The sequence below is a fragment of the Achromobacter sp. GQ309 genome (assembly GCF_059759315.1).
On the sequence record NZ_JCAXDP010000010.1, the window covers coordinates 115,343 to 173,013 of the forward strand.

Sequence of the window (57,671 nt, forward strand, 5' to 3'; positions counted from 1 at the left end):
TCGCGCGAGGCTTGGACCTTGCCGCCAATCGTGCCGGCGGCAACGCCTGCGGCCATCGTCGCGCCAGCCGCTGCGCCCATTGCATCCAGAATGGGCCTTGCTGTTGCGCTCGCACCCGCGGCGTCGCTCGCGAGACCCGCGCCCGCGAATGCGGCCGACGTTCCCGCTGGCGTAGTCGCTGCAATGCCTGCATCTGTCACGCCGGTCGGGAGACCTGCGCCGGCGATCGCTGCTGGCGAACGCTCGATGGTTTGCGTCGCGATGCTTGCATCGGTTGCGGGGTTCGCGAGCGCCTTGACTGCAAATGCTTCGGATGATCCCGCTAGAGATGGTGCGGCACTGCCTGCGTCGGCGGCATGGTTTGCGAGACCCATGTCCGCGAATGCGCCAGACGTTCCCGCGACGGTGCCCGTCGCCAGGTTTGCGCTGGTCATGCTGTGCGCGACGCTTGCGCCAACCGATGGGTCCACCGCTGCGAGCGGCAGCTCTGCCGCCGAGCCCGCGCCTTGGACATCAAGCGCGGGACTCGCGAATTGCGCGCCGGCGTTCATTGCCGCCGCGGACGGATTCACGTCCGCCGGGCCAGCGGTCAGACCTGCGACCTTGCCTGCTCCGGCGGTGCTGGCGGCCAGCCCCACGCCGGCCCCGGCCGGCAGGGCGTTGGCGGCTACGCCTGCCGCCGCGCCCGTGGCAGAGACGGCGGAAGCGCTCACCGCTGCGGTTGCGCTGCCTGACGCCGCGCCGGAACTCGAGGCGGTGGCTGGTGTCGTCGCGGATTGCGTCGGCGTTGCGTTGGCGGACGCTGTCGGCGCTGCGGAGGGCGCGTCAGCGGCTGCCGACGTGACATTCGGCGCAGATGCTGCCGATTCAGCCGCTGATGGTGAAGTCGATGACGACGCCGATGCTGCTGTCTGTGCGGATGCGGATGCCGTTGCCGGAGCCGAATCCGATGCCAAAGCGGGACCCGATGCCGAAGCAGAGGCAGGCGCTGAAGCCTCGGCGGAAGCCTGTGCGGAGTTCGGCGCCGATGCAGGCGACGCAGCGGCGTCCGCCGTGGTGGCCGAGCTGTTGGTGGCGGGCGAAGCCGCAGCGGGTTGCGACGCCTGCGCGGCAGTTGCGCTGCCTTGTGCGCCTTGCGTTCCGGCCGCTGTTGCCCCGCCGGCAGGTGCGGCGGACGCGGGGCCAGCCGCTTCAGTCGGCGAGGTCGATGATGCTTGCTCGGCAGTTCCTGCGGCACTTGCGCCGCCTGCAGCGGCAGGCCCGCCAGACGTGGCGCCAGGGCCACCAGCAGCGCTTGCCGCGGGTGTCGAGCCTGCGCTTGTTTGCGCGCTATCGGCAACACCGGCTGGGGCAGCGGCTTCACCCCCCGAGCCAACAGCCGCACCAGCACTAGCACCCGAACCTGCACCAGCACCAGCACCCGCACCCAATCCCCCCGCCACGCCAGCGCCCGCTCCGCCAGCGCCGCTGCCGATCCCCGCCAATCCGGCGGCACTGCTGATCATCTTCGACGCGCCTTCGGGTGCGACGGAGGCCAGCATGTCGGTGGCGGCCGGCAGGGCGGACATGGGGTTCTTGACGAGTTCAGCCGCCTTGGAAACCGCGCCCGCAGCAGAAGCGGCGCCGTCGATCAGGCCGCCCGCGCCGGGCGCCACGCTACCCAGCAATCCCTTGGCTGCCGGCAGCGCCGACATGGGGTTGGCAACCATGGCCTGCGCCTGCGACACCATACCCATGGTGTTCTTCGCCGTATTCAGCAGGCCGCCGACGGCAGGGCTGGCGTTGCCCAGCAGCCCGGGGGCGGCTGACAGCGCGCTCATCGGATTCTTTGCCATGCCGGCCAGCGCATTGGCCTGGCCGGCCAGTTGCGACAGTTTGCCGGCTGCACCCGCAGCGGTCTTGCCCAGGTCGCTCAAGCCGCTCGGCACCATGTCGCCCAATCCGCCCAGGCCACCGCCCGCAGCACCCGCCGCGCCGCCAAAGCCCGCCATCAGGCTCGTACCGGCCTTCTTGGCGGCGGTGGCGAACACGCCGTCCTTGTGCACCAGTTCCGCGCTGACGATGAGCGGATCATCCACCGTCGTGCTGGGCAGGGCCGGCAGGCTGGCGGCGTCGCTGCCGGGGCCGACGAAGTTGTGCGTGGCGCCCTTGACCGAGAACAGGCCGGGCCCCTTGAACACGATGTCCGCGCCATCGAGCGTGACGCTGCCGCCGGCGGCCTGCAACGTGACGCGCTGGTTGCCAAGGATCTCGATCCCTTCGGCCGACGAGGTCACGGTGATGTCCTGCCCGGCCAGCGCTTCCAGGATGTCGGTGTGGGCGTGCAGGGAGACGGGCGCCTGCGCCGAGATGGCGCGCAGCGGGCCCTGTTGCGCGAAGACGCTGGCGGACTTGGCCGAGACGGCTGCATACGTCTGCGTGGCCGCGACATGGGCATCGGACTGCGCGGTGGCATGCAGGTGTTCGCCCGCATGCAGCACGGCGCTGGCCGGTGTGGCAAGGTTCAGCGAGTTCGGCGCGTCGACCAGCAGGTGCGGCCCGTCGATGCGTTCGATGTCGGCCTCGGCCGTGCGTTGGCCGTTGATCGCCTTGCCGGCCGCCTGGCCATTGACCTGGCGGGCGTAGCGGCCGTCCTGCTCGGGATCCAGCGCCTTGATGAGATCGTCATAGCCCTCGGCGGCCGCCAGGGGCCGCGCCTGATGCTGGCCCGCACTGTCGTTGAGCCGGCGCGAGGCGTCTTGCGCGCCGCGCAGCAACAGCAGCGCTTCGTTGATATCGGCCTGTGTCGACTTGCCCTGCTCGCGTGCCGTGGCCGACACCAGCAGGCCCTGGCCCGAGCGCAACACGGCCCAGGCATCCGTGCGCAGTTCGAAGCCCGTGCCGCGCCATTGGCCGCGGCTGGCGTCGTCCAGACCCTGTTCCACCAGATAGCCCAGGCCCAGTTGCGTGGCGGCGGTGGAACTTGCCAGGCGTGTGCGCAGCTTGCCCTTGGTGTCGTCGAAGACCCACTGGTTGCGGCCGGCGCCGTCCAGTCCCTGGCTATGCCAGCCGCTGAGCACGCCCGCATGGTTGGCGTCGCCGTTCTCTCCCGCGGACCAGGGCGGCAGATCCGCGTCGTTGTATAGCTGGCCCGCCACGACAGGCTGATCGATATCGCCGTCGATGAACTCGACGATGACTTCGGTGCCGCCACGCGGTAGATGATGAGCGCCCCAGTTCGGCCCGGCCTGCGCGCTGGCCACGCGCAGCCAGGTGCCGGACCGGTCGTCGCCGGGCGCGTTGCCGCTGGCGTCGCCATGGGAGCGATGCGGCAGGCCGCCCGTCAACGGCTTCTCGCCGCGTTGCCACGGAAACTGCACCTTCACGCGAAGGTCGCGGTCGGACGTGATGGGCGCGTCGGCCGCGCTGACGACCACGGCGGCCAGGCTCTCGGGCGCCGTGGGGCGCGGGCGCCAGGCCGGCATGAGCGCTGCCGCCTCCGGCTGCGCGCGGAAGCGGTTGCGATAGGTGCCGCGCTCCATGTCCGGCGTGTTCAGGACCTGCGCGGCTTGCCCGCCCAGGTTGTTGGTCGCTTCGTGCGTGACGTCGAGCAGCACGTACCGGTTGCCGGCAAGCTCATCGATGGCCTCTTTGCCGCCGCCCTGCGCATACCGGTCATGCTGGCTCAGCGCGAACACCCGGCCCGGCGCAAGCGAGCGGGCCGTGCCTGCGCCCTCGAAGCGCACCAGCCGCGACTCGTGCGCGCGCATCGCACGCGCCGCGCTCTGTTCGGCGGCATCGTCGTCGGCGTACTGGCCGTGGCCCGCGTAGTCATAGTCTTCCAGCACGGGCAGCGCCTCGACGACCACCTGCGACTGCAACTGCGCGGCATGCGCGGTCAACGAGCGCTCGTTCCACGCCGCGCGCGCCACGCTGCCCGGACGCACGGATTGCGCGGCGGAAAAGCGCGTGATGCTGTCGCTGGTCTCCGTGGCGTCGCTGCGGTGAAAGCGCAGGGGTGACGACGGGTCTTCCGGACGCGCCGCATCCGCATCGAAGATCACCACGCGGTGGCGTGCGCCGCCGCCGGCGCTTTCGCCATCGTCCTGCTGGTGCTCGAACCGGTAGCACAGGCCGGCCTGCGCCAGAATGCGCTCCACGAACGCCAGGTCCGATTCGCGGTACTGGGTGCAGATCGCACGGGGCGGCAGCGCCTCGGTGAGTTCGAAGGCGAACGCGGCCTGGGGATAATCCGAAAACACCTCGCTGACGATGTCCTGCACCGACAGGTCCTGGTAGATGAAGCTGTCGCGGCGCAACGCCAGCGCGGCCATCCACGGCGCCGCATGCAGGCGGTAGCGCGCCAGTCCGCCATCGGCGCCCAGCGCGTCCGCGCCTTCTACCACCGCGTGCCAGTGCCGCATCGAGCCGTCGGCCTGCAGCAGGCTGACGGTGATCTCCTTGCCCAGCAAGGCCGCCACGTCCAGTTCCGCGCTGGCCGCCAGGCAGTCGAGCGTCATCGAGAACAGCCGCGAGACGCCCTCGGACAGGCTCATGTGCTCGATGACCAGTTCCGCATCAAGCGCGGTGGTCAGGCGCAGCAAGCGGGCTTGTTGCGACAGGGTGGCGATGTTCAGCGTGGAATAGGCCGGGGCGTTGGAAGGCGAGGCGTTCATAGGGCTGGGCGGTATTCGTTTGGCGGAGCCAGAGGCGCGCGGGTGCGCCGGAAGGGACAGGCCCTCTCATGCGTGGCCCGCCCGGGTCTTGCGTGCCGCCGCTAGGGCAGCGAAATCGTCAGGTGCGCGGCACGCGGACCCAGCTTGACGATGTCGTGATAGGGCGCCATCGCGGTCTGCATTTCCGTGTTCAGGAAGTGGCCCATGCCCAGGAAGGCGAGCAGGCCCAGCAACGCGAACAACGCCATGATCGACCACAGCGGCACGTCGCGCTTGAGCGTGTGCGCCACCTTGTCGGGCAGCGGCCAGTGCGGCGCAAAGCCGGTGCGCTTGCCGCGCAACAGGGCGATCTCGTCGCCCAGGCGCGCCGTCAGATACCCCAGCTTTTCCTGGCCTTCGATCAGGTACTTGCCCTGGAAGCCCAGCAGCAGGCACATGTAATAGATCTCCAGCGATTGCAGGCGCGGCGCGCCCTGCGCGCGCAGATCCTCCAGCCGGGCGAAGAAGTTCTCGCCCGCCAGTTGCTCGCCAAAGAGCGCAAGCTGCAGCGGCTGAAGCATCCAGGCGTCGCGGATCGCGAAACCGGAATTGAGCACGGTCTCGTCCACGGCGGCACAGAACGCGTACTTGGTCGCGTACACGTCCTCGGCGGGAATATCCATTTTCTTGGCGGCGCGCTCGTAGTCCGCCAGGAACTGCTGCACGTGGGCGGAGAAGGCGGCCGCGTCGGCGGGCTCCTGGCCGCTCTTGAGCAAAAACAGCATCAGGAAGCCGTCGTACATCAGATCCAGCAACGACCTGGCGGGACGGCTTGCGTGAAAGGCCGCCGCGTGCGGCGGCAGCGTTGCGCCAGGCATCAGGGAGGGGGCGTCAGCAATCATGGCGGTGTCGTTCCTGTCAGCGAGTCACTGCGATCAGATCCAGCTTCAGTTCGGGAATCCCGGCGGGGGCATAGATGGCAATGCTTCGCGCCTGCAGCATGCGGTCATACAACGAACCGCGCGTCTGCAACGCGAAATAGACAGCGCCCGGCTTGACGGGCACGGCGGGCGGCACCTGCGGCGTATAGGAAAGTGGGACGCCCGGCATGGCGGACAGCACCAGCTTGTCCACGTCTTCCGGCGCGCCCACCTTGAAGCGCATGGGCACGCTCTCAGCCAGTTCAGCGGCGGGCATCGCGGCCTGCACCGCCAGATACAGCGAGGTGGTCTCGTCCAGCTTTTCGGAATCGAGGCGGCCCATGTGGAACGAGGGACGCAACTCTTCGAGCACGATCGAGAAGTACCGGGTCGAGATCACCGTTTCGAGCAGGTCGCGCAGGATCTCGTCCATGCGGGCGAACGCCGGTCCGGGCGCATCGTGGCGATACACGGGAAGATCCGCCAGCGTGTGCACCTTGGAAAAGGTCATCAACGCGCCCGCCAGCCGCGCCAGTTCCTGAAACAGGCGCTCGGGATGCAGTTGCGGGTGATGGAACAGGTGCGACAGCGTGGCGTAGGCCTCGTTTGCGGTATGCAGCAGCCAGAACGAGGCGACGTCGCCGGAGCGGAACTCGATGATGTTCTTGCTGGGTTCGCGATGAAAACCGTAGAGCGCGTTGACCTTGGCTTGCAAGGCGTCGAGCAGCCGCCGGAGCAGCTCGTGCAGGGCGCCCGAGGCAGTAAGCGACAGGCTGGGCGCAATGAAGGTCGTATCCAGTTCATAGCTGGCGTTGGCCGTGCGCCGCACGCGCGCCACGGGAATTGCCAGCAGTTCGTCACGCGGTTCGAATTCGGAGATCAGGCGCACGTCCTTGCGCAGGAATGCGAGCTCGGCGGAGGCCGCGCCGGTGTAGAGATCGGGGGCGGGGGTATTGGTGTGCGTGTAGCGGGAATCGAAGTTGCCCGACGTCTGGGCGTCGCGGTAGTTGCCGCCGATTGCCTTCAAGGGATGGATCGCCAGATAGAACACGGCTTCGGTCACGCCATCCAGCGCGGTCAACGCGACAGGCGGTGGTAGTTCATCGCCGTGCGGCGCGCTGTAGAGTTCGCCGTCCGGAAACACGGCGCTCATTTCGGTGGCGCGCAGCATGCCGTTGGCGAGCGCCGAGGCATCGAAACGCGCAGAGCGCAGACCCCATGCATAGGGGTGCAACGCGCGGGCCATTTCGGCAAGCCGATCTTCGTGGTACGCATCCTGCCGCTGGAAATGCTGCGGCCGGAGGAACAGACCTTCGCCCCAAAGGATTTTGGCGGAGTAACTCAAAATACGCGCTCCCTGTTTCGTCTTTCCTGGTTTCTCTATTGCTTTAAGAATTGAAGGATGTGAACGGCGGGCGGCTTTGATGCTTCAGCCTGGACACTGCACGCCGGACAGGCGTGACGGGTCGTAGGCGGGTACGCCCGCAGGCAACGTGGGGCGGCCCTTGGCCACCGTCAGCGCGCAGGCATGCGCGCCCAGCACGATGCCATCGTCTTCCACATCCTCGACTTTGAATACGTACTTCCAACGCATGGGCGCGGGTGCATAAAACAGCCCGGCGACAGCGATGTAATCGGCTTGCTTGGGGACTTTTTCGACGGTTTCGTAACGCTGTCCCGGCGTGAGCGTGAGCTCGCGCGAACCCAGCATTGATTCCCCCAGCGCTGCCTTTTCCCCGGCAGTGTCTATCAATTGCGTGAGCGGCGCACGCTGGAATGGCTCAGGATTCTTCAGGTAGTATATTTTTGTAACGACCGCCATCGCCTGGCCGGCGCCGGCATTCAAATTTTCTCCGGCGTGAATCGCCAGGTTCACTTCCACAGGCGCGTTTTCGGGCTTTTTCAGGCCCGCCATCTCCATCGCATTGCCCGTCAAACCGGCCACCGCGCCGATGGCCGAAACGGCTGCACATCCAGTAAGGACGGTGCTCGCGAGCGCACACGACAACCCCGTGAACAAACGTGATAAACGGATATGTTTGGACATGGCTCTTTATACCGGAAGTGTGTGAAGCAATACAGATCACGGCACGATACGTGCAAATTCGACGCAAGTAACATGAAGAAACGTGCTGTAGCGCTGCACTAACAAAAGGTTGATGAAATACGGCCCCTGGTTACAACCTTGCTAGGTGCTTAAAAAATGCCCTTCTTCCGCCTCGTTGTCATCGCAGGTGTCGTTGCATTGATGACCGGCTGTGTGTCGGTCAAGCCGCAGTCCGAAGCCGAGTACAAGCAGTCATTGGCCGACGCCGAAAAGACGTTGGCGCAGAAAGACGCTGACCAGGCGGTCGCGCAATTTGAAGAGATCGCGCAGCGCAATCCGTCCAAGGGCGAACCCTGGTCCTACATCGCAAAGATCCGCTTCGACCAGCAGAAGTACGGGCAGGCGATCGTGGCCGCCGACGAAACGTTGAGCCGCGATCCGGATGACTTCGTGGCCAAGACGGTGCGCGCCGTCGGTGGCCTGCGCGTGGCCATGCAGTCCCTGGCCGATGTGCGCGCCGACGCGCTGCTGGCCGGCAACGCCCGCCCGGACGCCGTTGCACTTGCCGAGGCAATGCGTGAAACGCTGGGCCAGGACGTCCTGTTCCCCGAGGGACGCCGTCCGCCGCCCCGGCCGCGCCAACCGCGCAAGGCGGATCCGGCACCTGCAGTCAAACCGGCAGCGGCGCTGCCCACTGCGGGGTCGCCTGCCGCAGGATCGCCTGCCGCAGGATCGCCTGCCGCAGGATCGCCCGCCGCAGGATCGCCCGCCGCAGGGTCGCCTGCCGCAGGTTCGCCTGCCGCATCCCCCGCCACCCCCCCGTCTTCGCAACAACCCGCCAGCCCGCCTGCCCAGCAGCCCAATCGCGCGCCGAATCCGTTCGGCGACCTGCTGACCAAATGATTCGCCTTGGGGCGCCGCCATGGCGGCGTCTCCCCGACCGACAGACAAGATCCTTTGCACGGAGCCGTCCATGGCCAAGAAAGAAAGCGTTCAGAAACGATTGCAGAAAGTCCGTCCGCCGCGCGTTCAGCTCACGTATGACGTGGAGAAGGGCGACGCCATCGAACAGAAGGAGCTTCCCTTCGTGGTCGGCGTGGTGGGCGACTTCTCTGCGCAGTCCGAGGCCGAGCTGCCCCGTCTGAAGGACCGCAAGTTCGTCAACATCGACGTCGACAACTTCGACGACGTGATGCGGGGGCTGGAGCCCCGTGCGGCTTACCGCGTGAAGAACCGCCTGACTGATGAAGGCGGCACGTTCGGCGTCGACATGAAATTCCGCTCGATCGAGGATTTCCGTCCGGAAGCCGTCGTGCAGCAGGTGGATCCGTTGCGCGAGCTGCTGGACATCCGCACCAAGCTGGCCGATCTGCGCAACAAGCTTGCCGGCAACGACAAGCTGGAAGACCTGCTGGGCGAAGTGCTGACCAGCACCGAAAAGCTGCAACAGCTCACCAGCGAGACCGACAAGGGAGGCCGCAATGAGTAATTCCGCCGCCGCACAAAACACCGCCGCCACCGCCACCGAAGCGCAAAGCGGGCTGCTGGACCAGATCGTCGAGCAAAGCCGCGTCGCCAAATCCACCGCCGAGCACGACCGCGCCAAGGACATCATCGGCGAACTCGTGCGTGAGGTGATGAAGGGCACCGTCGTCGTGTCCGACAATCTGTCGGCCATGCTGGACGCGCGCGTCGCCGAGCTCGACCGCCTGATCTCGGCCCAGCTCAGCGAAGTGATGCACGCGCCCGAGTTCCAGAAGCTGGAGAGCACTTGGCGCGGCCTGCACTACCTGTGCCAGGAGACCGACACCAGCCCGATGCTGAAGATCAAGGTGCTGAACACCACCAAGCGCGACCTGGTGCGTGATTTCCAGACCGCGATCGACTTCGATCAGAGCCTGATGTTCAAGAAGGTGTACGAAGAGGAATTCGGCACGTTCGGCGGTGCGCCGTTCGGGGCGCTGCTGGGCAATTTCGAGATCACGCGCCAGCCCGAGGACATGTATTTCATCGAGCAGATGTCGCACGTGGCGGCCGCGTCGCACGCGCCGTTCATCGCGTCGGCGTCGCCGGAGCTGCTGGGGTTGGACAGCTTTGCCGATCTGGGTCGCCCGCGCGATCTGGCCAAGGTGTTCGATACCGTCGAATACACCAAATGGCGCAGCTTCCGCGATTCGGAAGATTCGCGCTATGTCGGCCTGACCATGCCGCGCTTTCTGGGCCGCCTGCCGTACGACCCGGTGGAAGGCACCACGGTCGAAGGCTTCAATTTCGTCGAGGACGTGGACGGCACCGACCATTCCAAGTACCTCTGGTGCAACGCCGCGTGGGCCTTCGGCGCTCGCTTGACGGCGGCATTTGCGGACTTCGGCTGGTGCGCGGCGATCCGCGGCGTCGAAGGCGGCGGCCTGGTCGAGAACCTGCCCACGCATACGTTCAAGACGGACGACGGCGAAATCGCACTCAAGTGCCCGACCGAGATCGCCATCACCGACCGGCGCGAAAAGGAACTGAGCGATCAGGGCCTGATCCCGCTGGTGCATTGCAAGAACTCGGATTACGCCGCCTTCTTTGGCGCCCAATCGGTGCAGAAGGCCAAGAAGTACAACACGGACAGCGCCAACGCCAACGCGGTGTTGTCGGCGCAGCTGCAATACATCTTCTCGGTATCGCGCGTGGCGCACTACCTGAAGGCGATGATGCGCGACAAGATCGGCAGCTTCGCATCGGCGCAGTCCGTAGAGAGTTTCCTGAATCGCTGGGTATCGCAGTACGTGCTGCTGGACGACAACGCGACGCAGGAACAAAAGGCGCAGTTCCCGCTGCGCGAAGCATCGGTGCAAGTGGCCGAGGTGCCAGGCCGCCCTGGCGTCTTCCGTGCCGTGGCGTTCCTGCGGCCGCATTTCCAGCTTGACGAACTCTCGATCTCGCTGCGCCTGGTCGCCGAATTGCCGGCGCAGGCCCAGAAATCCTGAGCGTCATTGCACTGACAACTCATCCATCATCTGAAGAGGCTATCAACAATGAAGGACATCTACGTCAAGTTCGGCAATCCGGCGCTCAAGGGCGAGTCGCAGGACAAGGACCATCCGGACTGGATCGAAGTCAGTTCGTGGCGCCACGAGATCATCCAGCCGCGTTCGGCCACCGCATCGACCTCGGGCGGCCATACCGCCGAGCGCACCGAACACGGCGAAATGGTCTTCACCAAGGATCTGGACGTTGTCAGCCCGCTGCTGTATCAGCACGCGTCGGGCGGCACCACCTTTGACGAAGTGACCATCGACTTCCTGCGCGCCGACGGCGAGGGCAACCGCGTCAAGTACCTGGAGATCAAGCTCAAGTACGTGATCATTGCCCGCGTGGCGCCGGAAGTCGTGGCCGAAGGCCTGCCGCACGAAACGTTCTCGCTGAAGTACGCCGCCGTGCAGTGGAAGTACACGCAGCAGAAGGTGGGCGGCAATCAGGGCGGCAACGCCCAGGGCGCCTGGAGCCTGACCAAGAACGACAAGACCTACTCGGTCTGATCTCCGCCGGGCAGGCACGAAGACCGCGGCCCGAGAGGGTCGCCGTCCTTCTTTTGAGGCCCCGATGAAAGGATTCGAACCGAGTCTCTTCGACAAGCTGTTCGAAGCAGAGGGCCAGTCGCCCTATGCCTTGCGGCGCTTGTCGATCGAGGAGATGAAAGAGACGGTGGCGCGCGACATCGAGGCGCTGCTGAACACCCGCATGGTGTTCACCGAGGAGGACCTGCGGCGCTACCCGAACTGCCGGCGTTCCGTGCTGACGTACGGGCTGTCGGACTTTTCTGGGCTCAGCCTGGCCAGCCACTACGACCGCGAGTTCATCTGCCGTTCGCTCGAACAGGCGATTGCGCGCCACGAGCCCCGGCTGACGCACGTGCGGGTCATGCTGCAGGTCGACAGCCGGGCGACGTCGGTGCTGTATTTCGCGATCACGGCCATGCTGGATGTGGGGCCCGCCCACGAGCCCGTGACCTTCGACGCCACGCTGCAGCCCTCGACCTTGCAGTACTCCGTGACCAAGGGTTGGGCCAAAAGCCCGGCCACGGTCTAGCGCATCAACCCGCGGTGCAGGTGCCCTGGCGCGCCGGACAGGAAGACATCAATGGAAGAATTGCTGCCCTATTACGAGCGCGAACTTGGCTTCTTGCGCACCTCGTCGCGCGACTTTGCCGAGCGTTATCCGAAGATCGCCGCGCGGCTGGGGCTGTCGGGCGAGACCTGCGAGGATCCGCACGTCGAACGCATGATCGAGTCGTTCGCATTGCTGAGCGCGCGCATCAACAAGAAGCTGGACGACGATTACCCCGAATTCACCGAAGCGCTGTTCGAGGTGATGTATCCGCATTACCTGCGGCCGTTTCCTTCGTGCAGCGTGGCGCAGTTCGACTTGGGCGGCGCGGGCGCGCAATTGACCGCACCCGTGCGCATCGGGCGAGGCACCGAGCTGAAATCCCATCCGGTACGCGGGGTGGCGTGTCGCTTTCGCACCGCCTATGACGTCACGCTGGCCCCCATCGAGGTCCGGCGCGCGGCGTTCGAGTCCAGCGCCAATGCGCCGGCCACGGCCAAGCTGCCGGCCGGCGTCACGGGCCGCTTCTCCATTACTCTGGGCTGCCTGGGCGAGAACCAGCATTTCGGCATGCCGGGCGTCGACCGGCTGCGTGTCTATCTGCACGGCGAACCGTCGTTCGTGGCGGCGCTGCGCGACGCCCTGCTCCTGCGCGCGGCTGCGGCCTATGTCGAGCTGCAGCCGGGACGGTGGGACCGCCTGGCCACGATTCCGCTGGCGCAGGTCGGGCTGGCCGAGGAAGATGCGCTGATCGACTTTCCCGCCAGCTCGCACCCGGCGTACCGCCTGCTGGCCGAATACTTCGTGTTCGCCGAAAAATTCAATTTCGTCGATATCGACCTGGCCGCGCTGCGTCCCCATCTGGGCGCCGTGCGGCAATTTACGCTGCATGTGCCGGTCAGCGGGGTGCGCGCCGATTCCAACACGGCGCGGCTGCTCGAATCGACATCGGCGGACAACCTGCGGCTGGGCTGCACGCCGGTGGTGAACCTGTTTGCGCAGCGCGCCGACCCGATCCGCGTGACGCACGCCGCGGCGTCGTATCCGGTGGTGGCCGATGCGCGTCGCGCGTATGGATACGAGGTCTATTCCATCGATCGCGTGCGGCAGGTGCGGCAGAACGCCCAGAACGATACGGTGGTGGACTTCCGGCCGTTCTACTCGCTGCATCACGGCGAATCGCCGGAGTCCGCCGGCCACTACTGGACCATGCGGCGCGATGCGTCGATGGCGCAACGCAGCCCGGGGTACGAGACCGAGATTTCCATCGTCGACATCGATTTCGATCCCTCGGTGCCGCAGACCGAAACCCTGAGCCTGGATCTGACGTGCACCAATCGCGACCTGCCGGCGAGCATCGCGGTGGGCCAGTCGGGCGGCGACCTGTTCCTGGAAGGCGGTACGGTGGCGCGCAGCATCCGGATGCTGCGCCGGCCGACGCATTCGCACCGTTTCCAGCAGGGGCGCGCCGCCCACTGGCGATTGATTTCGCATCTGGCGCTGAATCACCTGTCTCTCGTGCAAAGCGGCCTGCCCGCCTTGAAGGAAACGCTGCGCCTCTACGACCTGTCCGGGTCGGCGGTCGCCGCGCGTCAGATCGAAGGACTGATCGGCCTGGACTACAAGCCGGCCACGCACTGGATGCCGGGCGAGCCTTTCGCCACGTTCGTGCGCGGGATCGAGATCCGCCTGACCGTCAATGAAGATCACTTCGTGGGCACGAGCCTGCATACCTTCGTTGCCGTCATCAACCGCTTCTTTGGCCTGTACGTGCACGCCAACAGCTTTGTGCAATTGGTCGTGTTGTCGCGCCGCGGCGCAGAGGAATTACTACGATGCCCCCCATGCAACGGCGACGCCATCCTAGCGTGATGGACGCGCTGCTGGCAGAGCCGCAGCGCTTCAAGTTTTTCCAGGCCGTACGTCTGCTCGAGCAGTGCTTCGCGCGGCAGGAACGCGGCGCGACGCGCCATACGGTTCCCGTGCACCTGCGCTTTCCCAATGCCCCCGGGCTGGCGTTTCCGCCCAGCGAAGTCGTCGATGCGGTGGCGTATGACAAGGACGGCGAGGCGTTGGCCGACGAGGCGGCGCGCCAGGCTGCCATTGCCGAGGGACGGTTGGGCCGTGTGGAAGTGACGCCGGCATTCTTTGGTCTGCTGGGCGGGCAGGGCGCGCTGCCGCTGCATTATTCCGAGATGCTGGCAAACCGGGAGAGCCTGCGGCGCGACCGCGGCGCGCGCGCCTTTTTCGATATTTTCTCGAACCGGGCGGCGGCGCTGTTCTACGCCGCGTGGAAGAAGTACCGCATGCCGCTGCGGCACGAAACCGAACAGGACCATCACTTTCTGCCGCTGTTGCTGGCGCTGGGCGGGATCGGTCACCCGGCGCTACGCGACCGGTTGCACAGCGGCGCGGGCAAAGTGTTCGACGAGTCCGTGGCGCATTACGCGGCGGCCGCGCGCCAGCGGCCTGTTTCGGCGCCGATGCTGCAGCGCGTGTTGCAGGACTACTTCGGCGTGCCCCTGCGCGTGGAGCAGTTCGTGGGGCGCTGGTATGACGTGCCGCCGCAGAACCGTACCCGATTGGGACAGCCGGGCGCGGTACTCGGCGTGTCCGCCCTGGCGGGCGATCGCATCTGGCAGCGCGACCTGCGCATCCGGTTGTGGATCGGACCGCTGCCGCGCCAGGCCTTCGCTGATTTCCTGCCGGGTGGCGAGCGCGCGCAGGCGCTGGAAAAGCTGTTGACGATGTTCGGCGGCATGACTTTCGAATACGAAGTGAGGCTGGTGCTGGCGCGCGAGAGCGTCATGCCTTGCCAGCTCGGCGAGGGCGGCGACGTGCGTCTGGGCTGGAATTCGTTCCTGTGCACCGGCCCGGCCACTGAGGACCGCGACGACGCCAGTTATGAACTGCACACCATCCATTGAACCGAAGACAAGCTAAAGACACATGGCAACTCCGCTGAAGACGTTGATCGGGAAGTTGAATCAGACCTGCCGCCAGGCCGCCGAGCGCGCGGCCAGCCTGTGCATGGCACAGGGCCACTATGAGGTGGATCTCGAGCATCTGTTCCTGGCGCTCCTGGAAAAGCCGGCCAGCGACGTGAGCATCATTGCGCGACGTTGCCACATCCAGGCTGATGCGCTGGAAGCCGATCTGAAGGCGGAGATCGACCGGTTCAAGAATGGCAACACGCGTACGCCCGTGTTTTCGGCGCATCTGCCCAAGCTGTTCGAACACGCGTGGCTGATCGCGTCGCTGGATACGCAGACCACGCGCATCCGTTCCGGACATCTGCTGCTGGCGTTGCTGACGGAGCCGGACCTGGCGCAACTGGCGCGCCGGGGCTCGCCGCTGTTCGAATCGTTCCGGCTGGACGAACTGAAGCACGATTTCGCCGCCCTGACGCAAGGGTCGGAGGAGACGGGGCAAGCGGTGGGCTTGGCCGATGACGCGGGTGGGCAAGAAGCGCCCGGGCAGCCCGCGCCGGGCTTGTCGCAGACGCCCGCGCTGGACCAGTACACGACCAATCTCACCGAGCGTGCGCGGGAAGGCAAGATCGATCCGGTCATTGGGCGGGATGCCGAGATCCGCCAGATGATCGACATCCTGACGCGCCGGCGGCAGAACAATCCCATCCTGACCGGCGAGGCGGGCGTGGGCAAGACTGCGGTGGTCGAGGGGCTGGCGCTGCGCATTGTCGCGGACGACGTGCCGCCCGCCTTGGCCGGCGTCACGTTGCGCGTGCTGGACATGGGCCTGCTGCAAGCCGGCGCCAGCGTGAAAGGCGAATTTGAGAACCGGCTGAAGAACGTGATCGACGAGGTCAAGAAGAGCCCGTCGCCCATCATTCTTTTCATCGACGAGGCGCACACGATGATCGGCGCGGGTGGGCAGGCGGGCCAGAACGATGCCGCCAATCTGCTCAAGCCCGCCCTGGCGCGCGGCGAGCTGCGCACCATCGCCGCCACGACCTGGAGCGAATACAAGAAGTACTTCGAGAAGGACGCCGCGCTGGCGCGGCGCTTCCAGGTCGTCAAGGTCGAGGAGCCGGACGAAGCGCTGGCGGCGTCGATGCTGCGTGGCATGGCGCCGCTGATGGAACGCCACTTCGGTGTGCGCGTCCTGGACGAGGCCATTGTTGCGGCCGCGCGGCTGTCGCATCGCTACATCACGGGCCGTCAGTTGCCGGACAAGGCCGTCAGCGTGCTCGACACCGCCTGCGCGCGCGTGGCGCTGGGCCGCAGCGCCACGCCGGCGCTGATCGACGACGCGCGCCATCGTCTGACGCGGCTGCGCACCGAACGGGAGGCCCTGCGGCGCGAGGCCGCCACGGGGGCGCCGCAGGCGCGGCTGGCAGAACTGGACGCGGAGATCGCCAGCGTGGAAGCGGCGCTGGCCGAGGCGGAAGGGCGCCACGCGGCCGAGATGGCGCTGGTCGACAGGATCCAGGCCTTGCGCGCCGAACTGGAAGCCCAGGGCCAGGATGCGCCGAACGCGGACGCTTCCGCGGCGCCACCCGCCGCGCCGGCTTCCGGCCGCCGCAAGCCGGCGCCCGCGCCGCTTACGCCCGAGCAGCAGCGCCTGGCCGGGCTGATGGACGAGCTGCGCGCCTTGCAAGGCGAGCAGCCGCTGGTGCCCGCCTGCGTGGACGCCCAGATCGTGGCCGAGATCATTTCGGCCTGGACCGGCATTCCGCTGGGCCGCATGGTGAACGACGAGATCCGCACCGTGCTGCAATTGCAGCCCATGCTGGCCGAGCGCGTCATCGGCCAGGACCACGCGCTGCATGCCATCGCGCAGCGTGTGCGCACGGCTCGCGCCGGGCTGGAAGATCCGGACAAGCCCAAGGGCGTGTTCCTGTTCGTGGGCCCGTCGGGCGTGGGCAAGACCGAGACGGCGCTGGCGCTGGCCGACATTCTTTATGGCGGCGAGCGCAAGCTGGTCACGATCAACATGAGCGAATACCAGGAGGCCCACAGCATTTCCGGACTAAAGGGCTCGCCGCCCGGATATGTCGGCTACGGCGAGGGCGGCGTGCTGACCGAGGCGGTGCGGCGCCAGCCCTACAGCGTGGTGCTGCTGGACGAGATAGAAAAGGCCCATCCCGATGTGCTGGAACTGTTCTTCCAGGTGTTCGACAAGGGCGTGATGGACGATGCGGAGGGGCGCGAGATCGACTTTCGCAACACGCTCATCATCCTGACGTCCAACGTGGGGTCCAGCACCATCATGCAGGCCTGCCTGAACAAGCCGGCCAGTGAACGCCCGTCGCCGGAGCAGTTGGCGGAACTGCTGGCGCCGCAGTTGTACAAGGCGTTCAAGCCGGCATTCCTGGGCCGCATGAAGACGATTCCTTACTACCCGGTGGACGACGACGCGCTGGCGCACATCATTGGCCTGAAGCTCGGCCGCATCGCGCGCCGCGTCCAGGCCACGCACCGCGCGGCGTTCGACTGGGACGACGGATTGGTGGAAGCCGTGCTGGCCCGCTGCACCGAGGTCGACACGGGCGCGCGCAATGTGGACCATATTTTGAACGGCGCGCTGCTGCCGGAGATCGCGGAGCAGGTGCTTGGCCGCATGTCGCAGGGTGAGGCCATCGCCAAGATCCGTGTGACCGCGGGCAAGAACGGCGAGTTCCGGTTCCGGATGAGCTGACGAGGGAGACGCAGACATGGCCCTTGAATCCGCTGCCGCCGGCCCGCTGGGCGCAGGCTTTACGCAGGCCGATCGCCTGTTGGACCTGGCCACGCCGCTGGGTCCGGACACCTTGCTGGCCGAGCGGCTGCAGGGCCGGGAGCAGTTGAGCAGCGGCGGCTTCGTGCTGGACGTGGATGCGCTGTCCGGTGATGCCCACATCCCGCTGAAGTCGCTGATCGGCCAGTCCGCGCAGGTCAAGCTGCAGACCGCCTTGGGCCGGGACCAACACCGCGTGTGGTGCGGCGTGGTGACCGAGGCGCGCTTCGAGGGCGCCAATGGCGGCTTTGCGCGCTACCGCCTGCGCATCGAGCCATGGCTCGCGCTGCTGCGCCAGCGGCGCGACAGTTTTGCGTTTCAGGACCTGTCGGTGATCGACATCGTCGACAGCGTGTTTGGCGATTACAAGGGCCAGGGTGCGCTTGCGCCCCAATGGCGCTGGGAAGTGAAGGATCGCGATGCTTACGCCAAGCGCAGCCTGACGATTCAGTATCGCGAAACCGACTTCGCTTTCGTGGAGCGTCTGCTGGCGGAAGAGGGGCTGTTCTATTGGGTCGAACATGAAGGCGGCGACGGGGAACCCGGTACGCATACGATCGTGATCGCCGACCACAACGGCGCATTCGAGACCGGCCCGCAGGACAGCATGCCCTTCCAGCGCGCCGATGCGACCGAGGAACAGGACTCCATCCAGGCCTGGCGCCAGCACCGCGCATGGCGCACGAATGCCGTGCGGCTGGCCACCTGGGACTATCGCGCCATGCAGGCGCGCAAGGTCAGCGCCCAGGTCGAAGACAAGTTCGCCAATGCGCTGGAACTGGCCGACTCGGATTACCCCGGGCAGTATCTGTACGAAGACAGCGCGCAGGGCGAGCGGCTGGCGCACAACGCGCTGGCCGCGCAGCGCGTTCGCCAGTCGTTGTTCGAGGGCGGAGGCACCGTGCGCACCCTGGCGCCGGGTCAGCGCTTCACGTTGACCGGCCATTGGGAGCCCTCGCAAGGCGCAGGGGCGGACTTCGTGGTCATCGGCATCCGCCACGAAGCGCGCAACAACTTCGACGAAAGCCTCGGGCAGGCCGTGGCGCAGGCGCTGGGCGCGGCGGGCGGCGGGGCTGTGGAAAAGGCGGATGGCGAGGCGGCGAACTTCTATCGCAATCGCTTCGAGGCCATTGCCGCCACGCTGGAGTACCGGCCCAGCACACGCGATGGCCACGGCGCGCGCCTGCATCCGCGCCCCACCGTGCATGGCGCGCAGACTGCGCTGGTGGTGGGCGCCGGCGACTCGGTGCACACCGACCGCGATCATCGCATCAAGATCCAGTTCCACTGGCAGCGCGGCAGTGCGTCCAGCAGCCGGCAGGACCATCCGGCCGGCGACGACAATGCGCCCGCCAGCGAGGCGCTGGGCACCTGGGTGCGTGTGGCCGAGCCCGTCGCCGGATCGGACTGGGGCGGGCATTTCGTTCCCCGGCTGGGGCAGGAGGTGCTGGTGCAGTTCCTGCATGGCGATATCGATCGGCCTGTCGTCGTGGGCGCGCTGTACAACGGCGCGGGCACTGAAAACGCCGCGAACAACCAGGTGCAGGGCGGCGCGGCCAAGGCGACCGGCAATGCGCCCGCCTGGTTCGCGGGCAGCGAGGCGGGGCACGCGCACAACGCGGTGATGTCGGGCTTCAAGACCCAGGCGCTGGCGTCCAGCGGACAGGGCATGGGCGGCTACAACCAGCTCGTGCAGGACGACACGCCGGGCCAGTCGCGGTTGACGGCCTCGACCACGCAGGCCGAATCGCGATTGAACCTGGGGCACCTGAAGCAGCAGCGCGACAACGAGCGGCTGTCGGACCTGGGCCATGGCGCCGAGCTGGCGACGGCCGAGGCGCTGGCGCTGCGGGCGGGGGAAGGCCTGCTTATCAGCGCCCACAAGCGCGAGGACGCAACGGGCGGCCTGCTGGACAGCGAAGAGGCCATCCAGCAAATGGAAAAGTCCATCGAGCAGGCCGCCGAGCTGTCCGCAACGGCCGGCCGCCAGGAGGCCCTGTTGCCCGGCGACAACGACAAGCCGCGGGCGCTGAACGAGCTGAATGCAGTGCGCGAGATCATCGAAGGCACCAAGTCCGACGCAGAACACAATGTGCCGGCCTACACCCAGCCGCACATCCAGGTCAGCGCGCCCAGCGGAATCGGGCAATACACGCCGCATAACGCGTACACGGTGGCCGGCGCCACGCTGTGCCAGATTGCCCCGGACGTGAACTGGGCGGCGGGCGCGAATCTGGCGATGTGCGTGGCGCAGGGCGTCGCGCTCTTTACCAAGGGACTGGGCGGCAGCGGAAGGGCGGTGCAAGAGCAAGGCATCCGCCTGCACGCCGCCGGTGGAAAGCTGCGGCTCCAGAGCCAGAAGGCGCGCATGCGGCTGGCGGCGGAAAAGGCGGTGACGCTGGCGTCGGCGCAGGGCGCGGTGGACGTCAATGCGTCCAAGAAGGTGCTGGCGACGGCCGCGGGCGCGTACATGCGGATCGAGGGTGGCGGCATCCAGCTGCATGCGCCCGGCAAGGTGGAACTGAAGGCCGGTGTGCACAACTGGGTGGGACCGCAAAGCGGCGCCGGACCCGCGCAGCCGCCGCAGGGCGACATGGAAGGCTGCGCCGCGGCGCTCGAAGACGCGGCCGGCAGCGGCGCGCTGGCGGCATGACGAAGGATGTGACGTTGGACATGACGTTGGACATGACGACCCGCCAGCGCGAGTATTGGACGCCCGCCGCCGAGGCCCGCGTCGAGCACGCCATTGCGGGCCTGCGCGCGGTGCTGGACGCGCGCGCCGACCGCCGGGTGCTGCTGTTGTGCGATTCGACGCTGGCCGATCCGCTGGGCGAGAACATCGCATCGGCCGGTCTGCGGCGCTGCGAGGTCGACCTGATTTCACAAGGGGCAAGCGCGCCGCCCTTGTATCTGGCCGAGGTGCCGGATGAAGTGCAGCACGAACGTCTGATCAACCGCAGCCTGCGGCTGGCGGTGGACGAGGCCGTGCGTCCGGCGCCGGCGGCCAAACGGCCGCGCTCGATGTCGGCATGGCTGGCCACCGATCTGCCGCTGGCCGAGGTCGCGCAGCGCCTGGTGCTGCGCGCGCGCCTGCGCGATGCGCAGGGGCGCGTGCGCATCCTGCGGTTCTGGGACCCGCGCACGACGCAGTTCCAGAGCGAGCTGTACGCGGGCACCGCGCCGGCCTCCTGGATCGAGGGCGTCACGTGGATGAGCGTGGACGGGTTCGGCCAGTGGCAGACGCTGCCGGACGCGCGCGGCCCGATGCAGACCGTCACGCCCGATTGGCCGCGTCTGGCGCGGCTGGGCCGCGTCAACGCCGTCCTGCAACGGCTGAACGCGCAAGGGCTGCGTTATGAGACGCCGGCGCTGGAGGCGGTACGGCGCGCGCTGGATGCCGCCGCGGCGTGCGGCATCGCCGATGACGAGGACGCGGCGCTGTTCGCGGCCTGGCGCGTGCGACTGGACGCGCCGCTGGAATGCGCGCCCTCGTTCCTGGCGTTGCTGCGCGAAGTGCGCGAGGAAGGCGGCCGCCTGTATCGCGCCGCCGAGGACATGGACGACGAGGATTGGCAGGCGTTTGCGCACGAGGCGCAGGCGCGGGAGGATCTGCAAGCATGACGACTGATTACGACGCGCTGCCCTGCAAGGGCAAGTTCTGCGGCCGGCCGGGCCTGCCCATCCTGCCCATGCGGATCGCCTATGTGCCGGGCGGCAAGAACGACCTGCCCGACGGCGTGTACATGGAACCGGAGCTGTACTACGAGACCATGCGCCAGGGCGCCTACATGCTGCGCGCCATCACCGCCGGCTACGTCTACATCTGGGATCCGCGCCGCAGCTACGGTTGGCGCGCCTTCGCGGCGACGGCGACTGGCCAGATGAAGGAAGTGCCGGTCGACGACGACAACCGTCCGTCCGAACAGCCCACGTTCACCTGCACGCGCGAGGGGCACGGCCTGGAATCCACGCTGATCAATGTGGAGGCGCCGGCCAACGCGTCTCGCACGGTGTGGGTGGGGTATTCGCGCGTATGGTGGACGCGCGACATCCGCCGCGATCTGACCCGCGACGAACGCTGGCGCAAGAAGATCATGGTGGAGCTGGACGCCAAGGCGGTGTGGGGCGGCGGATATCCCAAGCCCGAGACCGGCTACCGCGTGGCCGAGGACGGCGCCAATCTGGCCAAGCACTCGATCGAGTTCCGCGACGCGGCCGGCGCCGCCACGCTGTTCAGCAATACGCTGTCCCCGGCCGTCAACGTGTTCGGCGGGCAGGGCGCGGCCGTTGCGGCCAAGATGCGGCAGATGACGCCCAAGGGCGGCATCGTGCTCGCGCTGCGCGACCCCGTCGGCATCCTGGCCGACGTGGCGACGTGGCGCAACAAATGCATGGGCGAGCTGGCCGAACACCATCTGGACCCCACGCGCATGCGCGAAGTGGGCGTCGCGCAGATCATCGACGGCCTGCAGAAGCAGATGGGCAACACGGGCGACGAGATCCGGCGCCTGCGCGAACGTGTCGATACGGGCAAGGTCGCCAAGACGCTCAGCGACAACAAGGTCGCGATCGACCGCATGCGCGAGAAGATCGAAGGGGCGGGCAAGGACTGGGCGTGGTGGTATGGCCGCGAAGCGTTCTGGCTGGCGCTCAAGGCTTATTCGCCCAAGGACGCCGCGGCCGGCGAGCGGCTGGAAGAGGACATGGCGCTGTGCGTGGATGGCGCGGGCGCGATCGAAAGCGAACACAAGGCCATCGACGATTCGCTCAAGGACGAGGACAGCGACAGCACCTATGCGGCGATCTGGCGCGCGCTGGCGGCGAACGACGGCGAGCTGCTGGGTTTCCTGGACCGCGAGGCCAAGGGCAAGGTGATCTCCAAGCAGGTCTCCAATGTCCGCAGGATGATCAAGAGCTACAACGACTGGATCAAGGCGCGGGCGGCCAAAGGCCAGTTGCCGCCGATGCGGGTGGCTGGCGCGGCGATCGGCCGGTTCATGGCGACGCAGCTGCTGCGGCTGACCCTGGCGGGCGACCCCATCGCCGAACGCGTCGCGGCGCGGGTCACGCTGACGATGTCGGCGCGCATGAACATCGTGATGGCCGTGCGCACGCATACGACCACCTTGCCGCGGATGATCGCGGACATGCACCAGATTGTCTGGGAACCGAACCCGGCGACGGTGACGGTGGGCGCGGGCAGCAGCGAGGGCCTCGGTGCGAGCAAGCAGATGCAGTCCGGCTGGATGGGCACGCAGGCCGAACGCTCCACGCCGGTCACGCTCAACTACATCATTCCCGAGGAAGTGGATGCGCAGTTGAACGCCGCGGCGGCGGCGCCGCCCCGTCCCGGCGGCGGCCCATCGCCGGCGCTTGCGCTACCGGCGCCCGCGCCCGTGCTGGCGCTGCCCGCACCGACCATGTCGCCGCTGGCGGGCCTGGTCAAGTGGGCAAAGTCCAAGGACGGCGCGAATGCGGGGGCGACTGGCGTGCTGACGCTGGTGGCGCTGTATGCGTCGGTCTCGGATTTGCGCAACGCGCAGGTCGTGCAGGACGCCAAGGCCGCGCGCAAGGCATGGTTCGGCATCACGTCGGGGGTGTTGGGCGTGGGCAGCGTCGCGATCGAAGTGACCGCGGGCGCGATCGGTGCACGCGTGGGCGCCAACACCGCCTTCACGATGAATCTGAAATTGAACATGCGCCTGACTGCGGTGCGGACGGCCGGCGCCGTGTTTGCGGCAGCGGCCACGTTCGTCGACGGCGCCAACAACGCGCTGAATGCGATCGACCAGTACGATGTGAAGAACTACGAGGCGGGCAACGCCTATGCCACCTCATCCGTGTTCCTGCTGTTGTCCGGGTTGACCGGCGTGGCCACCGCCCTGGTTTCGTTGGGCGGCGCATTCAGCACGGCCGGGGTGGTGGCGGGCGCGGGGGGCTTTGGCAGCGCGATGGTCGGCCTTACCAGCGGCGGCACGGTGCTGCTGGGTATTCCCGTGTGGGGCTGGATTGCGCTGGGCCTGTGCCTTCTGGCTGCCGGGTTGTACTTCAAATTCTGGGGCGACAGCGCCAAGGAAAGCGAACTGGAAATCTGGTTCACGCGTTGCTGCATGCGCTCCGCGCAGTTCTCGGACGTGAAGGATCGCGAACTCTATTCGACCCGGGAAGAGGAACTTGAGGATTTCAACTGGGCCGTGTTCGGCGTGCGCGTGATGCTGGAGTGGAAGGGCTTTAAGCAGGGGGAAATCTTTGGCCGCGATCGTCTGGTGCTGGACGTGGTGATGCCGGGCTATACCGAACACAGCGATTACGCATACATCCTGAAGCTCGTCGGACCGGGCATCAGCGTCATCGTGGCAAGCAAGGGATCCCCGCGCGCGACGGACCCGGATCTGCTGCCGCGTGGACCATCCGATATGCAATGGGTGCAGGGGCGCCCGCGCGAGGAGACCTGGGCCGACCGTGTGGATAACTACGTCGACAATATGACCTCCCGTCCCGGGTGGGCGGATGCCTGGCGCTGGATACGCAAGGATCGCAGCCAATCCATCGAGTTCACCGCCAAGCCTTGGGACGAGTCGGTTCAGTTCAATGTGAGCAGCGGCCGCGGGGTGCTGCGCACGGAGGTGCTGGTCGATGACGATATTTTCAATGAAGCGATCCTGAAGGTCGAATACTGGCCCGACCCGGATCGCATGCCCGACATCCGCTCGGTGCCCATGGGCCCCGGCGGTTCAAATCTTGTAAGAGCGACTAACTGACAAGGCGCACGCATGAACAGCAACGAACGGATCCCGGTGTCGGTCTATACGCGATGGCACCAGTTGTCGGTGCCCCTGGCGTTCGCGCTGGCGGCAGGCAGCTTTATGCTCGTGGTCTTCAACCGCGGGCCGATCGGGCTGGCTGCCGTGCTTGCCGTGTTGGGCCTTCTCGTGCCGCCGCTGGTGGCGTTCAGGGGATTTCCCACGCGCAATGACGTGAAGGTGACGGCCGAAGGGCTGGAGTTCTCGCGCCGCAAACCCGTTGCCTTCAAAGATCTGGCTAGTTGGGGCACGGACGATTATCTGAAACTGGTCCGCCCCGGTCTGCCGACCCTGCTGGTCAGCGCGGCGGACTTGCCCAGGCGCGAGCGCCTGCTGCGCGAATTCGAACAGGCATTGACGGCGTGGCAGAAGCGCCAGCCTGCAGGCACGCAGGCGGCGCGCCGCACGCATTTCTATGGGTCCACGGCGGGGCGTCTGGTCGGCTTGGCAATCACCGCCCTGGGCGCGGGATCGGCCATCATGGCGCTGAACCTGCGCGAGCCATCGGTGTCGCTGGCCATCGTGGGCGGGCTGGGGGCGTTGTTCGGGCTGGCGATGGTGTTTGGCCGGCGCGGGTGATCGCACCGCCGATGGTCCGCGACGGCGTGGCCTACCGGATCGTCGGCACACGGGCCGAATCCGAGAACACGACGCTGATCGACGTGTTCGACGTCAGGCGCAAGCTCACGTCAGCTTGACGATGAACCGCGGAGCCCACCGTCTTGGCGGAGGTCCAGATCAGCCCAAGCAATGGCACGGCTGCCGATACCAGATCGCCGATTCCGGGCGCGGGATTGAGCGGGGCACGCACCACCGCGCTGCTCATGCCTGCGTCGCGGCACAAGGCCTGGAGGCGGGTGACGGCGAGTTCCAGGTCGTCGACGTTTTCAAGGAAGAAATCCGCTTTTGCGCCGCACAAGCGGGCGAGTTCGTCGCCGGCCATCCTGTTGAAGAAGTAGGTGCGCGCCACGGACATGGGTTTCTCCATCGGAAGCGCCATCTTAGCGTTGGCTGCGTACAAAATGTTGCCCGGCGCCCCATTTCCCCTTGCTAGCATGATCCACGCCGGAATGATCCGGCATCTGGATGGATGGACAGTGGAGGTTGCCATGAATTCAAGAAGAACACTCAACCGTATCGCCGTGATTGTGGCGGCGGGTGCCTTGATGGCCGGTTGCGCGACGCAACAGCAAACGAATACCGCTGTCGGTACGGGCGCGGGCGCGGCGTTGGGCGCGGGCATCGGCGCGCTGATCGGGCACGGCAAGGGCGCTGCGATCGGGGCCGGCATCGGCGCGGTGGCGGGCGGCCTGGTGGGCTACAACTGGAAGGTCGTGAAGGATGACGTGCAGAAGTCCGGCGCGTCATCGCTCGGCATCGACGTCGTCGAAATGCCCGACGGCAGCCTGAAGGTCAACATCCCGAGCGGCGTGTCGTTCGATACGGACAAGACGCAGCTCAAGCCGGCGCTGCTGCCGGTGCTGGACAGCGTGGCGCGTTCGCTGAATCAGCATCCTGAACTGCGGGCCAAGGTGGTCGGCCATACCGACAGCACCGGTGCGCTGGCGCACAACCAGACGCTGTCGGTGAACCGCGCCAGGAGCGTGACGGATTATCTGGCCAAGCAGGGCGTGGCCGGCACGCGTATGACGGTGGAAGGCCGTGGTCCGAACGACCCGATCGGCGACAATGCGACCGCCGAAGGGCGCGCGCTGAACCGGCGCGTGGAGATCTACCTGTACGCGGTCCAGCAATAAACGCGGGCGCGTCATTTGCTGACAGGCGGCTGGCGCGATGCGCCGCCGCCTTTCTTTACGGAGTCTGTCATGAGCGATTTTCCCCCCGCCCGCATCGGCACCGATATCGCGATCGCCGCGCTCACTGGCTGGCAGGCCGTGGCTGGGCGCGATGCCATCGAAAAGCGCTACCGCTTTCCCAACTTCAATGCCGCGTTCGGTTTCATGGCGCGGGTGGCGATGTTCGCGGAAAAGCTGAACCATCACCCCGAGTGGACCAACGTCTACAACCGCGTGGACGTCACGCTGACCACGCATGACGCTGGCGGCGTGACCGAGCTGGACGTGCGGATGGCGCAGTTCATGGACGAAGCCGCCGAGCACGCGGGCGCGACGGCGCCGAAAGCACAGCCCTGAATTAGGCCGCCGCCGCGCTCAGTCCGTGGCGTCGCCGGCCTCGGGTTGCAGATGGCCGATCAGGCGGTCCAGCATATCGCCGAACTGCCGCTGTTCGTCGGCGGTCAGGCAGCCGAAGATCTCTTCGTTGCGGTGCGCGATGAGGTCGATGATGCGCCGGTAGTGCGTCAGGCCCTCGGCGGTTGGCGCCAGCACGACGCCGCGTCCGTCTGACGCCGACACCGTTTTTTCCACCAGCCCGCGATCCACCAGTGCTTGCGCGGAGCGGCTGGCCTGGCCCTTGTTCAGGTTGGCGGCGCGCGCCAGGTCATTGACCGAGAGCGGCGCAAACCGGCCGATGGCGGCCAGGCACCGCGCCTCGCCCAGAGGAATGTCGCAATCCTTCAAGTAAGCCCGATTCGTGTCCCGGTCCGTGATCTTGTTGAGCACGTGCAGGCGGTAAGTCAGGAATCGTTCCAGCGGGGGCGTTTTCACGTCGGGCGGGCGGGATCTGCGCCCGCGGAAGATGAGGCCGGATAGTTTGCCATAGCGCCGTCCTCGAGGCTGGCGGCTTCGGCCTGCGCCAGCAGGGCAAGCGCGTCTTGCGTGGAAGGCAGGCGGCTCAGCAAGGACAAGCCGAGTATCGACAGAAAGAGCGGCGCGCGTGATTCGCCGACGCGCGTCAGCGCCTGCGCCATGCTGGTGTAGACCTGATCCAGAGATTCGTTGTTCATGCTTGGCCTTTCGGGGTGGCGTTCACGTGCAGCGAGGGGTAGTAGGGCGCCAGCGCGGCGCGCAGTTCAGCGGCGGCGGGCGCGATCCAACGGCCCAGCACGTAACCGTCCGGACGGAGCAGGTAGACCGCGCCTGCCTGATTGCCGTAACGCGCGGCAAGCTGGCCGTGCGGGTCGGCCAGTCCGCCTTCGCCTGCCCGCAGCACCCGCAGTGGCTGGGGCGCGTCTTGCGTGTCGGCGGCCAGTGTGTCCAACGCCGCCGACAACGCCGCATCGGGCGCTATGGCCAGCGCGACGAAGCCCGCGCCAAAGCTGGCGGTCAGGTACTGCGGGGATTCGCCGTCTTGCAGCAGCACGTCGGGCGCGGGCTGTCCGGGCGCGGCGGCGGGGCCGGCTTCGGGCGCACGGTCCTCGCGGTTCAGCGGTGAGGTGTCATAGGAGATAGGTGCGGACTGGCGCGGATTGATGAGCGACCGCACGCCGTCGTCCACCAGGGCCAGGCGCAGCGCGGCGTCGCGCATGAGCCGGAAGCCGAAATCCGGCGGCGCCATGAATTCCGTGCTTTTGGCGCCATAGGCCAGGTTCTGCCGCGTGGCATGAACGCGCTCGATGCTGTAGCTGTCCAGCAGGGTGTCGGGCGACTGGCCCTTCAGCACCCACGCCAGTTTCCAGGCCAGGTTGCCGGCGTCGTCCAGCCCGGAATTCAGGCCGCGCACGCCGAAGATCGGCACGAGATGGCCGGCGTCGCCCGCGAACAGCACGCGGCCGTGGCGGTAGCGGTCCAGCGTCAGGCACTTGGCGTTGTAGATGGAGATCCAGAGCGGCTTCCAGGGCGCGGTCTCGCCAATCATGTCCAGATGGCTTTGCACGCGCGGCAGCACGTTTTCCGGCTTGACGGCATCGTCGGGGTCTTCGTCGTCGCGGATCTGGTAATCGACGCGCCAGATGTTGCCGGGCTGGCGGTGCATCAGCAGCGTGGAGCCGGGATTGGATGGGGGATCGAACCAGGCCAGGCGCTCGACGGGCCGTTGCGATTCCTGTTCGATATCGACGATGACGTAGCGGCCTTCGTACTGCATGCCTTCGAGCTTCAGGCCCATGGATTCGCGGACGGTGCTGCGGCCGCCGTCGCAGGCGACGAGCCAGTCGGCGCGCACCGTGTGACGGGCGCCGCCCGCCTCCACCTCGACCGATACGCCGTCGGGACCGGGCTGCACGGCAGTGACGCGTGCTGACCAGGCGAGGGTGGCGAGGCCGGGATGGCGCTGCATGGCCTGGTGCGCGAATTCTTCCACGTAGAACTGCTGGATGTTCACCATCGGGGCATACCGCTGCAGGGGATCGTGCGGCATCTGGAAGTGCAGGACTTCGCGGTCGCGGTAATAGCTGCGCCCGCCTGTCCAGGCCAGCCCGGTGTCGATCAGCGGCCGGTCGGCGCCGATCCAGCCCAGGATTTCCTGCGACCGGCGCGACATGCAGATGGCGCGGCTGCCGCTGCAGTAGCCTTCATCGGCCTCGATGGTGAGCGAGGCAATGCCGTACTCGGCGAGCAGGGCGGCCAGGGTCAGACCGACCGGACCGCCGCCGGCGATCAGGACGGGAACATGCGAAGGGAGCGTCATGCCGTCTCCAGAATTTGGTTGTTTGCGCAACTATATTCCTGGTATGTTGCGCACGCAACCAAATTTTGAAGACGATAAAAAACCCGCCGAGGGGCGGGTTTTGGGGGCCAGGTCAGGCCGGGAAAGGGGCCTTCAGTGGCACATGCTTTTAGTTGCGCACGCCTCAGTTGCGTACGTTGTAGATGCGCATCGCCTGCTGTTTCTGGTTGGGGTCCAGCACGCGCAGCACCACGACCCGTGCGGTGAACCCGTCGGGCAGCTTGAGCTGGCCCAGCGCGTAGTCGTAGCGGTCGACCGTGAGCGCGGGGCCTTCCGGGGTCACGGTGGCGGCGCGGCCGTTGGGGTAGGAGCCTTCGATGGCGAAGGTCAGCGTGCCCTTGAAGGGCGCGCCCGTGCGGTCTTCACGCATCACCAGCACCTGATAGTCCAGCAGGCCGGGGGCGCGCTTGAAGCTGGCCGATCGGATGCCGATGTTGCCGCCGCGAGGATCGGGCGGCATGGCGTCCTGGAACAGCACCAGTTCCTTGTTCAGCGTTTCGATCTTGGCGCGGGATTCCGCCAGGTCGGTGGTCAGCTTTTCGTGGCCGGCCTTGTTGGCGTCGCGCTGCTGGGTGGCTTCTTCAAGCTGGGTCTGCAGGCGCTGGCGCTCCATGTTGGAGGCGCTGAGCTCGCTGTGCAGCTGTTCGGATTGTTCGACGGTCAGGCGCTGCGGGCCGTAATTGGTTTGCAGGAAGAGCACACCGCCCGCGCCAAGCGCAATGCCAACCATCAGCAGGACGAGCCAGCGCGGCATGCGGCGCGTGCGTTGCCCCGGCTGGTATACGGAGGGCTTGAACGTGGCCCGTTGCGATCTTCCAAACATCCCCATTCCTAGAAAACTTCCTGTGTTTATGCCTGTGGGCAAGCGGCGCGCGCATGCCAAAGCGTCAGAGAATACCCCGTTAGCCGGGGGCGATGGTGCGCAGACAAGCCTCGTTGCGCACCTTGATATTGTGAAATATGTGGATGTCAGCCAGCCCTGTCAGACAGCCCTGTCAGGCGGCCGTGCCAGCCAGTTCCGCGTCCAGGTCGGCAAGCCGCTGCGGGGTGCCGACATCCGTCCATCGGCCCGCATGCCGGGCGCCGTGCACCTGGTCCTGGCCCATCGCCTGCCTGAGCAGCGGCGCCAGCGGCGCTGCTTCGCCGCGCGGGACGTCCGCGAACAACGAAGGATGGTAGACGCCCACGCCGGCAAAGGTCAAACGCGGCTCGCCGTGGGCCAGCACACGCCCATCAGCCGTCAGGACGAAGTCGCCGGCAGGATGGTGCGCGGGGTTGTTCACCAAAAGCAGCCAGGCGCCGCCCCGCGCCACAAGGCTCGCGGCGTCTGGCGCGGCGGCCGGATCCCAGTCGCACCAGATGTCGCCGTTGATGACGAGGAACGGGTCGTCGCCCAACAGGGGGAGCGCCTGCGCAATGCCGCCGGCGGTTTCCAGCGCGGTGGCTTCGGCCGAATAGCGGATGCGCACGCCCTGCGCGGCGCCATCGCCCAGCCCGCGTTCGATCTCGTGGCCAAGCCAGGCGTGGTTGATGACGATGTCGCGGATACCGGCCGCGGCCAGGCGTTCCAGGTGCCAGACGATCAGCGGCTTGCCGCCCACCGGCAGCATGGGCTTGGGCAGGCGGTCGGTCAGCGGGCGCATGCGTTCGCCGCGACCCGCGGCGAGGATCATGGTGCGCATCAGAACGTGTATCCGACGCTGACCTGGCGGTCGTCCAGGCGATCCAGCAGGCGCAGGAGCGGCGTGAAGACGCCGTAGCGCTGCGCCACCTGGCGGACGTAGCCGTTCACGCGCGGCATGTGCGCCAGGTAGTGCGCCTTGCCGTCGCGGTGGTTCAGGCGCGCGAAGACACCCAGGATCCGCAGGTTGCGCTGCAGGCCCATCCATTCATAGGCGCGGTGGAATTCGGCGAAATCGGCGTCGACGGGCAGGCCGGCCGCGCGCGCCATTTCCCAGTAGCGGATCGCCCAGTCGAGCTGTTGCGGTTCTTCCCAGGTGGTCCGGGCGTCGGTCACCAGCGACGCCAGGTCGTAGGTGATGGGGCCGGCCAGCGCATCCTGGAAGTCGATGACCCCCGGGTTGGGGCCGTACTGCGGCTGGTCGCAGACCATCAGGTTGGGCGAATGGAAATCGCGGTGCACCAGCACGTGGGGCTGCCCGCCGTTGCTGGCCGACAGCAGGGCGAAGATCTTTTCCAGGGCATTGGCGGTCTTGTCGTCCAGCGTGACGCCGTGGTGCTTCTGCACGTACCACTCGGGGAACAGTTTCAGCTCGTCGGCCAGGCGCGCGCTGTCGTAGGTGCCCAGGCCGTCGGTCGAGGCCTTTTGCAGCTTGACCAGGGCGGCCAGCGCCTCGCGGTACAGCGTCTGCAACTGGGCGTCGTCCAGACCATCCTGGATGCGCTGATAGTAGGTTTGTTCGCCCAGGTCGGACAGCAGGAGCAGGCCCTGGTCCAGGTCCTGCGCCAGCACCGCCGGCACGTTCAGGCCGGCATCCGCCAGCAGCTTGTCCACGTGCAGGAAGGGGCGGCAGTCCTCGTGCTGGGGCGGGGCGTCCATGACAATCAGGGTGCGCGATCCGGCGTCCAGCCTGAAGTACCGGCGAAAGCTTGCGTCAGCCGACGCGGGGCGCAGCGTCTCCACGGCCAGGTTCAGGGCAGGGGGCAGGCCTTGCAGCCAGTTGCGCACCTGCGCCAAGCGGGGGTCGTGATCGTTTTTCAAGGAAGATCCGTGTCAGAAGGGCAAAATTGCGGAAATTTCGATTTGGCGAACATAAGGCTGGGCGTTGTTCGCGGCTTCTCTATAATACCGGCTCATTTCCGTCAGCATTGGCCCCCCGTGGGCGCCTTTGTCCGGCTCTCCCGTGGTCTAAAAGGGCTGTTTTCATTCGTGCGCAAGGTTCCGTGGTTGATCCTCTCTGTTGTCAGCGTCGCCGCCGGAGCCGCCCAGGCTCAAGGTAGCCCGGGCACCGCTGCTTCCGCGCCGTCGGTCACGTCAACCCCCCAGCTGCGCACGTCTCCGGGTCTGCGCATGCACCGGTTGCCCGACGAGAGCATTCCCGCTTTCATGGAAGCGGACACCATTTCGGGCGACCCCGACTACGAGCTCACGCTGTCCGGCAACGCGCAGGTGCGCCGCATCGACGGCGTGATCAAGGGCGACGAGATCAATTACCGCAAGGACACCGGCAAGGTCGACGTGCGCGGCAACGCCCGCATGATGCGCGACGGCACGCTGGTGACCGGCCCGAACGCCACGTTCAACGTGGACCGGTATTCCGGCGAAGTCGAAAAGCCCAACTTCTGGCTGGGCGCCACGGGCGGCTTTGCCGTCGCCGACCACGCGGACATCTTCAGCAAGTCGCAGATGCGGCTGCACACGGTGACGTACAGCGGCTGCCCGTGCGAAAACCCGTCCTGGTACATCAAGGCCAATTCGGTCGATATCGACTTCGACGAAAACGAAGGCGTGGCCCGCGGCGGCGTGCTGTATTTCAAGGACGTGCCCATCCTCGCATCGCCTTACATGACCTTCCCGGTCAAGCGCGAGCGCAAGTCGGGCTTCCTGATTCCGACGTACGGCACGACCAGCCAGGGCGGCTTCGACATTTCGATCCCGTACTACTTCAACCTGGCGCCCAATTACGACCTGACGGTGCAGCCGCGCTACTTTTCCAAACGCGGCACCCAGCTGGGCGGCGAGTTCCGCTACATGCGGCCCACCTTCATGGGCACCATTGACGGCACCTATCTGCCCGACGACAACATCACCGGGGAAGATCGGTGGATGTATTGGTGGCGTCACCAGCAGGTGTTGTCGAACGGTTTCTATACCGATTGGGACATCGCCAGGGTGTCCGATGACGACTACTTCCGGGATATATCCCAGCTTGGCCTGAACCAGGCGTCGACGACCTTCCTGCCGCAACGCGCGCGTGTCGGCTGGGGTTCAAGCTACTGGAGCGCCTACGCGCAGGTCTTCAAGTATCAAACGCTGCAAGACCCCGACGCGCCTTTGCTGCCCCCCTATGACAAGGTGCCCGAGCTGTACTTGCGCGGCGCGCGTTATGACTGGGGCGGATTCGATGCAGAGTGGACTTCCACCGCAGTGCGCTTCAAAAGGCCCGAATTCAGTGGCGCGCCCCGCTATCCGGATGGGGATCGCTTCCAGTCCTACCCGACGGTTTCCTATCCCATCGTCAGGCCGGGCTGGTTCATCATCCCGAAGGCGGGTGTCAACTTCACTCAATATCAGACCAAATGGTACGGCGTCGATACGCTGGGTCTGAATGGCGGGTCGGCCGACGGGCTGCCGCGGTCGCAGTCTCGCACGGTGCCGATCATGTCGTTGGATGCTGGCCTGATCTTCGAGCGCGAGACGTCGCTGTTCGGCAAGGCGTCTACGCAGACGCTCGAGCCCCGCTTGTACTACCTCAGGGTGCCGTACCGCGACCAGTCGAAGTTGCCCGTGTACGACACGTCTTTGGCGGACTTCAGCTTTTCGCAGGCTTTTGAGGAAAACATATACACCGGCGGCTGGGATCGCATTGCGAACGCCAATCAGCTTACGGCGGCGCTGACCACGCGGTGGCTGGACGCAAATTCCGGTTTCGAGCGGCTCTCGCTATCGGCGGCGCAACGGTTCTACTTCGAAGATCAGAAAGTCACCCTGCCGTTTGAAACGCCGCGTGAAAACGTACGGTCCGATTTCCTGCTGGGCGCAACTGCCGCTCTGACGGACACGCTTAGCACCGATATCACGGCGCTCTACAACCCGTATGACAGCAACTGGTCGCGAGGACTTGTCAGTGCCCGCTGGTCTCCGCAACGCCTTACCACGGTGGCGGTCGCTTATCGCTATCAGCGAGATCCCCAGCCCGGCGTCGCGTACCAGCCCCAAGGCCAGAACCAGGTCAGCCTGGCGGTCCAGTGGCCGTTCACCAAGCGCTGGTACGGCGTGGGCCGGGTGGACTATTCTTTGCGTTCTGGTCCGTCCAGCACGGTGGCCAACACGACGGAATCTCCCCGCGTGACGCAGGCCATTGCCGGCCTGGAATACAAGGGCGACTGCTGCTGGGTAGGCCGCGTGGTCTACCAGCGCTACGCCGTATCGGCGGCGGACACCAACTCCGCGCTGTTCTTCCAGCTTGAGCTCACGGGCCTGGGTTCCCTCGGAACCGACCCGATGAACCTGCTGAACAGAAGTATCCCCGGTTACACGCGCGTCACGCCGCCCGCGCAGGCCGGGACCACATTTGAAAGGTATGAATGATGCGTAGGTTGCACTCTTTGCGCCGCCTCTCCGGCAATGCGCTGCTGCTGGCCTTGTGCGCCGGCTTGCCCGCCGCTCATGCGGCCGAGCAGACCGCCCGCGGCGCGAACAGCGCCAAGGCCGCTCCGGCTGCGCAGAACAAGGAAGCGCCCGCGCCCAAGGGCGAGCAGTTCGTGGACGGCATTGCCGCGATCGTCGACAAGGATGTGATCACGCTGCGCGAACTGCGCGACGCTTCCCAGCGCATCGCAGGCGAACTCAAATCGCGTGGCATCCAGGTGCCGGACGACCAGACGCTGCAACACCAGGTGCTGCAGCGTCTCATCATGGAGCGCGTGCAGCGCCACGAAGCCGACCGCCTCGGCATCCGCGTGGATGACGCCCAGATCGACACGGCCATCCAGGCCATCGCCGCGCGCAACAAGATCACCGTGGCGCAACTGCGCCAGGAGCTCGAGAAGGCCGGCACGTCCTGGGACGGTTACCGCAAGTCGCTGCGTGACGAGATCCGCTCGGATCGCCTGCGTCAGCGCGCGGTTGATTCGACCATCGTCATCTCCGACGCTGAAGTCGACGCCTTCCTGAAGGACCAACGCCGCAACCCGGCTTTCGGCGCGGCTCCCCCGCAGGCCCAGCAACCGCAACCCCAGGCGCAACCGCAGCCCGCGCCCGAGCAGGCCGCCGCGCCCGCCGGTCCCATGCTGTACGCGCTGGCGCAGATTCTGGTGCGCGTGCCCGAAGGCTCGTCGCCGGAACAATTGGCGCTGCTGCGCAAGAAGGCCGAAGGCCTGCTGGCGCAAGCCAAGCGTGGCGACGACTTCGCCAGCCTTGCCGCGGCGGCGTCCGACGGTCCCGAGGCGCTGCAGGGCGGCGTCATGGGCGTGCGTCCGCTGGACGGCTGGCCCGACCTCTTCGTCAAGGCCATCAGCAACCTGCAGAAGGGCCAGGTCAGCCAGCTCATCCAGAGCGGCAACGGTTTCCACATCATCAAGGTGATGGACCGCGGCACCGCCCAGCCCGCGCCCAGCCGCACGGCTCGCGCACCGGCGCCCCAAGCCGCTCCGCAACCGGCTCCGCAGCCGGCCGCGCGCGCGCAGGCGCCGCAGGGTCCCACGCAGGTCGTTCAAACGCGCGCGCGCCACATCCTGATCAAGACGTCGACCGTCATGAGCGATGAACTGGCCCGCCAGCGCCTGGAGCAGGTTCGCCAGCGTCTGGTGAACGGCAGCGCCAAGTTCGAGGAAATGGCGCGCCAGTATTCGCAGGACGCCACCGCGCCGCAAGGCGGCGAACTCGGCTGGCTGAACCCGGGTGAAACCGTGCCGACGTTCGAGGCCGCGATGAACGCGCTGCAACCTGGCGAAATCAGCCAACCCGTGCAGACGCCGTTCGGTTGGCACCTGATCGAGGTCGAAGAACGCCGCGATCACGATGCGACCGACGATCTGGCCCGCATGCGCGCCCGCCAGACGCTGTTCGAGCGCCGTGCCCAACCGGCCTTTGAAGACTGGCTCGAGCAACTGCGTGCGCAGGCGTACGTCGACAACCGCCTCGAAAAGCAGCAGAAGATCCAGCAGAACAACCGCTAAACGCATTACGGGCTTTTCATGTCTCAACACCAGGCGCGCAAGCGCTTTGGCCAGAACTTCCTGACCGACGACAGCGTCGTCGAGTCCATCGTCCGGGCGGTTGCGCCCGCCCGCGACGATGCCGTGGTCGAAATCGGCCCAGGCCTGTCCGCGCTGACGCGGCCGCTGCTCGAGCGCCTGGACCATCTCACCGCCGTCGAAATCGACCGCGATCTGGCCGCCCGCCTGCGCAAGCAGTTCGAGGCTTCGCGCCTGACGGTCGTCGAGGCCGACGCGTTGACGGTGGATTTCTCGCAGTTCGGCGGCGCGCTGCGCGTTGTGGGCAACCTGCCCTACAACATCTCCAGCCCGTTGCTGTTCCACCTGATGACGTGGGCCGATCACATCCGCGACCAGCATTTCATGCTGCAGCGCGAAGTGATCGACCGCATGGTGGCCAAGCCCGGCTCCGGCGATTTCAGCCGCTTGTCCGTGATGCTGCAGTCGCGCTATCGCATGCACAAGCTGTTCGACGTGCCGCCCGAGGCCTTTGATCCGCCGCCCAAGGTGGTGTCGGCCATCGTGCGCATGGTGCCCTTGCCGGCGGACCGCCTGCGGCCCATCAGCGAGCGCGCATTCGAAACCGTCGTGGCGCGCGCCTTTTCGCAGCGCCGCAAGATGCTGCGTCGGGTGCTGGCTGACTGGGCGCCGCAGGTGCCCTGGGAAGCGCTTGAAATTGCGCCCACCGCGCGCGCCGAGGATATTTCGGTGGACCGCTACATCCGCCTGTCGGATGCGCTGGTCGAAGCCGGGGTGTTGGCGCGCGATTGACGTCCTTTCGGTATGGCAAGGCAATATAAAAAGGCCCCTCGGGGCCTTTTTGATTTTCCGCGCTAAGGCGGGGCGGCAACGTCGCCGGCATGCACGGCGAGGGCAGCCGGCTGCCGGATCACAGCATGCGTTTCTGCGCCGCCATCCACAGCTGCATCACGTCCCGCGCCCGGTCGGTCAGCAGGCGCTCGGCGTCCACCAGAGCCTGCTGCAATGTGATCGGGCCAGGGGCCAGGCTGAATGCGGCGCTGATGCCGCAGGTGTGCAGGGCCTCGTAGCCTTCTCCCAGCGAGCCGGCCAGCGCTACGACGGGTACGCCCGCGCGCTGCGCAATCCGGGCGACGCCGGCGGGCGTCTTGCCCCGCAGGGTCTGTGCGTCCATCCGGCCTTCGCCGGTGAAAACCAGCGTTGCGCCTTCCACCGCGTCGGCCAGGCCACCCAGTTCCGCGACGATTTCGACCCCGGGGCGGAAGTGCGCGTTGAGAAACGCCTTGGCGGCAAAACCCAGGCCGCCCGCAGCGCCGGCGCCGGGCGCATCGCGGTGATCCGCGTTCAGATGCCGGGCGCAGACGTCGGCAAAGTGGGCCAGCATCGTGTCCAGCTTCTGCACCTGTTCCGGCGTCGCGCCTTTTTGCGGACCGAAGACATGTGAGGCGCCCTGCGGACCGCACAAGGGGTTGTCGACGTCGGAGGCGATATCGATGCGGACCTGCGCCAGCCGCGGGTCCAGGCCGCGTGTGTCAATCGAGGCAAGCTGCCCCAGCGCGCCGCCGCCCGGCGGCAGGCTGTTGCCGCCCGCGTCCAGCAGGCGCAGGCCCAGTGCCGTCAGCATGCCGGCGCCCGCGTCGTTGGTGGCCGATCCGCCAAGGCCGAGGATGATGCGCGTGGCGCCCGCGTCCAGCGCCGCGCGCATCAATTCGCCCACGCCGTGGCTGCTGGCGCGCATCGGGTCGCGCTTTGCCGGTGCAATCAATTCAAGCCCCGCCGCAGCGGCCATCTCGATGATGGCGGTGCCGTCTTCCAGCAGTCCCCAGACGGCATCGACCTTGTGCCCGAGCGCGTCGTTGACCGCGATCTGCCGCTCCTTGCCGCCGGTGGCCGCGAGGACGGCTTCGACGGTGCCTTCCCCGCCGTCGGCCATCGGGACGCAAACCGTATGCGCGCCGGGAAAGGCTGCCTTGACGCCGCGCGCAATGGCGGCGGCCGCATCCGGCGCGGAAACGCTTTCTTTGAACGAGTCGGGAGCGATGACGATTTTCACGGGTGTCGTTGGGCGCGTTGAGGGTCGGAAATGTCACCCATGATACCCGTGGCAACGCGGCCGGCGTACCATAGCGCTTTCGTTGTTTTTGCGAGAGTGGACCGCCATGCCTGTATTGCGCCGCACCAAAATTGTCGCCACCCTGGGACCCTCGACCTCGTCGCCCGAACGCATCGACGCGATGATTCGCGCGGGGCTGGACGTGGCGCGGCTGAACTTCTCGCACGGCAGCGCGGACGATCACCGCGAACGCGCGCGCATGGTGCGCGAGATCGCCGCCAAGCAAGGCCGCTACGTTGCCATCATGGGCGACCTGCAGGGTCCCAAGATCCGCATCGCACGCTTTGTCGACAAGCTGGTGCATCTGCAGGTGGGCCAGCCGTTCACGCTGTCGCGCGTGCATCCCAAGGACGCGGGCACTGCCAGCATCGTGGGCATCGATTACCCCGAACTCGTCACCGACTGCCGCGTGGGCGACGAGCTGCTGCTCGATGACGGCCGCGTCGTGCTGGTCGTCGACCGCGTCGAAGGCGACGAGGTCCACACCACCGTCACGGTGGGCGGCCCGCTGTCCAACAACAAGGGCATCAACCGCCGCGGCGGCGGCCTGTCGGCGCCCAGCCTCACTGACAAGGACCGCGTCGACATCAAGCTGGCCGCTGAAATGGAACTGGACTACGTGGCCGTGTCGTTCCCGCGCTATGGCAGCGACATCGACGAGGCCCGCACCCTGCTTGCCGCCGCCGGCAGTCAGGCGTGGATCATCGCCAAGATCGAACGCGCGGAAGCCGTGGCCGACGACGAAGCCCTGGACGCGCTGATCCGCGCCAGCGACGGCGTCATGGTGGCGCGCGGCGACCTGGGCGTGGAAGTGGGCGACGCCGAACTCGTGGGCATCCAGAAGCGCATCATCCAGCACGCGCGCACGCTGAACAAGGTCGTCATCACTGCCACGCAGATGATGGAGTCGATGATCTCCAGCCCCATGCCGACCCGTGCCGAAGTCTCCGACGTGGCGAACGCAGTGCTGGACTACACCGATGCCGTCATGCTGTCGGCCGAAAGCGCGTCGGGCCAGTACCCGGTGGAAACCGTGCAGGCCATGGCCCGAGTGTGCCTCGGCGCCGAAAAGCACCCCACCTCGACCAAATCGCACCATCGCGTGGGCGAAACCTTCACGCGCTGCGACGAGACCATCGCGCTGGCGGCCATGTATGCGGCCAACCATTTCCCCGGCGTGAAAGCTGTCATCGCGTTGACCGAAAGCGGCCACACCCCGCTCATCATGTCGCGCATCCGCTCAGGCGTGCCGATCTACTGCTACAGCCCGCACAGCGTGACGCAGAACCGCGTAACCATGTTCCGCGGCGTGTACACGATTCCGTTCTCGCCGTCGGACTACGATCCCGCGGACCTGTCCAACGCCGCCATCGACGAACTGCGCAAGCGCAATCTCGTGCAGACGGGCGACTGGGTCATCCTGACCAAGGGCGATTTCTACCGCGACAGCGGCGGCACCAACGGGATGAAGATCCTGCTGGTGGATTGAAGCGGACGCGTTGCGGCGCGGCGCGGGCGTGAATGCCGGCCGCCGCGCCCTGCGGTCAACCAAAGAACCAGTAGCAGACGCCGATCGCGGCCAGCACGCCGGCCAGGTCGGCGATCAGCGCGCAGCCCACTGCATGGCGGGCGCGCAGGATCCCCACGGATCCGAAATACACCGCCAGCACGTAGAACGTGGTCTCGGTGCTGCCTTGCACCACCGCAGCCAGCAGCGCCGGGAAACTGTCCACGCCAAAGTGCGTCATGGTTTCCAGCATCATCGCGCGCGCCGCGCTGCCCGAGAACGGTTTGACCAGCGCGGTGGGCAACGCGTCCACAAACCGCGTGTCCCAGTTGGCCTGCGCGGCCACCCAGCGGATGCCGTCCAACAGGAAGTCCAGCGCGCCCGACGCGCGCAGCACGCCCACGGCGCAGAGCATTGCCACCAGATAGGGCAGCAGGCTCTTGGCGATGTCGAATCCTTCCTTCGCGCCCTCGATGAAGGCCTCGTACACGGGCACCTTTTTCCAGGCGCCCACGATCAGAAACGCCAGCAGAATGCCGAACAGCGTCAGGTTGCCCATCAGCGAGGACAGCGAGGAGATCGCGGCCGCCGACATGCTGGCCAGCAGCGCCATGAACCCGCCCAGCACCAACGCGGCGCCGCCCAGCCACAGCATGATGACGGGATCGGCCAGGCGCAGGCGCTGGCACAGCGCCACCGCCAGAAAGCCCGCCAGCGTGGACGCGCTGGTGGCCAGCAGGATGGGCAGAAACACCAGCGTGGGATCGGGCGCGCCCTGTTGCGCGCGGAACATGAACAGCGTGACGGGCAAGAGCGTCAGCGACGACGCATTGAGCACCAGGAACAGGATCTGCGCATTGGTGGCGGTGTCGGGCTTGGGGTTGAGCGATTGCAGCTCGCGCATGGCGCGCAGGCCGATGGGCGTGGCGGCGTTGTCCAGCCCGAGGCCATTGGCCGCAAAGTTCAGCGTGATGAGGCCGATGGCTGGATGATTGCGCGGCACCTCGGGCATCAGACGCGCGAACAGCGGTCCCAGCAACCGCGCCAGCTTTTCGACGAGGCCCGCGCCTTCGGCGATGCGCAGGAAACCAAGCCACAGCGTCAGCGTGCCAAACAGCAGCACCATCACTTCCACGGACACGCGCGCCATGTCGAACAGGCTGGCGACCATCTGGCGAAAGACCTCGGGATCTCCGATGACCAGCCAGCGGTACAGCGCGGCCGCGGCAGCGGTGAGGAAGAAGCCAAGCCAGAGTTTGTTCAGCATGCGGACGTGCCCGGACAGCGGTTGATTGCGCATCAGCGCGGCGACGCTCATTGTCGCAGAGTCGGTAAGCCGCAGCTTGGCCGCACGGCGCCAATTCTGGTACTTTGCCCCGATACGTCTTGTAGCGAACCACAGGGGGACCCATGGATTTCAACGCCTGGCGCCGGCGCCGCATTTCGGAACCCGCATACCGCTGGGCCCGCAATGCATTGCCGGTCATGTCGGCCACCGAACGCGAAGCCATCGAAGCCGGCGACAGCTGGTGGGACGCCGACCTGTTCACGGGCAACCCCGACTGGCGCAAGCTCCTCGCCGTGCCGCCCGCGACGTTGACGTCCGATGAGCAACGATTCATCGACGGCCCCGTGCGGCAGCTTTGCGGCATGCTGGACGAATGGGACATCTCGTGGAACCGCCGCGACCTGCCGCCGCGGGTCTGGGAATTCCTGAAGGCGCAGCGCTTCTTCGGCATGATCATTCCGCGGCGCCATGGCGGCCTGGGCTTTTCGCCGTACGCGCACTCCGAGGTCGTGCGCCGCATTTCCGCCTATTCCATCACCGCCGGCGTCACGGTCATGGTGCCGAATTCGCTGGGACCCGGTGAACTGCTCATGCAGTTCGGCACGCAGGCGCAGCGCGATTACTGGCTGCCTCGGCTGGCCGATGGCCGTGAAGTCCCGTGCTTCGGCCTGACCAGTCCCGAAGCCGGATCGGACGCGGCTTCGATGGTCGATACCGGCGTCGTGTGCCGCCAGGTCGTGGACGGCCGAGAGCTCATCGGCATCCGCCTCAACTGGCACAAGCGCTACATCACGCTGGGGCCGGTGGCCACCGTGCTGGGGCTGGCGTTCAAGATGTCGGACCCCGACGGCATCCTGGGCGGCGCCAAGGACATCGGCATTTCCGTGGCGCTGGTCCCCACGGATGCGCCCGGCGTCGACATCGGCCGCCGCCACCTGCCTGCGATGCAGGTCTTCCAGAATGGGCCCAACTCGGGGCGCGACGTCTTCGTGCCGCTGGATGCGCTGATCGGCGGCGTGGAGCGCGCCGGGCAGGGCTGGCAGATGCTGATGAGCGCGCTGGCCGCCGGACGCGGCATTTCGCTGCCGTCGCTGTCGGCGGCCGCCGCCGCGATGTGCGCGCACACCACCGGCATGTACGCCCGGGTGCGCGAGCAGTTCGGCATACCGATCGGCAAATTTGAAGGCGTGCAGGAGCGGCTGGCCAGCCTGGCCGGCAACGCCTATCTGGTCGAGGCCGCGCGCCGCCTGACCTGCGCCGCGCTCAACCAGGGCGTCAAGCCCGCGGTCGTGTCCGGCATCATGAAATACCACGCCACCGAGCGCATGCGCACGTCGGTGAACGACGCAATGGACGTGCATGCGGGCCGCGCCGTCATGGACGGGCCCAGCAATTACCTCGGCTCGCTGTACCGCGCCGTGCCCATCGCGATCACGGTCGAGGGCGCCAACATCCTCACGCGTAATCTGATCATCTTCGGGCAAGGCGCCATCCGCGCCCATCCCTACCTGATGCCGGAGATCCTGGCGCTGGGCAATCCCGACGAGGAACGCGGCATCGAGGTCTTTCACGATGTCTTCTGGCGCCATCTGCGCCACGCGGGCATGAACACGCTGCGCGCGATTGGCCGCGCCTGGACGGGCGGCATGCTGGCGCCCGCGCCGGCCTCGGGACCGGTGGCAGACCATTACCGGAGGCTGGGCCGGTATGCGTCGGGCTTTGCGCTGCTGGCGGACGCCACGCTGGCGCAATTGGGCGGCGGCCTGAAGCGCCGCGAAATGATCTCAGCCCGGCTGGGCGACATCCTGTCCGAACTCTATCTGCTGTCCGCCGTGCTCAAACGCTGGGAAGACGAAGGCCGCAAGCACGATGACCTGCCGCTGGTGCGGTGGTGCATGGCGCAAGGCTACGCCAGCATCGAGAAAAGCATGGATCAGGTGCTGCGCAACTTGCCGGTCAAGGCGCTGTCGTGGGGCCTTCGGGCGGCCATTCTGCCCTTGCGGCTGGCCAAGGGCCCGGACGACGCGCTCACGCGCGAATGCGCCGAGCTGCTGCTCAAGCCGTCGCCCACGCATGTGCGGCTGGCGGCCGACCTGCAGCGCGAGCCCGGCGATGATCCGTTGGGCCTGTTGACCCGCGCCTTCGCGCTGGCCGACGCGGTGCAACCGATCCGCGACCGTCTGCGGCAGTCCAACGTGCGCGACTGGCGCGAGGCCCATCGGCGCGGGGCGATCACGGACGCGCAGGCGGCGCAGCTCGAAGCCGCGGAAGCGACCGTGCTGAAGGTGTTGCAGGTGGATGATTTTGCGCCGGAGGCGCTGACGCCGCAGGGCGAAGGGGCGCCGGTTCGAGTGCAGGAGCAGGAGCAGCCGGAACCGCAGCAGCCGGAACCGCAGCAGCCGGCACCGCAGCAGCCGGCACCGCAGCAACCGGCACCGCAGCAACCGGCACCGCAGCAACCGGCACCGCAGCAACCGGAACCGCAGCAACCGGAACCGCCGCAGCAACCGCCGCAATCACCGCAACCGCCGCAACGGGAGAACGAGCCCCCCGCTGCAGCAAAGCCCGCCGATAACGCCTAATCGTCCTGGTTCGGGTCCATGCCCGGAAACAGGATTTCAGTGAAGCCGAACTTCGTGAAATCCTGGATCCGGGACGGATACAGGCGCCCGATCAGGTGATCGCACTCGTGTTGCACGACGCGCGCATGAAAGCCCTCGGCTTCCCGTTCGATCAGCTGGCCGTACGGATCGCGGCCGCTGTAGCGGATGTGGCGGTAGCGCGGCACCAGGCCGCGCAGGCCGGGCACCGACAGGCAGCCTTCCCAGCCGTCTTCCATCTCGTCCGACAGCGGCGTGATGACCGGATTGCACAGGATCGTCTGCGGCACCGGCGGCGCGTCGGGATAGCGGTCGTTGCGGTCGAAACCGAAGATCACCAGTTGCAGGTCCACGCCGATCTGCGGCGCGGCCAGGCCCACGCCCTGCGCGGCCGCCATGGTCTCGAACATGTCGTCGATCAGGGCGTGCAGCTCAGGGGTGTCAAAACGATCCACGGGCGGCGCCACGCGCAGCAGCCGCGGGTCGCCCATTTTCAGGATGGGATGGATCATGGCCGGCGTCCGGGTCAGTCCTGGCGGTCTTTCTTCTGGATGAACTCGATCTTGTAGCCGTCGGGATCTTCCACGAAGGCGATGACCGTCTTGCCGTGCTTCATGGGGCCGGCTTCGCGGGTGACCTTGCCGCCGCGTTCCTTGACCTTGTCACAGGCTTCGTAGGCGTTGTCGACTTCCAGGGCGATGTGGCCGTAGCCGTTGCCCAGGTCGTACTTGTCGGTGTCCCAGTTGTGGGTCAGTTCGATGACGGCGCCATCGACTTCATCCTGGTAGCCCACGAAGGCCAGCGTGAACTTGCCGTCCGGGTAGTCGTTGCGGCGCAGAAGGCGCATGCCGAGCACGTTGGTGTAGAAGTCGATGGACTTGTCGAGGTTGCCGACGCGCAGCATGGTGTGGAGCAGACGCATGGGAGATTTCCTTAAGCGGTGAGGGGTTGGGGGAACAGCCGGGCATTTCCGGCGCGTTCGCGGGAGACTCCGATGTCGCGCAGCGCGCCGCCCATGGCGTCGACCGCCTGCCGCATCTGACTGGCGCCAAAGGCGCCGATGCAGCCGACCCGGAATGTGGGTTCTTCGGTGTTGGTGAAGTTGCTGATCACATACCCGCGCTGCTTGAGCGCATCCACGAAGAGCTGCAGGTGCCAGGTCGGGGCGTCCGGCGCGCGGACGTTGACGACGATGGGACCTTGCAGCTCGGGCGGCAGGTACGGGGTCAGGCCAAGATCAATCACGCCATCATAGAGCGTGCGCATGTTGGCGGTGTAGCGCGCCAGCCGCGCCTCGCGGCCTTCCTGGCGGAACAGTTCCAGCGCCACGGCCAGCGCCGCCAGCGTGGGCGCCGCGGGCGTGAAGCGGGGCCCGGCGTTGGGCGCCAGCGTGTGCTGATAGATGTCCGCCAGGTCGAGCGACCAGCTTCCGGCGTTGCCGCGCGCGGCGTCCAGGCTGTCGCGGCGCGCGACGACGAAGGCGGCGCCGGGCAGACCTTCCAGGCATTTGTTCGCGGTCAGCACCACGGCGTCGACCGCGGGCAGGGCCCGCAGTTCGAGCGGCAGGGCGCCAAAGGCGGACACCGCGTCCACGATCACGCGGCGTCCCAGCGCATGGGCGATGCGCGCCAGATGAGGCACGTCGTGGCAGATGCCGCTGCCGGTTTCGCTGTAGACCAGCGCCAGGTGCGTGAGTGTCGGGTCGCGTTCCAGCGCTTCGGCAACCGCTAGCGGATCCACGCGCTCGGTCGTGCCCACCGCAAGCGGCACGGCGACGCGGCCGGCCTCGCCGGCCAGCTTCTGCAGACGGGCCGCATAGGCGCCGGTGGACGGCGCCAGCACGCGGCCGCCGGGCGGCACGAAAGTCCGGATGGCGGCTTCGACCGCGAAATGGCCGCAGCCGGGCAGGGCCAGCGCCACGTGTTCGTCCGCGCTGGCCTGCGCAATGGCCAGCACGCCGTCGCAGACCTGCCGGTACAGGGTTCGGAAATCGTTGTCCCACGGCGCATAGTCCTGCGCCATGGCGGCCTTCACCCGCGCATCGGTCGTGACCGGGCCCGGAATCAGCAGCAACATTTCGATTCTCCTTGGAGCGCGATAGACGCTGGTGTGCCCCGGCGCCTCAGAACTGAGGCAGCGAGGCGGGATCGTGACGCCGCAGGATGTTCTTGGCGTCTTCGAAGTCGGGCAGGATCTGGCCCACTTCGCGCCAGAAGTCCTGACTGTGGTTCATCTCGCGCAAATGGGCAAGCTCGTGCGCGATGACGTAATCGATGATGGCGGGCGCGAAATGGATCAGTCGCCAGTTCAGCATGATGTTGCCGTCGCTGGTGCAGGAGCCCCAGCGGGTGGCGGCCGACGACAGGCGCCAGCGGCGGATCTTCAGCCCGCTGATCTGCAGGAAGTGCGCCAGCCGGGTGCCGAACCAGGCGCCCGCGCGCTGTTGCAGCCAGGCTTGCGCTGCATCGCGGATGCGGCCCTGGTCGGCATTGGATGGCAGCGCCAGCCACAGCGTGTCGCCATCCTGCGGCGCGTCGGCATCGCCGGACAGATTGGCTTGGCGGCTGTCGCCGCCCACGCCGATGATGATGCGACGGCCCAGATACGGAAGTTCGCCGCCTGCCTGCCAGCGCGTGTGCGCCATCGCAAGCTGCTGCTTGCGGGCATGCCATTCACGCAGCTTGGTCAGGATCCAGCGGGATTTCTCGCGCACCGCATCGTCGATCTGCGTCAGCGTCACCCAGTTGGGCGCGGTGACGCGCAGGCCGTCGTCGGTGATGACGAAGCCGATGCTGCGCCGCCGCGAGCGCAGCAGCACGAAACCGATGGGTTGCTGTTCGGTGGGCACCTCGCGCCAGCGCGCGCCGGGCGGCAGCGGGTCGGGGCAGGGCGTGGGCACGCGTGAGGCGGCGTTGGGCGAGAGCGTCAGCAGCGGCTCGCCGGTGGCTGCGGGCGCCTTGGCGGCATCGGGAAACAGGTTGGCGGGCGTGACGGGCCGGGGAGTGTCTGGACGGTGAGCCTGGGGCCCGGCGGACGACGCCCGGGGGGCGGCCGTCGGCGTCGGCACGGCGATCAACGGCGGCGCGCCCGCGGGCGCGTCGTCTTCCTGCGTACCAAACAGGAGTTCTAGCTGATCAGTGCTGGGCATACCTTTCGGGGTTGAGACGCCGCATTTCCCCTTCGATCCAGTCCTGAACCTTCTGGTTCAGTTCTTCGGGGGTAAGACCCTTGGATTCTATCGCGGGACCGATCGACAGGGTGACCATGCCGGGATACTTGACGAAAGCGTTGCGGCGCCAGCATTCGCCGGCGTTGTGCGCCACGGGAATGACCACGGCGCCGGTGCGCGATGCGAGCAGCGCACCGCCCATCTTGAAACGTCCGGCCTGGCCCGGCGGCACGCGCGTGCCTTCGGGAAACAGCAGCGGCCAGCGGCCTTCGTTCAAACGGGTCTGGCCTTGCTTGACCACCTGTTCGAAGGCGTCGCGGCCCTTGGCGCGGTCAATGGCGATCATGCGCAAGAGCGCCAGGCCCCAGCCGAAGAACGGCACCATGTGCAGCTCTTTCTTATAGACGAAGCAAACCTCGCGCGGCATGTAGGCCGGGAAGAACAGGGTTTCCCAGGCCGACTGGTGCTTGGACAGCAGCACCGCGGGGCCGTCGGGCAGGTTTTCCCAGCCCTTGACCTGCCAGCGGATGCCGCAGAAGACCTTGGCGCCCCAGATGGCCAGGCGAGGCCAGCCCACCGTGAGCTTGTAGCGCCAGTGCAGCGGCAGCGGCGCCCACAGGATGCAGGCGAAGGCGTACGGGATGACCGTGACGGCCAGGAACACGAAATACAGGAAGGAACGAAGCCGGGCCATCGGGTCACGCGTCCTGCAGCAAGGCGTCGGCCACGGCCGACAGGTCGTTGCAGACGCGCGTGTTGTCCGGCAGTCCACCCTTGGCTTGCGTCTTGGCGCCGTTGCCCGTCAGCACCAGCCACGGCGAGCACCCGGCGGCCGACGAGGCCTGCAGATCGCGCAGCGAATCGCCCACGGCCGGGACACCGGCCAGATCGATGTCGTAGCGGTGACCAATCTGCTCGAACATGCCGGGACGCGGCTTGCGGCAGGTGCAGTCGTCGTCGGGGCCGTGCGGGCACATGAAGATGGCATCGACGCTGCCGCCTACCGCGGCGAGCTCGCGTCGCATCTTGGTGTGGATGGCCGTCAGCGTGTCCATGTCGAACAGGCCGCGCGCCAAGCCCGATTGGTTGGTGGCAACCACCACCTTCCAGCCGGCCTGCGTGAGGCGCGCGATGGCCTGCAGGCTGCCCGGCAGCGCGATCCATTCGTCGGGCGTCTTGACGAAGGCGTCGCTGTCCTGATTGATGACGCCGTCGCGGTCGAGGATGATGAGCTTCACTGGGCGAGCCTGGAAATGTCGGCGACCTGGTTCATCAGGCCATGCAGTTGGGCCAGGAGGGCGAGCCGGTTGGCGCGGACGGCCGGGTCTTCGGCCATGACCATGACGTCGGCAAAGAACGCGTCGACCGGTTCGCGGGCCTGGGCCAGCGTGGACAGGCTGCCGGCGAAGTCGCCGTCGGCAAGCTGCGCCTCGGCCTTGGGACGCAAGGCGGCCACGGCGGTGGCCAGGGCCTTTTCGGCCGGCTCCACCAGCGCGGCGTCGTTCACCGCGCCGATCTCGCCTTCGGCCTTCTTGAGCAGGTTGCCGATGCGCTTGTTGGCGGCGGCCAGGCTGGCGGCCTCGGGCAGCTGCGCAAACGCGGCGGCGGCGCGCACGCGCTCGGCCACCTGGTGCAGCGGCGGGGTCAGCGCGATCACGGCCTCGACGGCGTTGCGGTCGAAGTCGTTGATGAGCTGATTGCGATAGCGCTCATAAATGAAGGTGCGGACCTCGGCCAGCGTGTCGCCCGGAATCTTGTCCGCCGGGAATGTGCCGGCGGCCAGCTGCAGCAGGCCGTCCAGCGTCAGCGGACCGTTCTGGCTGATCTTCAGCCAGCCGCCCGCGGCCAGTTGTTCGAAGGCGCTGATCAGGCCCAACGCGGCGCGGCGCAGGCCGAAGGGGTCGCGTTCGCCGGTGGGGGCCAGGCCGATGGCCCAGATGCCGACCAGCGTTTCGACGCGTTCGGCGATGAACAGCGTGGCGGCGGTCAGGGTGTCCTGCGTGACCGGCGCGTCGTAGCGGTTGCGGTATTGGGTGCGCAGGGCCTCGACGACGCTGGCGGGCTCGCCGTCGCCGGCGGCGTAGTACGCGCCCATGATGCCTTGCAGTTCGGGGAATTCACCGACCATGTTCGAACCGAGGTCGGCCTTGGCCAGCATGGCGGCGCGGTCGGCGGCGGACACGTCGCCGCCCAGTTCGCCGGCGATGCCGCGGGCGATGGCGCGCACGCGCTCGACGCGCTCGAGCTGGGTGCCCAGCTTGTTGTGATAGACGATGGAGCCCAACTGCTCGACACGCGCGGCCAGCGGCGTCTTGCGGTCGGTCTCAAAGAAGAACTGCGCGTCGGCCAGACGGGGGCGTACCACGCGCTGGTTGCCTTCGACGATGTTCACCGGGTTGTCCGTGCGCATGTTGCTCACGATCAGGAAACGGTGAGTGAGACGGCCGGTTGCCGGGTCGAACAGCGGGAAGTATTTCTGGTTCAGCCGCATGGTCAGGATCAGGCATTCCTGCGGCACCTGCAGGAACTGTTCCTCGAACTGGCCCACATAGACGGTGGGGTGTTCGACCAGTGCGGTCACTTCATCCAGCAGCGCGGCCACTTCGGGGTCGTCGCCCAGCGTGGCGGACAGGCGGGCCGCTTCTTCTTGCAACTGGCGCTGGATCTCGGCGCGGCGCGTCTCGAACGACGCCACGACATGGCCCTTTTCCGCCACCGTGGCAACGTAGGCGTCGGCATCGGCGATGGCAACGGCGCCTTCGCTCATGAAGCGGTGGCCCAGGGTTTCGCGGCCGGCGGCCAGGCCCAGTGCCGACACCGGCACCACGTCCGCGCCGAACAGGGCGATCAGGCCGTGCGCCGGGCGCACGAACTTGACGGTGGAGACGCCGTCAGCCAATTGGTAACGCATCACCTTGGGGATGGGCAGGCCGTCGATGGCGGCTTCGATGCCTTCCTGCAGGCCGGCGGCCAGTTGCGCACCCGCGGCCGTGCCGCGCGCCACCAGGTAGTCCTGCTTGCCGTCGGATTCACGGTCCAGCGTGGCGAGGTCGATGTTTTCAAGGCCCTTGGCGGCCAGCTTCTTTTGCAGTGCAGGCGTGGCCTTGCCGTCTTCGGTCAGGCCGATCTTCACGGGCATCAACTTTTCGGCATAGGCCTGGTCGGGCGCCTGCGCCAGCACGGCGGACAGGTGGACGGCCAGGCGGCGCGGCGTCGAATAGGGCGTCACGGCGCAGCCTTCGGCCAGCAGGCCGTGGCGGTCCAGCGTGGCGCGCACGCCTTCGGCAAAGGCCTGGCCCAGCTTCTGCAGGGCCTTGGGCGGGAGTTCTTCGGTCAGCAGTTCGACCAGCAGCGGGCGGATGTTCGTCGTCATTTATGCAGCCTCCCCGGCGGCCTTGTCGCGGCCCAGCATGGGAAAGCCCAGTCGTTCGCGGGAATCGTAGTAGGCCTGCGCGACGGCGCGCGACAGGTTGCGGATGCGGCCGATGTAGGCGGCGCGCTCGGTCACGCTGATCGCGCCGCGCGCGTCCAGCATGTTGAAGGTGTGCGCGGCTTTCAGCGCGGCCTCGTAGGCCGGCAGCGCCAGCGGCACGTCCATCAGGCGCTTGGCCTCGGCTTCGTAGTCGTTGAAATGCGCAAACAGCATCTCGGCCGACGAGTGTTCGAAGTTGTAGGTGGATTGCTCGACTTCGTTCTGGTGGAACACGTCGCGGTACAGCACGCGGTTGCCGTTGGCGCCTTCCGTCCAGACCAGGTCGTACACGCTTTGCACGTCCTGCAAATACATGGCCAGGCGTTCCAGGCCGTAGGTGATTTCACCGGTGGTGGGCGTGCAGTCCAGGCCGCCGACCTGCTGGAAATACGTGAACTGCGTCACTTCCATGCCGTTCAGCCAGACTTCCCAGCCCAGACCCCAGGCGCCGAGCGTGGGGTTTTCCCAGTCGTCCTCGACGAAGCGGATGTCGTGCTGCGTGGGATCGATGCCCAGCGCCTTCAGCGAACCGATATACAGATCCAGGATTTCCGGGGGCGCGGGCTTGAGCACGACCTGGTACTGGTAGTAGTGCTGCAGGCGGTTGGGGTTCTCGCCGTAGCGGCCATCCTTCGGGCGGCGCGAGGGCTGGACATAGGCGGCGCGCCAGGGCTCCGGGCCGATCGCGCGCAGGAACGTGGCCGTGTGCGAGGTGCCGGCGCCGACTTCCATGTCGTAGGGCTGCAGCAGGGCGCAACCCTGTTTGTCCCAGTATTCCTGGAGCGTAAGGATGATTTGCTGAAAGGTGAGCATAGGATTCTTGGAATTCGGCCGCCGGGCAAAAACTGCCCTGCGCGTGGGAAACCCGGCATTTTAACTGGCCTGCGGCCGCAGCGGTCCCCGGTGGGGCCGTACCCGTTACATCTGAGGCTGAGGGCGTCCCCGAATGTGCCCCTGGTGGACACGCGCCGGCCTTTGCCTGCGCCCGCAAACCAATGGTCGTATGATTCCGGGTTGAGCCTGAGTCTTATATAAAACCCGGAACCCGATTCCGAGAAATTCGCGAAAAAGGAGCAGTCCCATGTCTGACCTGATCACGGTGGAAGTCACCGACGGCATCCAGATCATCACGATCAACCGTCCCGAGGCCAAGAACGCCATCAACCTGGAAACCGCCGTGGCCATGGCCGCCGCGCTGGACCAGCTGGACAGCCGTGACGACGTGCGCATCGGCATCCTGACGGGTGGCGGCGGCACGTTCTCGTCGGGCATGGACCTGAAGGCATTCGCCGCGTCCGGCCAGCGTCCTTACGTCGAAGGCCGCGGTTTTGCCGGCCTGAACGAACGCCCGCCCAAGAAGCCGCTGATCGCCGCCGTCGAGGGCTACGCCCTGGCGGGCGGTTGCGAAATGGCGCTGGCTTCCGACCTGATCGTGGCCGCCAGCAACGCCAAGTTCGGCCTGCCCGAGGTCAAGCGCGGTCTGGTGGCCGGCGCCGGCGGCCTCCTGCGCCTGCCGCGCCGCCTGCCGTACCACATCGCCATGGAAGTCATCCTGACCGGCGAAATGCTGAGCGCCGAACGCGCCCACGCCTTTGGCCTGGTCAACCGCCTGACCGAGCCGGGCGGCGCCCTGGCCGGCGCGCTGGAACTGGCCCGCGCCATCGTCGAGAACGGCCCGCTGGCCGTCCAGACGGCCAAGAGCATCGTCGCGCAAGGCGGCGACTGGGACCAGGAAGGCATGTTCGACCGCCAGCGCCCGCTGATCGCGCACATCTTCACTTCCGCTGACGCCAAGGAAGGCGCCACCGCCTTCGCCGAAAAGCGCAAGCCCGTGTGGCAAGGCAAATAGGGCGTCCAATACTTTTACCTCGCGGCCGCTAGCCGGCCGCGTTTCACGTTTTCCCCCTCCAGACCTGCAAATCGCCATGTCCGTCATCATTAAAGAAGAAGACTTGATCCAGTCGATAGCCGATGGCATCCAGTTCATCAGCTATTACCACCCCGTCGATTACATCCGCCACCTGGCGCGCGCCTACGAGCGCGAGGAAAGCCCGGCCGCGCGCGATGCGATGGCGCAGATCCTGACCAACTCGCGCATGTGCGCCGAGGGCAAGCGTCCGCTGTGCCAGGACACCGGCATCGTCAACGTCTTCCTGAAGATCGGCATGAGCGTGCGCTTTGACACCAAGCGCACCCTGCAGGAGCTCTGTGACGAAGGCGTGCGCCGCGGCTATCTGAATCCGGACAATCCGCTGCGCGCCTCCGTGCTGGACGACCCGCTCTTCGCGCGCAAGAACACGCGCGACAACACGCCCTGTATCCTGCACGTCGAGCTTGTCCAGGGCGACAAGGTCGACGTGCAGATCGCCTCGAAGGGTGGCGGTTCCGAGAACAAGACCAAGTTCGCCATGCTGAACCCCAGCGATTCGCTGGTGGACTGGGTCCTCAAGACCGTTCCGTCGATGGGCGCCGGCTGGTGCCCGCCCGGCATGCTGGGCATCGGCGTTGGCGGCACGGCCGAAAAGGCCATGCTGATGGCCAAGCAGTCGCTGATGGAAGACATCGACATGTATGAACTGCTGGCCCGCGGCCCGCAGAGCAAGCTGGAAGAGCTGCGCATCGAGCTCTACGAAAAGGTCAACGCGCTGGGCATCGGCGCCCAGGGCCTGGGCGGCCTGACCACCGTGCTGGACGTCAAGATCAGCACCTTCCCGACCCACGCGGCCTCCAAGCCCGTCGCCATGATCCCGAACTGTGCAGCCACGCGCCACGCGCACTTCGAGCTGGACGGCTCGGGTCCCGCGCGCCTGGATCCGCCGTCGCTGTCCGAATGGCCCGAAGTGCACTGGGCGCCGGACTACAACAAGTCCAAGCAGGTCGACCTGAACACGCTGACCAAGGAAGAAGTCGCCAGCTGGAAGCCGGGCCAGACCCTGCTGCTGTCGGGCAAGATGCTCACCGGCCGCGACGCCGCGCACAAGCGCATCCAGGACATGCTGGCCAAGGGCGAACCGCTGCCCGTGGACTTCACCAACCGCGTCATCTACTACGTGGGTCCGGTGGATCCGGTGGGCGATGAAGTGGTCGGCCCGGCAGGCCCCACCACCGCCACGCGCATGGACAAGTTCACGGACATGATGCTGGAGAAGACGGGCCTGATCTCGATGATCGGCAAGTCCGAGCGCGGCCCCGTCGCGATCGAAGCCATCAAGAAGCACGGCTCGGCCTACCTGATGGCCGTCGGCGGCGCTGCCTACCTGGTGTCCAAGGCGATCCGCGGCGCCAAGGTGCTGGGCTTTGCGGACCTGGGCATGGAAGCCATCTATGAGTTCGACGTGAAGGACATGCCGGTGACGGTGGCGGTCGACGCTCAGGGCACCTCGGTCCACACGACCGGCCCGAAGGAATGGCAGGCCAAGATCGGCAAGATCCCGGTTGCCGTTGCCTGAACGCCTTGACTGCATGAAGTCCGAATTGGCCGCTGACATCAGCGGCCAATTTTTTTGACGTTTTTTTGCCGGGTGCGCGGCGCAATCGATGTATATACTCCGTCCGTCGTTCCGGGATAGTTCAGCGGCAGAACATTCGGCTCCAGTCCGGATAGGCGCTGGTTCGAATCCAGCTCCCGGATCCCTTCCTCTTTTCCAAGCGACGCAGCATGGATGACGCGCCGGATGCGCACAGGGCGGGTAGCGGCTATGCCGCGGCCATGCTCGCCAAAGCCTTCCTGACCCACGAGACCCACCCGGACCCAGCCGTGCGCGAGCGCGCAGCGGTACGCGTTGAACGCTGGCGCCAGGTGCTGGCGCATGCGCTGGACGGTTCGGTCAGCTATGGCTCCGCCACGCCGCTGCCCGGGATTCCCAACTGGGTGACGCTGGACGTCGCCACCGGCGGCTTTGCCACGGGCGATCTGCTTGCCGGCGGACCCCTGACGTCCTACGAGCGCGAATTGGCGGCGACGCTTTCCGGCATCACGCCGGGCAGCGAACGGCGCGATCTCAATGCCTGGTTTCTCAGCGAAGCCGGCGTCGCGCAGCTGCAAGACCGTCTGGCGCGTGGCGACTATCGCATCGAGGTGCCGGAAGAAGCTGCGCTGGCCGTGGTGGCGTGGCTGTTGGGTCAAGGGCTTGGCGACGCCGCGCGGGAACTGGTCGCGGTGGTGGCGCCGTTCTTCGACCGGCTGCGATTCTTCCCCGAGCCCGGCTCGGCCGATGGCGCGTCGGCCGCCGACATTCATGTCAGCACCGCGGGCGACGTTGCCGCGCGATTGTCCGGCTTGCCTGCGCAGCCGCGCATCGCGGCGCAGCGCGCGGCCGTTCAGAACCTGCTGCCCGTTTACGACCGCGCCGTCGCGCTGTTCCTTGAAACGGTCGAAGACGATTGGCCGTGCCGGCGTTATCCGCAGGATTGGCGTCAACGCGCGCAGGCGCTGACGAACGAGATCAATGCCGCCCAGGACAGCGGCCAGTTGCCGATCGGCACGTCGCGCAGACATCGCCACAAGCGCGAGCTCTTCGGCCTGCTGGCGCAATGCGCGCAGGACGCTGCCAGCCTGACCGGCAAGCAGGTCGGCCGCATACGCCGCATCGTCCGCGATTTCGTGGCCGCGCATGGCGAGCCCGGGTCCGCGGAGCACGAGGCCGTGCGCCAACGTCAGCGCGAGGATGTTTCCGCAGTGGGATTCCATGAGATCGCGCGCGTGGTGGCCGCTCGCTTGCGGAATCATCCGCCGACGGCCGGCGTGCGCGATCTGGCCGCGGTGCTGGCGCCGATGAGTGCGACCGAAGCCGCAACGCTCCAATTGCCGCCGGGCGTGCAGGTGCCGGCGCCCATCGCGCGCCGTGCGCAGCGCTGCCAGAGCGGCACGCTGGCCGACCTGGTGACGCGGGAACTGATCACCTCCTCGGACTTCCTGGCGACGCTGACGCCGCAGATCACGTCGGGTCTGCAAAGCGGCGGCTTCGACGATGCGGCATTGCGCACGCTCTACAGCGCTTGTTATCGCGCGTTTCGCCGGCGCCGATCACTACTCCTGGTCAATCTTGAACGGCAGGCCTCGTTCGACCGGTTGCCCTGGATCGCGGCCCTGGAGAATCTGCGGCATCCCGCGCGGCAGGACGCCGACGCGGCGCGCGCTGCGCTGACGGAAATCGCGGAACTCGCGCTTGCGTCATTTCCGCATGCGCCCGTGCCGAACAAGCTGCTGCAGGAACTGCATGCGCTTGCCGAGCGCGCGCAATGGTCGCTGCCGCTGGTGGATGAGGTGGCGGCGGACATCTTCATGGGGCGATTCGGACGCAAGTTCCAGGAGGCGGCGCAATGCGCGGCGGCGCTGCTCGGCGACTGTCTGTACACCCGCTACTTCGACATCGACGCCCGCCAGGTGCTGGCGTTGCCGTTGCCGCCGACATCACGTGGCCAGGACGCCGGCGCCGATGCGTTCGACCGGCTTTGCATCACGCGCGCCGGCGTACAGCCAGGCTTCGGCCAGGTGGGCGCCAACGGCATGGTCATCGAGCAGCAGCAGATCCTGACGACGCAGAATCTTGCCGTGCTGGTGAAGGGCGCAGGGCTGGATGAGAGGCTGCGTGACCAGTACGGCCGCATGGCGATGGCCGGTTTCGAATGGATCTGCGCGCGCCATCAGATGAAGATTCACGATTGGCACGCGTGTGTGCGGATGACCCGCAACACCGCCTACGCCTGGCGGCAGGTGCTGTTCTTTCTGTCGATGATGCCGCAGGCGGAGCAGGCAGCAACCATCGCCGCCATGGATGCGCATTTCCGGGCGCAGAGCAGGGCGTTTCGCGATCGCTTCGAACCCGTGATTCGCGGCCTGCACGTGGCGGCAGGCGGCCACCGGCTGCCGCAGCATGACGCCGGCCCGCAAGGCGCGCGCGTGTTTCGAGGCTGGTTCAACACGCGCCACTGGCTGCTCGACGGCATGCACTGAGCCGCGCGGCGATGCCGGGGGTGACGCCGCAGCGTGCTGCCGCGCCTTCCCCCCAGCCTACTTCCGAAACGCCGCGATGGCCTCCGCCGACTTGCCCAGCACGTCGCGCAGCACTTCCTCGGTATGCTCGCCTAGCATCGGTGGCGCGCGGCGGTACACGACGGGAGAATCCGAAAACCGCAGCGGACTGGCCGTCACGGGCGCCACGCCGCCCGCCGGATGCGGCATGTCGCGACGCAGCTGCCGCGCCTGCGCCTGCGGGTGCGCAAACGCCTGAGCGATGTCGTTGATCGGCCCGCATGGCACACCCACTGCTTCCAGCTTGGCAATCCAGTCATCACGCCGGCCTTCGCGCATGATGTCCGTCAGGATGCCGATCAGCGCCACGCGGTTGGTGACGCGCAGCCGGTTCGTGGCAAAGCGCGGATCGTCGCCCAGCTCCGGCACACCGATGGCGCGGCAGTAGGCGCGGTACTGCGATTCGTTGCCCGTGGCGACGATCAGGTGGCCGTCGCTGGCCGCAAACACCTGATAGGGCACCACATTCTGATGCGCGTTGCCGGCGCGCGTGGGCGCCACGCCCGAGTTGAAGTAGTTGGAGTTCTGGTTTGCCAGCAGGGCCACGTGGCTGTCCAGCAGCGCAATGTCCAGATGCTGGCCCTGACCGCTGCGATGACGCTCCTGCAGGGCCGCCAGCACCGCTACGGTGGCGTACATGCCGGTAACGATGTCGGTGACCGCCACGCCCGCCTTCTGCGGCCCGCCGCCCGGCAGGTCGTCGCGCTCGCCCGTGATGCTCATCAGCCCGCCCATGCCCTGGATCATGAAGTCGTAGCCGGGCCGCTGCGCAAACGGACCATCCTGGCCGAAGCCGGTGACCGAGCAATAGATGAGGCGCGGGTTGATGGCTTTCAGGCTTTCATAATCCAGCCCGTACTTGGCCAGTCCGCCGACCTTGAAGTTCTCGACCAGAATGTCGCTGACCGCCGCCAGTTCGCGAATCAGCGCCGCGCCTTCGGGCGTGGCCATGTCGGCTTCGACCGAGCGCTTGTTGCGGTTGGCGCTAAGGTAATACGCCGATTCGTTGGTGTCCTGGCCGTCCCCGTCCTTTAAAAAGGGCGGTCCCCAAGCGCGGGTGTCGTCGCCGACGCGCGGGCGTTCGATCTTGATGACGTCGGCGCCCAGGTCGGCCAGGTTCTGCGTGCACCACGGGCCGGCCAGGATGCGCGACAGGTCCAGCACGCGGATGCCGTCAAGCGGAGGCGGGCGCGTCATGATTGCACCGTCGCGGTGCCGTGGCTCATGACCACGATGCCGCGCTCTTTCGCGCGGGCAATGAAGCGGATCTGCCCATCCGGCATACGCCACATGTCGCACTGCAGCGTCTCGCCCGGATAGACGGGCGCCGAGAACCGCGTATTCAGGCTGGTGAGCCGCGCCGCGTCGTAGTCGCAGAAGGTCTTGACGATGGCATGCGCCGCCACGCCGTACGAGCACAAGCCGTGCAGGATGGGCCGGGGATAACCCGCCTGGCGCGCGACCTCCGGGTCTGCGTGCAGCGGATTGCGGTCGGCGTTCAGGCGATACAGCAGCGCCGCGCTGGACGGAATGCGCAGCTCGCAGCGCAGTTCCGGGTCGCCATCGGGCGCGGCGGGCAGGGCCTCGGGGCTGGCATCGCCGTCGCCGAATCCGCCATCCCCGCGGCAGAACGTGCTGGAGCGCAGCGTGGCCAGGCATTGCCCGTCTTCGTCGTGCAGCGTGCGTTCGCTGACGATGATGGCGCCTTTGTCCGCACCCTTGTCGATCACGTGCGTGTTGCGCGTTTTGCCGGTGACGACGCCCGACACCGGCAGCGGCGCATGCAACGTCAGCCGCTGCTCGCCATGCACCACTTTCACCCAGTCCACCGTCGAGCGCGGGTC

Annotated in this window: 45 protein-coding genes, 1 tRNA gene and 1 pseudogene (2 of these 47 running past the window's edge); 23 read left to right on the forward strand and 24 right to left on the reverse strand. The window is 67.0% G+C overall.

Annotation, left to right across the window (positions count from 1 at the left end; all coding sequences use genetic code 11):
• The 4 genes from tssI to tssJ all read right to left on the reverse strand — a co-directional run.
• Positions 1-4,655, reverse strand: the 5' portion of a protein-coding gene (gene tssI / locus AC6CIE_RS25905; protein WP_498094607.1) for a type VI secretion system tip protein TssI/VgrG. 3,997 nt of this gene lie to the left of the window's left edge; only the first 4,655 of its 8,652 coding nucleotides appear in the window; the start codon lies at positions 4,653-4,655; its stop codon lies beyond the left edge, outside the window.
• Between the two features lie 101 nt (positions 4,656-4,756).
• Complete coding sequence (locus tag AC6CIE_RS25910) at positions 4,757-5,536, reverse strand: DotU family type IV/VI secretion system protein (protein ID WP_498094609.1); 780 nt, start codon at positions 5,534-5,536, stop codon at positions 4,757-4,759.
• A 16-nt stretch (positions 5,537-5,552) separates the two neighbouring features.
• Positions 5,553-6,899 (reverse strand): type VI secretion system baseplate subunit TssK, encoded by a 1,347-nt coding sequence (gene tssK, locus AC6CIE_RS25915; protein WP_498094611.1) that lies wholly within the window; start codon positions 6,897-6,899, stop codon positions 5,553-5,555.
• A gap of 84 nt (positions 6,900-6,983) precedes the next feature.
• Positions 6,984-7,601, reverse strand: coding sequence for a type VI secretion system lipoprotein TssJ (tssJ, locus tag AC6CIE_RS25920; protein WP_175123332.1), 618 nt, complete (start codon positions 7,599-7,601; stop codon positions 6,984-6,986).
• A gap of 201 nt (positions 7,602-7,802) precedes the next feature.
• Here tssJ and AC6CIE_RS25925 point away from each other — a divergent pair.
• Positions 7,803-8,060 (forward strand): annotated as a pseudogene (locus tag AC6CIE_RS25925) (tetratricopeptide repeat protein); the annotation flags it as partial.
• A gap of 211 nt (positions 8,061-8,271) precedes the next feature.
• Here AC6CIE_RS25925 and AC6CIE_RS25930 read toward each other — a convergent pair.
• Positions 8,272-8,406, reverse strand: coding sequence for a pentapeptide repeat-containing protein (locus tag AC6CIE_RS25930; protein ID WP_498094655.1), 135 nt, complete (start codon positions 8,404-8,406; stop codon positions 8,272-8,274).
• 168 nt (positions 8,407-8,574) lie between these two features.
• Here AC6CIE_RS25930 and tssB point away from each other — a divergent pair, with 168 nt between their 5' ends.
• From tssB to AC6CIE_RS25985, 11 genes are all read left to right on the forward strand, one after another.
• Positions 8,575-9,090 carry a type VI secretion system contractile sheath small subunit gene (tssB, locus tag AC6CIE_RS25935; RefSeq protein ID WP_008168611.1) on the forward strand — a complete coding sequence of 172 codons (516 nt, stop codon included), beginning with the start codon at positions 8,575-8,577 and terminating at the stop codon, positions 9,088-9,090.
• On the forward strand, positions 9,083-10,576 hold the full coding sequence (gene tssC, locus AC6CIE_RS25940) for a type VI secretion system contractile sheath large subunit (protein WP_175123331.1): 1,494 nt from the start codon (positions 9,083-9,085) through the stop codon (positions 10,574-10,576). The genes tssB and tssC overlap by 8 nt, the downstream gene beginning before the upstream one ends.
• A 48-nt stretch (positions 10,577-10,624) precedes the next feature.
• Positions 10,625-11,128 carry an Hcp family type VI secretion system effector gene (locus AC6CIE_RS25945; protein WP_105237422.1) on the forward strand — a complete coding sequence of 168 codons (504 nt, stop codon included), beginning with the start codon at positions 10,625-10,627 and terminating at the stop codon, positions 11,126-11,128.
• Positions 11,129-11,192: 64 nt separating this feature from the next.
• Complete coding sequence (tssE, locus tag AC6CIE_RS25950) at positions 11,193-11,678, forward strand: type VI secretion system baseplate subunit TssE (protein ID WP_105237423.1); 486 nt, start codon at positions 11,193-11,195, stop codon at positions 11,676-11,678.
• 51 nt (positions 11,679-11,729) lie between these two features.
• Positions 11,730-13,568 (forward strand): type VI secretion system baseplate subunit TssF, encoded by a 1,839-nt coding sequence (gene tssF, locus AC6CIE_RS25955; protein ID WP_498094614.1) that lies wholly within the window; start codon positions 11,730-11,732, stop codon positions 13,566-13,568.
• Entirely contained in the window at positions 13,532-14,623 is a 1,092-nt protein-coding gene (gene tssG / locus AC6CIE_RS25960) for a type VI secretion system baseplate subunit TssG (protein ID WP_175138886.1), read from the forward strand. The genes tssF and tssG overlap by 37 nt, the downstream gene beginning before the upstream one ends.
• Positions 14,624-14,645: 22 nt before the next feature.
• On the forward strand, positions 14,646-17,357 hold the full coding sequence (tssH, locus tag AC6CIE_RS25965; protein ID WP_498094616.1) for a type VI secretion system ATPase TssH: 2,712 nt from the start codon (positions 14,646-14,648) through the stop codon (positions 17,355-17,357).
• Between the two features lie 16 nt (positions 17,358-17,373).
• Positions 17,374-20,088 carry a type VI secretion system Vgr family protein gene (locus tag AC6CIE_RS25970; protein WP_498094618.1) on the forward strand — a complete coding sequence of 905 codons (2,715 nt, stop codon included), beginning with the start codon at positions 17,374-17,376 and terminating at the stop codon, positions 20,086-20,088.
• Positions 20,085-21,056, forward strand: coding sequence for a hypothetical protein (locus tag AC6CIE_RS25975; RefSeq protein WP_498094620.1), 972 nt, complete (start codon positions 20,085-20,087; stop codon positions 21,054-21,056). Before AC6CIE_RS25970 ends, AC6CIE_RS25975 begins: the two co-directional genes overlap by 4 nt.
• The gene (locus AC6CIE_RS25980; protein WP_498094622.1) at positions 21,053-24,196 is read left to right on the forward strand and encodes a T6SS effector BTH_I2691 family protein; all 3,144 of its coding nucleotides are present in this window, start codon (positions 21,053-21,055) and stop codon (positions 24,194-24,196) included. Before AC6CIE_RS25975 ends, AC6CIE_RS25980 begins: the two co-directional genes overlap by 4 nt.
• A gap of 12 nt (positions 24,197-24,208) precedes the next feature.
• Complete coding sequence (locus AC6CIE_RS25985) at positions 24,209-24,817, forward strand: hypothetical protein (protein WP_175138881.1); 609 nt, start codon at positions 24,209-24,211, stop codon at positions 24,815-24,817.
• 31 nt (positions 24,818-24,848) lie between these two features.
• On the opposite strand, the gene AC6CIE_RS25990 is transcribed toward AC6CIE_RS25985, so the two are convergent.
• Positions 24,849-25,214 (reverse strand): hypothetical protein, encoded by a 366-nt coding sequence (locus AC6CIE_RS25990; RefSeq protein WP_498094624.1) that lies wholly within the window; start codon positions 25,212-25,214, stop codon positions 24,849-24,851.
• 133 nt (positions 25,215-25,347) lie between these two features.
• On the opposite strand from AC6CIE_RS25990, the gene AC6CIE_RS25995 reads away from it, so the two are divergent.
• On the forward strand, positions 25,348-25,995 hold the full coding sequence (locus AC6CIE_RS25995) for a YiaD family glycine zipper/OmpA-like lipoprotein (protein WP_498094626.1): 648 nt from the start codon (positions 25,348-25,350) through the stop codon (positions 25,993-25,995).
• A gap of 69 nt (positions 25,996-26,064) precedes the next feature.
• Positions 26,065-26,391 carry a 4a-hydroxytetrahydrobiopterin dehydratase gene (locus AC6CIE_RS26000; RefSeq protein WP_175123322.1) on the forward strand — a complete coding sequence of 109 codons (327 nt, stop codon included), beginning with the start codon at positions 26,065-26,067 and terminating at the stop codon, positions 26,389-26,391.
• Positions 26,392-26,409: 18 nt separating this feature from the next.
• Here the strand turns inward: AC6CIE_RS26000 and AC6CIE_RS26005 are convergent, their stop codons facing one another.
• From AC6CIE_RS26005 to AC6CIE_RS26030, 6 genes are all read right to left on the reverse strand, one after another.
• Positions 26,410-26,865: a MarR family winged helix-turn-helix transcriptional regulator gene (locus AC6CIE_RS26005; RefSeq protein ID WP_498094628.1), complete on the reverse strand. Its 456-nt coding sequence runs from the start codon at positions 26,863-26,865 to the stop codon at positions 26,410-26,412.
• On the reverse strand, positions 26,862-27,104 hold the full coding sequence (locus tag AC6CIE_RS26010) for a hypothetical protein (RefSeq protein WP_175123320.1): 243 nt from the start codon (positions 27,102-27,104) through the stop codon (positions 26,862-26,864). The genes AC6CIE_RS26005 and AC6CIE_RS26010 overlap by 4 nt, the downstream gene beginning before the upstream one ends.
• On the reverse strand, positions 27,101-28,726 hold the full coding sequence (locus AC6CIE_RS26015; protein ID WP_498094630.1) for an FAD-dependent monooxygenase: 1,626 nt from the start codon (positions 28,724-28,726) through the stop codon (positions 27,101-27,103). Before AC6CIE_RS26015 ends, AC6CIE_RS26010 begins: the two co-directional genes overlap by 4 nt.
• A gap of 163 nt (positions 28,727-28,889) precedes the next feature.
• Positions 28,890-29,588: a DUF6776 family protein gene (locus tag AC6CIE_RS26020; RefSeq protein ID WP_175123318.1), complete on the reverse strand. Its 699-nt coding sequence runs from the start codon at positions 29,586-29,588 to the stop codon at positions 28,890-28,892.
• Positions 29,589-29,760: 172 nt separating this feature from the next.
• The gene (gene murU / locus AC6CIE_RS26025) at positions 29,761-30,447 is read right to left on the reverse strand and encodes an N-acetylmuramate alpha-1-phosphate uridylyltransferase MurU (protein ID WP_498094632.1); all 687 of its coding nucleotides are present in this window, start codon (positions 30,445-30,447) and stop codon (positions 29,761-29,763) included.
• Positions 30,447-31,487 (reverse strand): aminoglycoside phosphotransferase family protein, encoded by a 1,041-nt coding sequence (locus AC6CIE_RS26030; protein WP_481145761.1) that lies wholly within the window; start codon positions 31,485-31,487, stop codon positions 30,447-30,449. Before AC6CIE_RS26030 ends, murU begins: the two co-directional genes overlap by 1 nt.
• A gap of 168 nt (positions 31,488-31,655) precedes the next feature.
• On the opposite strand from AC6CIE_RS26030, the gene AC6CIE_RS26035 reads away from it, so the two are divergent.
• The 3 genes from AC6CIE_RS26035 to rsmA are packed head-to-tail and all read left to right on the forward strand — an operon-like array spanning position 31,656 to position 36,436.
• Complete coding sequence (locus AC6CIE_RS26035) at positions 31,656-34,037, forward strand: LPS-assembly protein LptD (RefSeq protein WP_175185943.1); 2,382 nt, start codon at positions 31,656-31,658, stop codon at positions 34,035-34,037.
• Positions 34,034-35,626, forward strand: coding sequence for a peptidylprolyl isomerase (locus tag AC6CIE_RS26040; RefSeq protein ID WP_175123314.1), 1,593 nt, complete (start codon positions 34,034-34,036; stop codon positions 35,624-35,626). The genes AC6CIE_RS26035 and AC6CIE_RS26040 overlap by 4 nt, the downstream gene beginning before the upstream one ends.
• A gap of 18 nt (positions 35,627-35,644) precedes the next feature.
• Positions 35,645-36,436 (forward strand): 16S rRNA (adenine(1518)-N(6)/adenine(1519)-N(6))-dimethyltransferase RsmA, encoded by a 792-nt coding sequence (gene rsmA / locus AC6CIE_RS26045; RefSeq protein ID WP_175123313.1) that lies wholly within the window; start codon positions 35,645-35,647, stop codon positions 36,434-36,436.
• A gap of 118 nt (positions 36,437-36,554) precedes the next feature.
• On the opposite strand, the gene AC6CIE_RS26050 is transcribed toward rsmA, so the two are convergent.
• Positions 36,555-37,697, reverse strand: coding sequence for a glycerate kinase (locus tag AC6CIE_RS26050; RefSeq protein WP_452006014.1), 1,143 nt, complete (start codon positions 37,695-37,697; stop codon positions 36,555-36,557).
• Between the two features lie 106 nt (positions 37,698-37,803).
• Here AC6CIE_RS26050 and pyk point away from each other — a divergent pair, with 106 nt between their 5' ends.
• Positions 37,804-39,246, forward strand: coding sequence for a pyruvate kinase (gene pyk, locus AC6CIE_RS26055; RefSeq protein ID WP_175123311.1), 1,443 nt, complete (start codon positions 37,804-37,806; stop codon positions 39,244-39,246).
• Positions 39,247-39,301: 55 nt separating this feature from the next.
• Here the strand turns inward: pyk and AC6CIE_RS26060 are convergent, their stop codons facing one another.
• Positions 39,302-40,531: a nucleoside recognition domain-containing protein gene (locus AC6CIE_RS26060; protein ID WP_175123310.1), complete on the reverse strand. Its 1,230-nt coding sequence runs from the start codon at positions 40,529-40,531 to the stop codon at positions 39,302-39,304.
• Between the two features lie 143 nt (positions 40,532-40,674).
• On the opposite strand from AC6CIE_RS26060, the gene AC6CIE_RS26065 reads away from it, so the two are divergent.
• Positions 40,675-43,134, forward strand: a complete 2,460-nt coding sequence (locus AC6CIE_RS26065; RefSeq protein WP_498094635.1) for an acyl-CoA dehydrogenase — start codon at positions 40,675-40,677, stop codon at positions 43,132-43,134.
• On the opposite strand, the gene def is transcribed toward AC6CIE_RS26065, so the two are convergent.
• Genes def through glyQ form a run of 8 tightly spaced genes read right to left on the reverse strand, consistent with a single transcriptional unit; the run spans position 43,131 to position 50,606 of the window.
• Positions 43,131-43,664, reverse strand: a complete 534-nt coding sequence (gene def / locus AC6CIE_RS26070) for a peptide deformylase (protein WP_152383492.1) — start codon at positions 43,662-43,664, stop codon at positions 43,131-43,133. The two genes, AC6CIE_RS26065 and def, sit on opposite strands and share 4 nt — an antisense overlap.
• Before the next feature lie 14 nt (positions 43,665-43,678).
• The gene (gene gloA, locus AC6CIE_RS26075) at positions 43,679-44,074 is read right to left on the reverse strand and encodes a lactoylglutathione lyase (RefSeq protein ID WP_063955180.1); all 396 of its coding nucleotides are present in this window, start codon (positions 44,072-44,074) and stop codon (positions 43,679-43,681) included.
• 11 nt (positions 44,075-44,085) lie between these two features.
• Positions 44,086-45,228 carry a 2-aminoethylphosphonate--pyruvate transaminase gene (locus AC6CIE_RS26080; protein WP_498094638.1) on the reverse strand — a complete coding sequence of 381 codons (1,143 nt, stop codon included), beginning with the start codon at positions 45,226-45,228 and terminating at the stop codon, positions 44,086-44,088.
• A 46-nt stretch (positions 45,229-45,274) separates the two neighbouring features.
• Positions 45,275-46,300, reverse strand: a complete 1,026-nt coding sequence (locus AC6CIE_RS26085; protein ID WP_367351476.1) for a YgjP-like metallopeptidase domain-containing protein — start codon at positions 46,298-46,300, stop codon at positions 45,275-45,277.
• On the reverse strand, positions 46,287-47,015 hold the full coding sequence (locus AC6CIE_RS26090; RefSeq protein ID WP_175138872.1) for a lysophospholipid acyltransferase family protein: 729 nt from the start codon (positions 47,013-47,015) through the stop codon (positions 46,287-46,289). The genes AC6CIE_RS26085 and AC6CIE_RS26090 overlap by 14 nt, the downstream gene beginning before the upstream one ends.
• A gap of 4 nt (positions 47,016-47,019) precedes the next feature.
• Positions 47,020-47,559 carry a D-glycero-beta-D-manno-heptose 1,7-bisphosphate 7-phosphatase gene (gene gmhB / locus AC6CIE_RS26095; RefSeq protein WP_175123306.1) on the reverse strand — a complete coding sequence of 180 codons (540 nt, stop codon included), beginning with the start codon at positions 47,557-47,559 and terminating at the stop codon, positions 47,020-47,022.
• Positions 47,556-49,694 (reverse strand): glycine--tRNA ligase subunit beta, encoded by a 2,139-nt coding sequence (gene glyS, locus AC6CIE_RS26100; protein WP_367351477.1) that lies wholly within the window; start codon positions 49,692-49,694, stop codon positions 47,556-47,558. The genes gmhB and glyS overlap by 4 nt, the downstream gene beginning before the upstream one ends.
• On the reverse strand, positions 49,695-50,606 hold the full coding sequence (gene glyQ / locus AC6CIE_RS26105) for a glycine--tRNA ligase subunit alpha (protein ID WP_062683440.1): 912 nt from the start codon (positions 50,604-50,606) through the stop codon (positions 49,695-49,697).
• 268 nt (positions 50,607-50,874) lie between these two features.
• Between glyQ and AC6CIE_RS26110 the strand changes: the two genes are divergently transcribed.
• The 4 genes from AC6CIE_RS26110 (at position 50,875) to AC6CIE_RS26125 (ending at position 55,749) form a co-directional block, all read left to right on the forward strand.
• Entirely contained in the window at positions 50,875-51,642 is a 768-nt protein-coding gene (locus tag AC6CIE_RS26110; RefSeq protein WP_056569111.1) for a crotonase/enoyl-CoA hydratase family protein, read from the forward strand.
• Between the two features lie 76 nt (positions 51,643-51,718).
• Positions 51,719-53,242: a fumarate hydratase gene (locus AC6CIE_RS26115; RefSeq protein WP_175138870.1), complete on the forward strand. Its 1,524-nt coding sequence runs from the start codon at positions 51,719-51,721 to the stop codon at positions 53,240-53,242.
• 110 nt (positions 53,243-53,352) lie between these two features.
• Positions 53,353-53,424 (forward strand) — tRNA-Trp (locus tag AC6CIE_RS26120).
• A gap of 27 nt (positions 53,425-53,451) precedes the next feature.
• Complete coding sequence (locus AC6CIE_RS26125; protein WP_498094641.1) at positions 53,452-55,749, forward strand: hypothetical protein; 2,298 nt, start codon at positions 53,452-53,454, stop codon at positions 55,747-55,749.
• Positions 55,750-55,806: 57 nt separating this feature from the next.
• Here the strand turns inward: AC6CIE_RS26125 and AC6CIE_RS26130 are convergent, their stop codons facing one another.
• Positions 55,807-57,024, reverse strand: a complete 1,218-nt coding sequence (locus AC6CIE_RS26130; RefSeq protein ID WP_498094643.1) for a CaiB/BaiF CoA transferase family protein — start codon at positions 57,022-57,024, stop codon at positions 55,807-55,809.
• A protein-coding gene (locus AC6CIE_RS26135; RefSeq protein WP_498094645.1) for a MaoC/PaaZ C-terminal domain-containing protein crosses the window boundary here: on the reverse strand, positions 57,021-57,671 show its 3' portion. The gene runs 210 nt beyond the window's last position; only the last 651 of its 861 coding nucleotides appear in the window; the start codon falls outside the window, past its right edge; the stop codon is at positions 57,021-57,023. Before AC6CIE_RS26135 ends, AC6CIE_RS26130 begins: the two co-directional genes overlap by 4 nt.

Excerpts from the sequence above, each read along its gene's own strand:
- AC6CIE_RS26115 (WP_175138870.1), top strand. The coding sequence starts at position 51,719 with ATGTCCGTCATCATTAAAGAAGAAGACTTGATCCAGTCGATAGCCGAT.
- rsmA (WP_175123313.1), top strand. The coding sequence starts at position 35,645 with ATGTCTCAACACCAGGCGCGCAAGCGCTTTGGCCAGAACTTCCTGACC.
- AC6CIE_RS25985 (WP_175138881.1), top strand. The coding sequence starts at position 24,209 with ATGAACAGCAACGAACGGATCCCGGTGTCGGTCTATACGCGATGGCAC.
- AC6CIE_RS25990 (WP_498094624.1), bottom strand. The coding sequence starts at position 25,214 with ATGTCCGTGGCGCGCACCTACTTCTTCAACAGGATGGCCGGCGACGAA.
- tssJ (WP_175123332.1), bottom strand. The coding sequence starts at position 7,601 with ATGTCCAAACATATCCGTTTATCACGTTTGTTCACGGGGTTGTCGTGT.
- AC6CIE_RS26040 (WP_175123314.1), top strand. The coding sequence starts at position 34,034 with ATGATGCGTAGGTTGCACTCTTTGCGCCGCCTCTCCGGCAATGCGCTG.
- tssH (WP_498094616.1), top strand. The coding sequence starts at position 14,646 with ATGGCAACTCCGCTGAAGACGTTGATCGGGAAGTTGAATCAGACCTGC.
- AC6CIE_RS26085 (WP_367351476.1), bottom strand. The coding sequence starts at position 46,300 with ATGCCCAGCACTGATCAGCTAGAACTCCTGTTTGGTACGCAGGAAGAC.
- AC6CIE_RS26080 (WP_498094638.1), bottom strand. The coding sequence starts at position 45,228 with ATGTTGCTGCTGATTCCGGGCCCGGTCACGACCGATGCGCGGGTGAAG.
- AC6CIE_RS26130 (WP_498094643.1), bottom strand. The coding sequence starts at position 57,024 with ATGACGCGCCCGCCTCCGCTTGACGGCATCCGCGTGCTGGACCTGTCG.
- AC6CIE_RS26020 (WP_175123318.1), bottom strand. The coding sequence starts at position 29,588 with ATGTTTGGAAGATCGCAACGGGCCACGTTCAAGCCCTCCGTATACCAG.
- AC6CIE_RS26065 (WP_498094635.1), top strand. The coding sequence starts at position 40,675 with ATGGATTTCAACGCCTGGCGCCGGCGCCGCATTTCGGAACCCGCATAC.
- AC6CIE_RS26015 (WP_498094630.1), bottom strand. The coding sequence starts at position 28,726 with ATGACGCTCCCTTCGCATGTTCCCGTCCTGATCGCCGGCGGCGGTCCG.
- glyS (WP_367351477.1), bottom strand. The coding sequence starts at position 49,694 with ATGACGACGAACATCCGCCCGCTGCTGGTCGAACTGCTGACCGAAGAA.
- gloA (WP_063955180.1), bottom strand. The coding sequence starts at position 44,074 with ATGCGTCTGCTCCACACCATGCTGCGCGTCGGCAACCTCGACAAGTCC.
- AC6CIE_RS25945 (WP_105237422.1), top strand. The coding sequence starts at position 10,625 with ATGAAGGACATCTACGTCAAGTTCGGCAATCCGGCGCTCAAGGGCGAG.
- AC6CIE_RS25910 (WP_498094609.1), bottom strand. The coding sequence starts at position 5,536 with ATGATTGCTGACGCCCCCTCCCTGATGCCTGGCGCAACGCTGCCGCCG.
- glyQ (WP_062683440.1), bottom strand. The coding sequence starts at position 50,606 with ATGCTCACCTTTCAGCAAATCATCCTTACGCTCCAGGAATACTGGGAC.
- AC6CIE_RS26010 (WP_175123320.1), bottom strand. The coding sequence starts at position 27,104 with ATGAACAACGAATCTCTGGATCAGGTCTACACCAGCATGGCGCAGGCG.
- tssG (WP_175138886.1), top strand. The coding sequence starts at position 13,532 with ATGCCCCCCATGCAACGGCGACGCCATCCTAGCGTGATGGACGCGCTG.
- tssE (WP_105237423.1), top strand. The coding sequence starts at position 11,193 with ATGAAAGGATTCGAACCGAGTCTCTTCGACAAGCTGTTCGAAGCAGAG.
- AC6CIE_RS25930 (WP_498094655.1), bottom strand. The coding sequence starts at position 8,406 with ATGCGGCAGGCGAACCTGCGGCAGGCGACCCTGCGGCGGGCGATCCTG.
- tssF (WP_498094614.1), top strand. The coding sequence starts at position 11,730 with ATGGAAGAATTGCTGCCCTATTACGAGCGCGAACTTGGCTTCTTGCGC.
- pyk (WP_175123311.1), top strand. The coding sequence starts at position 37,804 with ATGCCTGTATTGCGCCGCACCAAAATTGTCGCCACCCTGGGACCCTCG.
- AC6CIE_RS26110 (WP_056569111.1), top strand. The coding sequence starts at position 50,875 with ATGTCTGACCTGATCACGGTGGAAGTCACCGACGGCATCCAGATCATC.
- def (WP_152383492.1), bottom strand. The coding sequence starts at position 43,664 with ATGATCCATCCCATCCTGAAAATGGGCGACCCGCGGCTGCTGCGCGTG.
- AC6CIE_RS26000 (WP_175123322.1), top strand. The coding sequence starts at position 26,065 with ATGAGCGATTTTCCCCCCGCCCGCATCGGCACCGATATCGCGATCGCC.
- tssB (WP_008168611.1), top strand. The coding sequence starts at position 8,575 with ATGGCCAAGAAAGAAAGCGTTCAGAAACGATTGCAGAAAGTCCGTCCG.
- tssC (WP_175123331.1), top strand. The coding sequence starts at position 9,083 with ATGAGTAATTCCGCCGCCGCACAAAACACCGCCGCCACCGCCACCGAA.
- AC6CIE_RS26090 (WP_175138872.1), bottom strand. The coding sequence starts at position 47,015 with ATGGCCCGGCTTCGTTCCTTCCTGTATTTCGTGTTCCTGGCCGTCACG.
- AC6CIE_RS26125 (WP_498094641.1), top strand. The coding sequence starts at position 53,452 with ATGGATGACGCGCCGGATGCGCACAGGGCGGGTAGCGGCTATGCCGCG.
- AC6CIE_RS25980 (WP_498094622.1), top strand. The coding sequence starts at position 21,053 with ATGACGACTGATTACGACGCGCTGCCCTGCAAGGGCAAGTTCTGCGGC.
- AC6CIE_RS25970 (WP_498094618.1), top strand. The coding sequence starts at position 17,374 with ATGGCCCTTGAATCCGCTGCCGCCGGCCCGCTGGGCGCAGGCTTTACG.
- AC6CIE_RS25995 (WP_498094626.1), top strand. The coding sequence starts at position 25,348 with ATGAATTCAAGAAGAACACTCAACCGTATCGCCGTGATTGTGGCGGCG.
- murU (WP_498094632.1), bottom strand. The coding sequence starts at position 30,447 with ATGCGCACCATGATCCTCGCCGCGGGTCGCGGCGAACGCATGCGCCCG.
- AC6CIE_RS25975 (WP_498094620.1), top strand. The coding sequence starts at position 20,085 with ATGACGAAGGATGTGACGTTGGACATGACGTTGGACATGACGACCCGC.
- AC6CIE_RS26060 (WP_175123310.1), bottom strand. The coding sequence starts at position 40,531 with ATGCTGAACAAACTCTGGCTTGGCTTCTTCCTCACCGCTGCCGCGGCC.